This window comes from Paenibacillus sp. sgz302164, from assembly GCF_056120505.1.
The window spans coordinates 1-57671 of sequence record NZ_JBVYOL010000038.1 but is presented as its reverse complement, the minus strand read 5'-3'; the positions used below and the strand labels follow the sequence as shown (position 1 = coordinate 57671).

Here is a 57671-nt window from a genome sequence, read left to right as displayed (position 1 = left end):
CAATACGGGCCGTAAATTCAAAGTTACGACCAATGATTTTATGGCGACCGGCAGCGGCGACGGCTTTACCGTATTCGGTGAAGTCAAAGACTGGAAAGACGGAGCGATCATGTTGGACGCCTGGGTGAAATACGCAAACAACCTGAAATCGGCCGGCAAAGAACTGACCGTCCAAGACGACGGACGCGACGTCCGGTTGGATTTGAAGAAGTAAATACATCGAGCCCGCCGGACCAGGCGGGCTTTTTCATCTGATTTTTCGATATATTTTTTCCATAGAATCGATGATTTCGTAGTTCGGAGCCTTGCCGGTATACAGCAGCGATTCTTTGCTCCCCAACCCCAAAAAGCCCGATGTGCCCAAACTCTCGTAAAACAACTCCAAGGTCCGGTTTTGCAAGGCCATATCAAAATAAATGAGCACATTGCGGCAGATGATCACATGAAATTCGTTGAAGGAGCAGTCCGTTACAAGATTATGCTGAAAAAAAGTAACCTGCTGCATTAGCGCCGGCGCAAAATAAGCATATTCGTGATCGGCCGAATAGTAAGCGGAAAACTCGCGGTTGCCCCCTGCGTGCAGATAATTTTTGGTATACGCCTGCATGCGCGATAGCGGGTACGCCCCCAACCGGGCTTTGTCAATGACAATGCCGTTCATATCCGTCGCATAGATCCGCGCTTTGCCGAGCAGCCCCTCTTCTTCAAGAAGAATCGCCATGGACAGCACTTCTTCCCCTGTCGAGCAGCCGGCATGCCATATTCTTATGCCCGGCAGTTCCTTCAAATAAGGCACAACTTTGCTGCGAAAAGCCCGAAAAAAGCCGGGATCGCGAAACATCTCCGTCACATTGATGGAGAAATCTTTGATCAGGCGTTCCCCCATTCGGCGGTCATGGAGTGTTTTTTCCAGCAGCGCGGTAACGGTCGGTATTTTTTCCAGGCGCATGCGGTTCTGAATCCGGCGGCGTATGGAGCTTCTCACATAGCCTCGAAAATCGTACCCGTAAAACCGGTGAATGCCTTCCAGCAGCAAATCGATTTCTATCGCTTCCCTCTCGTCTTCCATAAAAACATCCCACTCATCCGAATAAATGTCATCCATCTCTCTAGTTATCACCTGCTGTTCTGTTCTAGTTTGTCAGCCACACCCGCATTAAGGAAAACAACTGGTTTAAATGAAGCGGCTTGCTGATATAATCCGACGCCCCCGCCTCCAGGCAAATGTCCCGATCCTGCTTCATCGCCTTGGCGGTCAGCGCAATAATCGGAATTTGCTCGTATTTCGGATGCTTTCTGATGGCCCTCATCGCATCGTAGCCATCCATAACCGGCATCATAATGTCCATCAGCACAAGATCGATGGGAATATGCCGCTCCAGAAGCTCCAGACACTCTTGTCCGTCATGCGCGACAGTCACGATCATCCCCTCGTTCTCCAACGCATTTGTCAGCGCAAAAACGTTGCGTACGTCATCGTCTACGACAAGCACTCTTTTTCCTTGAAAAGAGCTCGTCTCTGACGAAACCGCCGGCGCCGCCTGAATAACTGCCTCCGCGACCGGATGCGGAACGGGCTGGATGACGGTCCGCTCGGTTGCCGCCACTTCTCTGCGCACTGCGGCAAAATCGCGCATTTCCGATCTTAGCGAAGGAATGTAGACGGTGAACGTGCTGCCCTTTCCTTCGACGCTTTCGAGCGAAATGCAGCCGCCCAGCAGATGCACCAGCTCACGGCAAATGGAAAGTCCGAGGCCGGTGCCGCCGTATTGGCGGTTCGTCGTTCCGTCGGCCTGCTGAAACGCTTCGAAAATCAGCTTCCGCTTGTCTTCCGGTATGCCGATTCCCGTATCGGCAACCGAGATCGCGACGACGTCGGTATCCTCGAATGCCGGCAGCAGCAATGCGGCCCGCTCAGGCTCGCATAACCCGATATTCAGGCGGATCGAGCCCTGATGTGTGAATTTGATCGCGTTGGAAAGCAAATTTTTCACAATTTGCTGAAGCCTCTGTTCATCCGTGTAAAAGACGCCCGGCACGACCGGGTCCAGCTCCAGGATGAACGCCAAATTTTTCCGTTCGGCCAGCGCGGCAAATTGGGTGTGGATAACGTCCGCAAACACGGCCGGAAGAACGCTGTCGACATGGATATCAAGCATGCCCGCCTCAACCTTGGACAAATCGAGAATGTCGTTGATCAAGACGAGCAGATCCTGACCTGAGGAATGAATGACGCGGGCGTATTCCTGCTCCTCCGGCGTCAGCCGGCCTTGCCCGTTATCGGCGAGCATTTGCGATAAAATAAGCATGCTGTTCAGCGGTGTCCGAAGCTCATGCGACATATTGGCCAAAAATTCCGACTTGTACTGCGAGCTTTGCTGAAGCTGCTTGGCGTACTCCTCGAGCTCCGACTTGATCTGTTCCAGCTCCATCGTTCTTTCGTCCGCATAGCGGATCTGCTCTTCCAACTGTTCATTCGTAATCCGCAGCTCTTCTTGCTGCGTCTGCAGCTCTTCCGCCTGTGTTTGCAGCTCCTCGGTCAATACTTGCGACTCTCTGAGCAGCCGTTCGATCTCCGCCCGGCTTTCCACGCTATGTACGGTAGTGCCGAATTCCTCCAAAATGTCGTCAAGCAGGCTCAATTGCTCCGTTGTAAACGCCTGAAAAGAAGCCAGTTCGATCACGGCAACGACTTCATTGTTGTATTCCACCGGTGCGATTAAAATGCTCCGCGGCCTGCCCGAACCGAGCCCCGAGGCAATGGATATGTAGCCGTCCGGAACTTGCGTCAGGTGGAAAAAGCGGTTTTCCAGCGCACTTTGGCCGACGAGCCCTTCTCCCAGTTGAATGACCTCCGCCCCGACCGACTCGGCCGCAGCCGCAAAAGAGGCCAATTTGACCATCTGCGCTTTGTTGCCCTTGAAGGACCGAATGTAGAAAACACCGTAGGATGCATCCAACAATCCGGCCGTTTTATTGATGAACAATTGCCCCATCGTCCGCATATCGGAAACGCCCTGCATCATGCTGATCACTTCCGTCAGTCTGATTTGATGCCAGCGGCCCTCTTCCTGATTGTCCAAGAGAAGATTCGTCGCCTCGGCCAAATCCCTGACTTCATCATTGGTGCCCACTTGTATTCTTTGGGAAAAATCCCCTTTGGACCGGGCGATTTTGGCGATCGTTCGAGCCACCTGCCTGATGGTCCCGACAATCGAATGTGAGATCAGCAAAACGATCGTGATGGAAATCAGCACCATGGCTGCAATGATCGCGAATATCCAGAACGTTAAAATCTGGTTTCTCGTATCCAAACGGTTAGCCCGATCTTTGGTCGTTTCTTTCTCCTTGTTGCGAAAATCTTCCAACTGGTCGCGAATTTGCTGCGTATTTTTTTTGCCTGAGTCCTGTTTATAGAAATTAAGCACTTCCTCGTTTTTATCCGCTTTTTTGAGAGCGATCAGCGGTTCCGCCGATTCGCGAATCCAGTGCTCGATCAATATCCGAATGGATGACAGGTGCTGAAGCTGGTTCGGATTGTCGGACACAAGCTTGGCAAGCTTGGCGTAAGATTCCCGCCATCCGCGCGCGCCTTCGCTGTAGAAGTTTAAATAGTCCGCGTCGCCGGTAAGCAAATACCCCTGCTGGCCGGCCTCCATATCCATGACGAATTTCTCGATCCGGTTCGTTTCGTCATGGATGGCAAGATCGTGATCGATGACAAAATTTCTGTCAGACTGCATCGACAGGACCTGATTGTTCACCAAGACAAACGAAACGGATATGCTGGCGATGATAAATATGTATCCGAGAAGTATTTTCAAACGTATACCCAGCCTTATTTTGCTCAACACCATGACATCCCTGCCCTTCCATGTCTATCCAATCAAATTATACTACCATTCCCATTGAATTCGCAGCTTGTTCATCGCCTAACTTTACTTAGGTAACGCGTTGATGTATTATTAAATTGTCGTATTAAAGTATTCTTTACTAAGGAGTGTTCCCATGTCCGAGTCTTTCCTTTCTCAACAAGTACAGCCTCGCAAAGCTTTGCAACGCATGAAACCTTATTCGCCCGGCAAGCCGATCTGGGAAGTGCAGCGGGAATTGGGCATTGAAAAGGTGATCAAGCTGGCATCCAACGAAAATCCGCTGGGCCCTTCGCCCAAGGCCGTGGAGGCGATCCAGGCGTGCCTCGCCGACATTCACCGGTACCCGGACGCGGATGCGGCGGATTTGCGCCAAGCGATCGCCGGCAAACTGAATGTAACGAGCGAGCAGGTCATTGTGACCAATGGCGGCGACGAGCTCATTACCTTGGTTTCCGAAACGTTCCTGGAGCCCGACGATGAGATCGTCATCCCTTCCCCTACTTTCAGCGAATACGAATTCGGCGCCGATCTGATGAATACCCGCGTCGTCTCCGTGCCTTTGCGTGAAAACTATCAATACGATGTTGACGATATCCTTGCCGCGGTGTCGGAGCGCACGAAAATCGTCTACATCTGCTCGCCCAACAATCCGACAGGCACATATATCGCTCAAAAAGATCTCAAGCGTCTGCTGGACGCCCTGCCTGAGCGCGTACTCACCGTGTTTGACGGGGCTTACAGCGATTTTGTCGATGCGGACGATTATACGGACGGCCTGGAGTTTGTAAGCAAAGGATACTCCCTCGTGATCCTGCGGACTTTTTCCAAAATATACGGACTTGCCGGCATTCGCGTCGGATACGGCATTGCCTCCCCCGCCATCATCCGCACGATTCGGCAGGTGAAGGAGCCGTTCAATGTGAACGCGCTCGCTCAAGCGGGTGCGATCGGGGCGGTTGCGGATCAGGCCCATCTGGAAGCAACGCGCGAAGCCAATGCGCGCGGCCGCGAGCAGTTGTACGACGGCTTGCAGCGGCTGGGCGTACATTTTACCCGCAGCATGAGCAATTTCGTCTGGGTTCAGCTTGGCCCCGAAGCGAAAACCATCTACGACAAGCTGATGGCGAGAGGCATCATCGTCCGCTACGGCGGCGCGTGGGGATTTTCGGAGCATGTCCGCATTTCCGTCGGCACTTCCGATGACAATGCCGCTCTTCTCGACAGCCTTGCTGCCGTGCTGAAAGAAGTGTAATCGACGATCTCGGCGAGCGGAAATCAAATAGTTAGCAGTTTGTTATGGATATCAAGATAAATTAGCACAACTATTGCATCAAAACTTCGGGTATGTTAGCATCAGGACAGATCATCTTTTATAGAAAGAAGGTATCTTCCCATGCCTTTGGTTGACATGCCCCTGGAGCAGTTAAAGACGTACCGGGGGACGAATCCCCGCCCTGCCGATTTTGACGCCTATTGGGAGAGGGCCATCGCGGAAATGAAAGCGGTCGATCCCCAGGTTGAGCTTGTAAAAAGCGAATTTCAGGTTCCTTTTGCCGAATGCTTCGATTTATATTTCACGGGTGTGCGCGGAGCCCGCATTCATGCCAAATATGCAAGACCCAAGCAAGCTGCGGGCCCCCATCCCTGCATTCTTCAGTTCCACGGATACTGGGGGGATGCCGGAGATTGGAGCGATAAGCTCGTGTATGCAGCGCTTGGCTATTCGATCGTCGCCATGGATGTCAGAGGGCAAGGAGGCCGTTCCGAAGACTCCGGCAGCGTGCGGGGAAACACCCTTTACGGCCACGTCATTCGCGGCCTGGAGGATCATCCCGACAACCTGTTCTTTCGCCAGGTATTTCTCGACTGCGCGCAAATAGCGGGAATCGCCATGTCCTTCCCGGAGGTCGACCCGCAGCGCGTCGGAGCGTTCGGCTACTCGCAAGGCGGGGCGCTGACGCTGGCCTGCGCCGCTCTGGAGCCGGGCATCAAGCGGCTGGCGCCCGTGTACCCTTTCCTCAGCGATTACCAAAGATGCTGGGAAATGGATCTCGCGGTCGACGAGATCACCAAATACTTTCGCTCTTTCGATCCGGAGCATAAGCAGGAGGCCGAAATATTTACCAAGCTGGGCTATATCGATATCCAGCATTTGGCGAACCGCATTCAAGGCGAAGTTCAGCTGACCGTAGGCTTAATGGACCGGGTCTGCCCTCCGTCGACGCAATTCGCCGTTTATAACAAAATCAGGTCCGGCAAGTCGGTGAACGTTTTCCCGGACTTCGGACACGAGCAGCTTCCCGGCGTATCCGACAAGATCATCCAATTTCTGCTCGGACTATAGAAGAAAAAACCTTTCCTAGCCGTCGTACTTCGTACACCGTGCAGGAAAGGTTTTTTTCGTGAAGTTATATGCCCGAAATTCGGTTCTCGTGAGGCAGATCGTGGATGCGCGGGGAAACCGCCGATTTGCGGATCAGGACGTCACCGCGGATCAATATGGTTTCGGCGGGCAGCTCCCGGTTTGCGCTGCGCCAGAACAGCACGTCCGCGCCGCGTTTGCCGAGCGTCTCCTTGGTTACATTCACCGTCGTAAGCTCCGGCATGTTCGGGTAATCGGGATCGATGTTGTCGAATCCCGTGACGGACACCTCTTCCGGGACGGATACGCCGAGCGAGCGAAGCGCCGAGATCGCCGCGAACGCGATCCGGTCGTTAGCGCAGACCAACGCGGACGGCAGCGTGCTTTGTCCGAGGTGCGGCCGAAGCGCTTCGCGGATCTGCTCCTCCTGCAGCTGGCTTTCCAGTTCTTCGAGATGCAGCAGCTGTTGGAACGGCTCCGGCCGGTACGGAACCCCGGCCTCCTCAAGCGCTTCCCGGAAACCGTGCCAGCGTTCGCGGAAGCTTTTGGAAAACGTCGTATTGCCGACGAACTGCAGGCTGCGGTGATCGAGACCGAGCAAATACTGGACGATGCGATAGGCACTTTCGCGGTTGTTGGCAAAAACCTGATCCGCGGAAATAAAAGGATCGTCATGATCCAGCAGCACGAGCGGCAAGCCGAGCCGGTGCACCTCAAGCAGCAAAGCGCGCGATATTTCACCGACGCCGATAACCCCCGCCAGGCTTTGCGGGCGCAGGCTGCCGTTAAGCCCTTCCGCCGAATTGAGCGTCAGCGTCAACATGTCCGCGCCGCGGTTTTCCAGCTCCTTGGAAATGCCGTCCAGTATTTTGCCCCAATAGTTCGAATCTCTCGTCTGGTGGCGAATATTGGGCATAAGCACGAGCACAGTGCTCCGCCCTTCCTCGATCCCTTTGAATCCCCCTCTTCTCTCCTGATCCGCCTCAAGCGCGGCCGGCTTCTTCTGCGCCAAATAACCGAGCTGCCCCGCCATGACCAACACTCTCTGACGTGTGGCCGCACTGACGCCGGACTTTCCGGAAAGCGCTTTGGAAACGACATATTTGGACACGCCGAGCCGGTCGGCTATATCTTGCATCGTAATTTTTTCCGACAAATTTGTTCACCCATTCTACACGGTCTGCAACTATTGCAAGTTGACTCCCTTTTATTTGTTAGCATAATATTATCATAACACAATAAATTGTGACTACTTATTTTCAAAAAGATTGGAGAACCGATCGATGACAACTTCTACCATGACAAAATCCGACCTGGCGGACAGCATGCGGAAAGAGGTGCAGAACCTGCTGGCTTTTTGGGCCGACAATACCGTAGATTCGGAAAACGGCGGCTTTTTCGGCGAGATCGACAACGACATGACCGTTCGGAACCGGGCGGCAAAAGGGCTTGTCCTCAACACCCGCATTCTTTGGACTTTTTCCAAGGCATACCGCCTGTTTCATACTGAACGTTATTTGCAGTTAGCACAGCGCGCTTACGATTACATAACAACCTATTTCTACGATGCGGCATATGGCGGCTATTATTGGAACGTCGATTACAAAGGGCGTCCGCTTGAGACCCGCAAGCATATTTACGGGCAAGCGTTCACGCTGTACGCATTATCGGAGTTCTACCTGGCCTCCGGCGCCGAGGACGCTCTGGAGCGCGCCCAAAAGCTTTATGCGGAATTGGAAGCCTACTGCTACGATAGCGCAAACAAGGGCTATTTTGAAGCTTTTTCGCAAAATTGGTCGCTGCAGCGCGGCGAAGCGAAGCTCGACATCTATTCCAGCGGCGACGACAAATCGATGAACTCCCACCTGCATATGATGGAAGCTTATACGAACTTGCTGCGGGCGTGGGATTTCCCCCATCTGCGCGGCAAGCTGAAGGAACTGATCGAAGTGACCGTCGAACGGATCGTCGACCGTTCCAAAGGGGCATTTTCCCTCTTTTTTGATGAAAAATGGAACGCCGCCTGCGGCGAAATCTCCTATGGCCACGACATCGAGGGCAGCTGGCTGCTGGATGAAGCCGCCCATGCCACCGGAGATGACAAGCTTATCGCGACCGTCAGGGAGGTCGCTCTGGAGATGGCGGAGGCCGTGTACAGCCGCGGCCGCGATACGGACGGCGCCGTATGGAACGAGGCGGACGGCGAGGGCCGCATCATCGATGCGGACAAAGACTGGTGGCCGCAAGCGGAAGCCGTCGTCGGCTTCGCGAACGCCTTCGGCGCGTCCGGCGACGAGAAGTACTTGGCGGCAGCCGCAAAAACATGGGACTTCATCGAAGCCCATGTCATCGACCGCGCCAACGGGGAGTGGCACGGCAAGCTGTCCAGGGACGGCGTCCCCTATGCCGGCCAGCAGAAGGTGAACGCCTGGAAATGTCCTTACCATAACAGCCGGGCGTGTTTTGAAATCATCGAGAGATTTCAGGAGTGAGGGGCTGAGGAAGCGGAGTGCCGAGAAAATCTTGGCACTCCGTCATTTTTTGCCAGGGAGGCAGGTGGGGCTTGGACGAAGCAGCCAAGGCGGGCAGGCCGTCGGTGGGTTACACGCGCCGGGAGTGTTATGGGGCGTGACCGCGCTGGTTCCCTTTTGGTGGGCTACTGGATCTAACGCACCCGCCGCCGGTTTCGTCGCTAGTGCGCAAAAAAACTGCGAAAGTGCAGGAATTTTCTGTGGAAATGGTTCATTTTGACGAAAAGCCTGCGAATGTCAGGCTGTTGAGAAAGTCTAACGGGTTTCCTCTCAGATCAATTTTTATGTGGGGGCACTCATCTTGAAGAGAAAAAATTGATTTAAAACGATCTGAGAGGGGTATTTGGCTCATGCTTTTGGTGCTTTTTTTGAGCATCCAGGAAAAAAGGGGGTTTCTCAACAGCCTGGAATGTGCAGGATTTTTCAATGAAAATGAGTCTGAGCCCGTGTTCGCGGCGAAAAGCCTGCACAATTGCAGGAGTTTTTCCGTAGCCAGCGCATCCATCGAGCAAAAACTGTACTTTTGCAGGTTTTCTTCGCGCAACCAGGCAGTTTAGTTCGGCCGGCTCTGGCGTATGTGTTTCTGAGCAGCCTGGTAAGTGAAGGTTTTTCTGCAGGATGCGTTGCCAGTAAGTGCACCAGTTCCACCTTGGAATGTGATCGACCGACCGCCGTCATGCAGCGCAACACCGCGCACTGCGCGCGGTGTGAAAAGGAAGACAACTTTCATCCTCTATGGTGCCACGCAGCGCTTGTAAATATATTTTATTAACACTCACCAGCGACAAGAGGCCCGAGGGATTTTTTATTTTTGAATGTATGATTGAGATTTTTAACCCAATTTTTTCTAATATTTATATGGTAAAATACTATTTCTTGGAATTAAAAAATAGTATGATTAGGGAAAAATCATGGTAGTGAGGGGGCTTAAACAATGTTTACCCACGGACAGAGGAATCAAAAGGATTCCAGGGTTACATCTGTATCTATGCCTAGAATCACCACGCCTACCCTCGGCACAGTTGCTCAACTTCAACGGCAATATGGCAATCGTGCTGTAGGTAAAATGCTTATGACGTCTTCCCCGATTATTCAACGTGAACTCGAAGTCCACCACTCTGCTCATACTGAAAACAATGGCCGGTCATCTCATGTTGAAGCAATCGTTTCTGGAAATACATTGGGTCCTGGCTCGAATGCGCCATCCGTCGATCCTGCTGGTTGGGATCTACTCAACGAAAGATTTGAAATGGGGGATCAGGTACGAGGGCATCTTTGGAATGGAAGATTGGGAGGACCTGGGGATAAGAGTTGGAATTTAACTCCACTTGAGAACTCATTCAATGTCAACGATATGGGGGCTGAGGAAGGAAAGGCTCAAACGGCATTAAACCATGTAAACACGGATCAAATGTATCTAGAAACAAACGTTGCGTATGGCTATAGTAATGACAATACGAATGCAGCGTATTATTATCCGTCAAATGTTACATTCAATTGGACGGCATACGAAGATGATAATGGTACAGTTCGGGATCAAGGAGCATTCAATTCAGAAACAGCTTTGCCAGATGAACAGGATCCTGATTATGATCCTGATGACCCTGACAACATAGGACTTGACGAAACAGAAGATGTCTAAAAACCTCCCCACCTGCATATGCGAGTGGGGGATTCTTCTGTTTATACTGCTAAATCAGTCATTCCAAGGGTCGTAAGATTGCCGGGTTCGGCACCGCGCCGACCCCGACACCGGTGCCGAAAGCCCTACCGGCGGCGGTAGAAAGCTTCGATGGTCTCGCTCGCCGGCTTTTTGTACATGCAATAGTCGTCATTGCCTGCAGCTTCTCCCTCGCCGTACAGCGCGGCAGGCCAGTCCCACAGCATGAAGCCGTGGAACCACGGCTTGCTGCCGATCTTCTCGAACATGACGCGGTAATACTCGTCCTGTTCTTGCAGGCTGACGGGTCCGGCGAGGCCCCAGTCGTTCGGCAGGTCGGCCGAACCTTGACGGCTGGGGCAGCCGGCTTCCATGAAGAAGAACGGCTTGTCGTGCTTCGCGGCGAAAGCCTCCAGCGCGGCGACGCGCTCGTCCCAGGAGCCGATCGGGTAGTACCCGCTGGACGAAATGACATCGACGGCGTCCCACCAGGTCACGCGTTCTTCCTGGTACTTGTCGCAGTTGTAGGTGATGATGCCGCTGTAGACTTCCCTTACTTTGGCGATGAGCGCTCTCCACTCCTCCGCCCTGCGGTCCGTCTGCACCATCTCGCAGCCTACGCAAAACATTTCGCAGCCGGTGTCCTGCGCGATCCGCGCGTAATGCAAAATAAACTCGTTGTAGCTGGCAAACCAGTCGCTCCACTTCGGCTCGCAGGGCACGTCGTAGTCGAAAAAGTTGATGTGCGCCCGCCACACGCCGTTGGCGCAGTTCACGACAGGCTTCAGGCATACCTTCAGCCCTAAGCGATGCGCCTTTTCAATAGCCCATACCACTTCCTCATCGGTCACGGTAGGCTCGTTTTTATAATGAATGCTCGTCGCCTGGGGATGATCCTGAAGGGCGGAAAGTGCGATCGCCGTCCAGTTCACGCCAAGCTTGGCCATCTGTTCCAGTGAAAAGTCAGCGGTTTCGTTAGCCCATGTACCGCGTGTCCCCACCCAGCCCCATGTCATTCCCTTGATGTAGTCCAAATCCCACACACCCAATCCGTATTTTTTATCTGTTTAAATGAACTTTATTCTTTCACCGATCCGCTGACGATGCCGGAGAAAATAAACCGCTGCAAAATCAAATAAATGATGATAGTCGGAATCATGATGATCAAAATCGCTGCGCAAATCAGCTCCCAGTGGGCGCTGTTCGGGCCCGCGAAGCGCATGAGCGATGTCGAGACGACGCCCAGCTTTTGCGAAGGCATATACAGCCACGGAATATACATGTCATTGTATATTTGAATCGTTTTGAGAATCACCGCGGTAGCCGTAGCCGGTCCCAGCAGCGGGAAAATAATCGTACGGTAAATGCGGAACAGCGACGCCCCTTCCATCATCGCGCTTTCGTCCAGCGAATAAGGGATTTTGCTGATGAATTGCAGGTACAAGTAAATTTGCACGGCATCGGTGCTGGCGTACAGCAGGATGGCCGCTTTTTTCGTATTAAACAGGTCCAAGCCTTGAATGATGCTGAAAGTGGCCACCTGCGTCGTAATAAGCGGGATAAACGTAGCTACCAGGTAAGCAGCCAAAATCAAGCCTCTTCCTTTAAATTGAAACCGGCCCAGGGCGTAGGCGACCATCGTGCCCAAAATAATATTGATCGCAAGCGACGAAACGATAATAATTCCCGTGTTCATAAAGGCGCTGCCCAGTTTGCCGACCTCGATCACTTTGATGAAATTGGCGAAGTTGAAAAAGCTTTCCGGGAAGCTGAACGGGCTTGTTGCGGCGTATTCTTTGCCGGTTTTAAAAGCGTTCACGACAATGACATAGGGCGGAACCAGCACGCAGAGCACCCCGATGACAAGCGTCAAATATTTCAACGCGTCCAGCAGAACGGCAGAGGGTTTCCGATTCATTGTTTATTCCTCCCCGCGCAAAATGAATTTACGTTGAACGGTAATGACGACGAAAACAATAATGAGCAGCACGATCGCCATGGCCGAGCCGAGCCCGAAATTATTGAATTTGAACGCAACATCGTTCACTTTGGTGACGAATGTATCGCTGCCTGCCGCCGCGCCGGTGATGACATAAGGAATATCGAACACTTCCAGCGCCCCCGATACGGTTAGCAGCATGTTGAGCTCGATGATTTTGCGGATGTTGGGCAGAGTGATGTAGAGCAGGCTTTGAAACGAATTGGCCCCGTCGATTTTGCCGGCCTCGTACAAGTCCCCGGGAATCGACTGCAAAACGCCCAAGTAAATGACCATGTTGAAACCCATATATTTCCACAATGAAATCGAGGCCAGCGAAACGTTGACGAGCGACATGTTGCCGAGCCAGCTTTGCTTGTAAGCGCCAAGACCGACCCATTCAAGCAGCGTATTCAGCGTGCCGTGATCGGAATTGAAGATAAACTGGAACATGTAGGCCGTCGCCACGCTGTTCAAAATGTAAGGCAGAAAGAGCAGCACTCTGAACACATTGCGGCCCTTCAGCTTCGTATTCAGGACGATGGCAAAATACAAGGCGATCATATTTTGAATAATGCCGCCGATAAAATAATAAAGGTTGTGGCTGAAAACGCCGAAAATTTCCTTATTCGAAAAAATTTCCTTGTAGTTGGCAAAGCCGACCCACTTGTAATTCAAGCTGAATCCGTCCCAGTCGGTAAAGCTTAATTGAATTAATCTCAATGCAGGGTAAAACGTAAATGTAGCAAGCAAAATGAGCGGAATCGTCAAAAACGATACCAAAATGACCCGGCGCTGCGCTTTATAGCTGAGGTTGATCATAGCAATCCCTTCTTTACCCGAATGATAGAAAGCCAAACCGGCAACAAAAATAGATCATCATGGAGCGCATGACAATCTATTTTTGTTATTTACCCGAAGCTAACCGAATTATTGTCCGACCGCTTTTCTTGCGTCGGCCCATTTTTTGTTAAGCTCGTCAAGACCGGCTTTGAAGTCTTTGCCCAGAATCAATTTTTGCACGTAAGCTCCGCCCATGAAGTCGATTTGCGCTTTGTTGGCGATGTTGCCGTAAGCGTCCGGATCCGGCTTGCCTTGCAGGGAATTCGGTTTCAGCGCCATAAATTGCTGCAATTGAGGCAGTTTAGGCTGCTTCGACTTGTCGGGAGGGATCATGCCCGCAAAGTCGGCGTAATCGGATTCTTCCACCATGAATTTGACGAAAGCTTTGGCTGTTTCGATGTTTTTGCTGTTTTTCGCTACGCCATACATGTAGTCGGGACCCATGTTAGCATTGTATTTGCCGCTGTTATCGTACGGCAGCGGGAAGAAGCCGATATCTTCGGATTTGGCGCCGTTCTCGATAATTTGCGGCACGACCCAGTTGCCAAGGAAATACATCGCCGTTTTGCCGCTGGCTACGTCCTTCTTGGACGATTCCCAATCGGTGGACATCAAATCTTTTTCGGTGTAGCCTTTGTCAACGAAAGTTTTCAGGATCGTTAGCGATTTTTCGTATGGAGTTCCCGGACCGAAAGGAGCGTCCGTCTTGGTCATGGAGCCGCGGAATTCAGGGTCGCCGGAAATTTCAAAGGCGATGACGTCCCATTCGCTTAGAGGCCATTTGTCTTTGAAGTTCGTCGCCAGCGGCGTAATGCCCGCAGCTTTCAGCTTTTCGGCGTCGGCGTACAACTCGTCCAGCGTTTTCGGAACGTCGGTGATGCCCGCTTTGGCGAAAGCCTGCTTGTTGTAAGCGACACCGTTCGTGTTCACGCCGCTCGGAAGTCCGTACGTATTGCCGCCCGACGCTTTAATATCCGAGAAGTACACTTTGTCGTTGAGGCCAAGGTCGTTGAGCGACGCATAATAATCGCCCAGTTTGCCGTTGGGAACGCCGTCGGGAATCATGTTCACGTCGCCAAGCTCGCCGGTGGACAATCTGACTTTCATCGTCGGGCCGTAGTCTTTGATCGCTTCGACTTCAACCGCTTCCACTTTCGGATATTTCTTTTTAAAAGCCGCCTCCCACTCTTTGAACTTGGTGTCCACCAAATCCGTGCGGTGGGTGACCACTGTAATTTTGCCTTTGATATTATCGGTTGCGCCGCCTGCGCCAGGAGCTGCGGTTGCCGCCGCATTGCCGGTTGCCGCAGGAGAAGTCGAAGCCGCGCCGTCTCCCTGGGATTTGCCGCATGCCGCCGCCACGGATACGGTCAATACTAACGCCATTCCGGTTGTGAGCCACTTTTTCAATTTGAATACCCCCTTGAAATAATGAAATTCTCATTTGTTATCGCTTTCATGTTAATTATATTTCTGAGCAGGGCAGATTGATATGTAGTTTTTTTGTTTTTATTGTATTATTTTTGCGTATTTCAGAAATTTTATGCTAACAATTAGCTAACAACATCCCGGTACTCTTTGGGCGTCAGACCGACGACTTTTTTGAACTGTTTGTTGAAATAAGCCGGATCGCGGTAGCCGACGAGCTCGCCGATCTGGTACGTTTTCAAATGAATCTGATCTTTCAGCAGTTCTTTCGCTTTGTTCATCCGCACGGAAATGATGTACTCGATGATCGTCGTCCCCGTCTCCTGGCTGAACAATTTGCTCAAATAGCTCGGAGTCAAAAACACCCGCTTCGCCAAACTGTTCAAATCCAGCGCCTCCGCGTACTCCTGCTCGATAATTTTTTTGATTTGAAAAACGGTCATGCTTCCCTGACTGCTTCTTTCGTTCATCAACGAGTTCAGCCCGCTCAGCAGCCGCAGCTCGATTAACGCTTTTGCCTCGTTGTAGGTAAAGCATTTTTTCAGTTCCATCCCCCAGTCTATGGAAAGCTCCGGCTGAGTCGCGGTTTCCCGGCGTTTGCCGGCTTCTTTGTTCAGCGCATAAAACAGCGTCTCCACAAGCTCGATCAAGTGGTGCATGCGAATTTTGATGTTGGCAATTTCCCGCAGCATGTCCCGCAAATGGATTTCGACGCTGGGCAGATCGAAAATTTCCATACTCTCCAGCACTCTTTTCCGGTACGACTCCACCTTGTGCAGATTGCCGAACGCGACCTGCTCCGCCCGGGTGACCGTGGACCGGCCTGTACCGTAAAAATTGTACTCCGTAGCTTCCAGCGCTTCCCGGTAGCTTTCGGCCCATTCGCTCCAGTGCGCGCACAGCCTGCCGATGCCGACCGAAGCGGAAAAAGCCCGCTCCTTCGTTAATATGCTGCCGAGCTGGGCTTCCCATGCTTCAATTGCATGATCCGCATCCTCGAATGCGGCGATCAAAGCCGTGGTGCGGTCATCCATCGTCACGATTTCATATTTGGCGGCGAGCTCCGGCTGAAAGCCGCTGCGAAAAGCCGTTTTCGGCGGGGCGGAATCTGTCACAACCGCGGCAACGGCAAATGCCGGCATATGAACAAGCTCCGGATACGAGTCCTTGAGCGCGAGCGCAGCCGCCTGCTTGTCTCCCGTTCCGAGCAGCGCCTGCCGCAAAAACGTATCGTCTTTGCCGGAAAGCATGGCCGGTTTCGCCTGAATGCTTTGGTGCAGCCCCGCCAGCAACTCGTACAGCTCCTGCTTGTCTACGGGCTTCAGCAAATAAGCGGACACCCCGGACGAGATGGCCGAACGGGCATACTCAAATTCGCCGAACCCGCTCAAAATGACGCATTTGATGTCCTGGTCCCTTTGCTTGATCAATTTGGCGAGCTCCAGCCCCGTCATGCCCGGCATTTTGATGTCGGTGATAACTACATCCGGCTTATTGGTTTCCAGGGCGGCCAGGCAATCCGAAGCGCCGGCGTACAAGCCGGCAATTTCGTAATGAGGCGACGCTTTTTCGATCAGCTTGGACAAGCCGAGCCTGATTTTTTCCTCGTCATCCACGATCATGATTTTCATGCCGGTCCCTCCCTTCAGATCTGTATGTTATAGGGCAGCGAAATAACGACGGTCGTCCCCTCTCCCGGCCGACTGAACAGTTCCAGGCCGTACGAGGCGCCGTAATGCAGCTTGATCCGCTCGTCCACGTTCAACAGGCCGATCCCTCTGGCCGGAGACGGGGACGGTGGCGGTAGTGGAGACGGAGTCAGTAGCGGTAGCGGAGACTGGGGCGCAGCTTCATGCAAGAAGCCTTGCTTCAGCTTCTCGTTCAGACGCCGCAGCTTGTCGGCCTCGATGCCGCTGCCGTTATCCTCAATTCGCAAGGTCAGCAGGTGGCCCGCGATTTCATAAGAAACATGAATGTCGATCGGCTCGTCATCCTCGGTCTGCCCGTGGACAATGGCGTTCTCCACAATCGGCTGAAAAAGCAGCGGAATGACGGGATAATACCGAATCGCCTGGAAATCGTCCAAAGCGAGACGGAACTTGTCGCGGTACCTGTAATTGATCATTTGAATATAGGTTTGCAGGTGCTCGAACTCCTGGTGCAGCGCGACCGTTCCTTTCATCGGGTTGATGCTGTACCGGAACAGCTTGCCCAGCGCGGCGATCATTTCAGCGGCTTCCTCATCGTCATTGATTTCCGCCGTCATCCGGATCGTCTCAAGCGTATTGTACAAAAAATGCGGATTGATCTGGTTTTGCAGCGCCGCCAGTTCCGCTTCCTTTTTGCGGCCCTCGATCACGTACACTTGTCCGATGAGCTCTTTGATCCGCGCAAGCATGCTGTTAAAATGCAGCCCGAGCCGCCCCGCCTCGTCCCTGCTCTGCACCTGGAAGCTGACGTCCAGATCGCCGTTCTCGGCTTTTTTCATTAACCGCATTAACCGTTTCATCGGCTTTGTAAGCGCATAAGAGATCAAAATCGAAATAAACAGAGCGAACGCCATAATGATGCAGGTGACCAGCAGCGTTATGTTTTGCGTATACACGGCATCTTTCGTAATTTCGGCAAGCGGGATGCGGATGATCGTTTTCCAGCCGGTTTTCAGCGATTGCGAATAAATGCATAAATATTTAATGCCATCAATTTCTTTTATAAAATCGCCCGATGTGCCGACAGCCAGATTCACGACCGGATCGTCTTTGATTTTTTCCGTAATCCGCTTTTGCTCGGTATCGTAAATGACGCTGTTGTCCGCATCGATAATAAGCACCTTGCCGTGCGCGGCGTTTTCCAAATCGCTGACGACATTTTGAATGACGCTGATGCTGGCGTCGACGGCGATCGTTCCGATCGATTCCTGGGTATAAAAATCGCGGATTTCCCGGAGCACCGTGAAAGCAAATTTGCCGGTCTGCCAGTTCGCCAACTGCTGCGTGCTCAAAAACACGGATTTACCCCCGGCGCTCTGGGCCAGCCGCCGCCATTCGCCGGATCGTTCGTCCAGGTCCGTCCTGACGCCGCCGGTCATAATGTTGTAGTATTTGTTATTATCGTTATCGAAAATGTATATGGAATTCGTGCCGCGCTTGATGTTGTTCATAATGCGGATGTAATTTTCCATCTCGACCTGCTTCTGGGTCAGCGTTTCCGTCTTGTCCTCCAGCAGCTGCTGGAAGGAGGTCAAATAGAGCGGAATTTGCGAGATTTGCTCCATATCCCCGATATAATCGTCCAGCCGCTTCGTAATATTGTCCGTTAATTGCGACGCGTAGAGGCTCGTATTTTTTTTGATCGACGTGGAATAGTTCTGATAGGAAATATACCCCGTCAGTGTAATCGGCAAAATAATGAGGAATACGAAGACGACAATCAGCTTCTTCTCCATCGACAAATTCGACAGCAGCAGCGTCTCCTTCCATCGCAAGCGGCGAGCAGACATAAGGCCTCTCTCCTGTTCCATTCAAGCTGGGAGTCAGCAGTTTCGCCCGCCGGACCCCTGAGTGTAGTATTACATTCATTATAGACAGATATGGCCGGTAAATGAAAATACCCGCCGCAATTGTGCTTTGAAGGCCGTCCAAGTTTGTGCTACAATGCATTCAACACCAGTGATACGGAGGTTTATGATGCTAAAGGAATTTAAAGATTTTGCTTTTAAAGGTAATATGGTCGATTTGGCGGTCGGGGTCATTATCGGGGGCGCTTTCGGCAAAGTTATCACTTCAATCGTGAACGACTTGATCATGCCGCCGATCGGACTGCTGCTGGGCAAGGTGAAGTTCAACGATTTGTTCATCCCTCTCGACGGCAAACATTACGCTACGCTGGCGGACGCCGCGGCAAAAAGCGCGCCTACCTTTAACTACGGGCAATTTATTTCTACTTTTCTTGATTTTCTGATTGTCGCTTTTGTCATTTTCATGGTCGTGAAGCAGCTGAGCAAATTCCGCAAAAAAGAAGAACCGAAGGAAAAAGCGCCGGCTACCAAACAGTGCCCGCACTGCTTGTCCGACATTCCGGCCCAAGCGTCGCGCTGCAAATATTGCACGTCGGAACTCGCATCCGGGGGCTCTGTTTCCGGAAGCATTCAATAGGCGGACGCCGCGGCTGGCGCAGCACGGGCGGGTGGCGAGCCCGGATGCGGGAAGCCCGCTAGGGCTAAGGGGCACGTGGGGGACCGGGAAACCCGCGCAGAGCTAGCATCCTGCTGGGGCAAGGAAACCTGCACAGAGCTAGCAACCTGCGGGGACCGGGAAACCCGTACAGAGCTTAGCAACCTCCAGGGGCCGAGAAACCCGTACAGAACTTAGCAACCTCCAGGGGCCGAGAAACCCGTACAGAACTTAGCAACCTCCAGGGGCCGGGAAACCCTACAGAGCTTAGTAGCCTCCAGGGCCGAGAAACCCGAAAAGCCTGCAAAAGTGCAGGCTTTTTCGGTGAAAGTGACCCATTTTGGGGAAAAGCCTGCAATTGTGCAGGAATTCCCGGTGAAAATGGATCTAAGGCCGTGCGCGAGCCGAAAAACCTGCATTTTTGCAGGAATTTTTCGTTTCAAGCTTGCCAGTGGGCAAAAAGATGCACTTTTGCAGGCTTTCTCCATGTTACCCGTTAAATGCGGCGGATCGGTTCATTACAACAAACACAAAAGCACGCACCGCATGAGGACAAGCCCTCTGGCGATTCGTGCTTTTTTCGATTAGGGACTCGGCAGCGGCGGAACTGCGAGCGTTCCAGTCACGGATGACCGCCAAATGCGCACCGCGGCAGAACGGCTATCGTCCCCCGCTGCCGTCGGCACCGCTTGGCGCTAATTACCGCCGACACGCAGCGAAACGCCGCGCATTGCGCGAAGAATGGGAACTGCGCACTGAAAGCTGCGCGCGGTGCGAAGATTTGGAGGTCAACATGCTAAATACCATGGTTAAGGTTCTTTATAAAACCATTCTCGCTGCCGGTATACTTTTTCTTATCGTGTATATCCTTTTATATTTTTTCGTATATTCCAGGTCGCCGAAACAAGCTATACAGAAAAAACTTGGCGGCACAGCGGTACAATATACGGTAAACAACGATGGCTATGTGGATAAAGATGGAAGTCGGCGTTTTGTTTTACATGAATGGGACGGTAAATTTACAGACAGCTTGCCTCATATTTTTTACTTGAAACAAACTAGTGCGGGCTGGCTCGTTGTCAACTATGGGAACGCTCCTTAGTTCGGTATTACGGCAATAAAGAGCGCGCCGGTTTTATTGCTCATTGAACTACGTCGTATCCTTGTTCTTCGATCGCTTCCTTAATTGCCGCAAGCGTCAGCTTGCTGTCGTCATACTGTACGGCGACTTCTTTGCTGGCAAGGTTCACTTTGCCTTCGGCGCCGATCTCTTTCATCGCTTTTTCTATCGAGTTCACGCAGTGGTTGCAGGACATTCCTTCTACTTTCAATGTAACGTTAGACATAGTTATCGCTCCTTCGCGCAAATGTTTTTTATTTCATTAAAGTATTCATCGTCTTGAGCAGTTCATCCACAACGTCCATGTCGCCTTCTTGAATTCTTTCGACGACACAGCTTTTGAGGTGTCCTGCGAGCAGCAGCTTGCCTACTCCGTTCAACGCCGACTGAATCGCCGCGATTTGGTGCAGCACATCATCGCAATAGGTATCTTTTTCGATAAGCCCCTTTACGCCGCGCACCTGGCCTTCGATCCGGTTCAACCGTTTGATCAGATCGGATTTCAGTTTGTCGGAGTGATGGCTCTTGCGGGCCTGATCGTCGTGGCAGCTGCTTGCTCCGTTGTTTTGTTCCAGCTCCGTTTCCATAGAAGGCACCTCCCTCCCGGGTATTCTCTTTATCATACCCCCATACGGTATATTGTCAAGCGCCAATGGGCCGAGGCCAGGGAGCCTTATTGTCAAGCTCCCAGGGCCGGGGCGGGGGACCTTATTGTCAAACGCCAAGGCCGGGACCGGGGGCGTTTTTGTCAAGCTTCGAGGGCCGTTACAGTTTCACCCGCTGCAGCCGGAGGGCGTTGAGCACGACGGAAACGGAGCTTAGCGCCATGGCCGCGCCGGCCACCCAAGGGGCGAGCAGGCCGATTGCGGCAATCGGGATGCCGAGCGTGTTGTAGCCAAGCGCCCAGAACAGATTTTGCTTGATGTTGCCCATTGTGCGGCGGCTCATTTCAATCGCATCGGGGATGCTGTTCAAATCCCCCCGCATAAGCGTAACGTCGGCGGCTTCCATCGCCACATCGGTGCCCGTGCCGATCGCCATGCCGATATCGGCCATCGCGAGTGCAGGCGCATCGTTGATGCCGTCGCCGACCATCGCCACGCGGAGTCCTTGCGCCTGGAGCTTTTTCACTTCCTCGGCCTTGCCTTCGGGAAGCACTTCGGCCAGCACGCGCTCAATGCCGACCTGCCCCGCAATCGCCTCCGCGGTGCGCTGGTTGTCACCGGTGATCATGATGACTTGTATGCCCAGCCCCTTCAAGCGGGATACGGCTTCTTTGGACGTCTCTTTAATCGTGTCGGCCACCGCCACCATTCCGGCGTAAACGCCGTCCACGGCTGCCAGCATGGCGGTTTTGCCCGCCTGCTCAAGCTGCGTCATGACGGGAAGCGCGGCGGCTGCGTCGATGTTATGCCGGGCCATCAGCTTCCGCGTGCCGATCATCACCTCCCTTCCGTCAACGGTTGCCCGGATGCCAAAACCGGGAATCGCCTCGAATTCCGAGGCATCGGGCAGATCAACGCCCTTGCCGCGAATCCCCTGGACGATTGCTTCGGCCAGAGGGTGCTCCGAGCTTTTTTCGGCTGCGCCTACCAACCGGAGAAATTCGGACTCTTCCAGTTTCGTAAGAACGTCGGTCAATTCGGGCTTACCTTTGGTCACCGTGCCTGTTTTATCCAAAATCACGGCATCGATGCGGTGGGTCGACTCCAGGTGCTCGCCGCCTTTGAACAAAATACCGAGCTCGGCCGCCCGGCCGGAACCGGCCATAATGGACGTCGGCGTTGCCAGTCCGAGCGCACAAGGGCACGCAATGACGAGAATGGCTATCGCTTTTTCCAGCGCTCCGGCAAAATCGCCCGGGACGATCCACAGGTACCAAACCGCAAACGCGATGACGGCTATGGCTACGACGATAGGAACGAACACGCCGGAGATGACGTCGGCAATCCGCTGAATCGGAGCTTTGGAGCCCTGCGCCTCTTCGACGACTTTGATGATCTGGGCAAGAGCCGTGTCTCTGCCAACTTTGGCCGCGCGCACTTTCAGCATGCCGTTTTTGTTGATCGTTGCACCGATGACGGTATCGCCCGCCCGTTTGCCGACTGGCATGCTTTCACCAGTCAGCATCGATTCGTCCACCGATGAGGAGCCCTCCAGCACGACTCCGTCGACCGGAACTTTTTCGCCCGGCTTGACGATGACGGCATCGCCCACGACGACTTCCTCAACCGGAATGCTCAGTTCTTTTCCGTCGCGAATGACCAGCGCCGTTTTGGCCTGCAGGCCCATCAGCGTTTTGATCGCTTCGGACGTCCGTCCTTTGGCGAGGGCTTCGAACAATTTGCCCAAAATAACAAGTGTGATCAGCACCGCGCTCGTCTCAAAATACATCTCCGGCGCATGCCGGTGTGCATCCGTGCTCAACGCCCATTCGAGAGTTAGATACAAGCTGTAAAAGTAAGCGGCGGAGGTGCCGAGGGAAACGAGCACGTCCATGTTGGCGCTTTTGTTGCGCAGCGCTTTGTACGCGGCCACATAAAACTGTCTGCCGATGTAAAATTGAACCGGCGTCGCGAGCACAAGCTGTGCCCACGGATTCATCAAAATGTCCGGCAGCCAGATCCAGGACGTGAACGAGAAGTGGCTGACCATCGCCCACAGCAGCGGAAAAGAGAGCACAGCGGAAATCCACAGCTTGCGCTTCTGCTTCCTGATCTCGGCCGCGCGATGCTCGCCTGCCTCCTCTTTGGCCTGCTTGAGGATCGCCTCGTAGCCGAGCTTGGCTACCCTCTGCTGCATGTCGGCCGGAGATACCTCCGCAGGGCTGTACTCCACGCGCGCCGTCTCCATGGCGAAGTTGACTGCGGCTTTCGACACGCCGGGCATTTTGTTCAGCGCCTTCTCGATCTTCGCGGCGCATGCCGCGCAAGTCATGCCGGTAATGTCGAAGTCTACCGCCTCCTTGACGACCCCATAGCCCAGCTTGGCGATCGTCTGCTCCATGCCGGCGGCGTCCACCTTGCCGGGATCGAACGTCACCGTCGCCTTCTCCATCGCAAAATTCACGTTAGCCTCGCTGACTCCGTCTATTCGTTGAAGCCCTTTTTCAATCCGGTTGGCGCATGCCGCGCAGGTCATGCCTGTTATCTGAAAAGATGCCTGTTTCAACTCCGCATTGGCGTCCATCGTTTCGCACCTCATTTGCAATATTGTTCTTCGTGTATTTATAGTATACCCCCCATAGGTATATTGTCAACACTAAAAATCATCCCGCATTGAAAATGGGCGTTGGCCCGACGCTTGGGCTAGCGGCAGCAGGCTGGGGCAATCACAGCTTTCGTAACCAACTCGGCTAACCTGGCCGCAGCTTCTTTAAGCTCAATGGGGCGGCGGCTAACCGGTGCGCAAAAAAGCCACTACTGGACACAGCGGCTGCCGTGCTTAGTAATGGCTTGTTTATCTTTATTTTATTCGAGAGCAGGTGCGGGCTCTTTGACGGACGACTGTTTGCGGTGAAAGAGGCCGTAATAGAAAATCGCGGCGCAAACGACGACCAGGCCTGCAAAGAAATACATCGCATGGTATCCGGAGCTTGCGGCTATTGTGCCGAGCACGGAAGAACCGATGCCGTAGCCGGAGTCGAACAGCAGGAAGTACGTGCCGGTCGCCAGTCCCCGCCGATGCGCCGGGGCGGATTGAATGGCGATCGTCTGGAAGCTCGGCAGCAATGCTCCGAACCCGAGCCCGAGCATCCCCGCCGCGCCCAAAAAGGCGAGCGGCCCATTCGCCACGCTCAGCACAATCATGCCAACCGCGAACAGAGCTACGCCGGGGTATACGAGAATATGCGGGCCCGAACGGTCAAACAGCCTGCCGGTAAACGGCCTGGAAATAACGATCATCAGGGCAAAAACCATGAAAAAATAGCTGGCATAAACGCCAAGGCCGATATCTTTCGCATAAACCGAGAGAAACGTTGTAATGGCCCCATAGGAAAAAGCCAGCACACTGCCCGTCAGCGAGATCGGCAGGGCGCGCGGCTCGATGAACTTTTTCCAGCCCGTCGCAAGTCCCGCCCTTCCCGCTATGGCCGGAGCAGGGATGCGAAGGCTGATGCCGCACAACAAGGACAAAGCGACGAACAAGATGCATACGCCAAACAAAATCGCATTGTTATGCGTCTGCATAATCGTCAGCCCCAGGAAAGGTCCCACGACCATAGCGAGGCTCATAAACAGGCTGAAATAGCCGACTCCCTCTCCTTTGCGGTGTTCCGGGACAAGATCGACCGCCACTGCGCTGGTAGCCGTCGCCGCCATACCGAAGCCGATGCCGTGCAAAAACCGCAAGCCCAGCAAAAGTTTGTACTCGGAAATAAACGGATAGATGACCGTACAGCCGGCAAATATAGCCAGCGAAACGATCACAAGCTTACGCCTGTCCCATTCATCCAGCCATTTGCCCGTCAGCGACCGGCAGATGACCGCGGAAACAATAAATACCGTCATCACCAGCCCGATTTCCTTTTGCCCTTTGTGCAGCGTATCGGTGACTATGATCGGGAGCGTAACGGCCAGTATGTAAAACGTCATAAACAAAAAAAAGCTGCTGAAACACACAGCAACAAAATCGCGATTCCATAGTTTCGGCTGACCTTCCATTTTGCGATTCTCCTCTGCCAACTAATTGCTATAGCAATTATATTAGAGACGGGCTCTTTTCGTCAACAAAAAACTACAAGAAAATATAGTTATACAGATACACAGAACTATATATCTGTTGAATAAATTTCCATCATCATGCATAATAATACAATCTAGCAAATGAACAACTATACTTTCAGCAGGAAGGCAGATACGAGATGAATTTGATATTCGAATCGAACGATTTGGAAGACTTTTTGGCCGAAACCGAGGAAGTTGATTACAGCCATCCTTCCATTAAAGAAAAAGCATCCGAGCTTTATTCACAAGCGTTAAACGAAGATGATTTTGTGAAAAAGGCTTATGAATTTGTCCGGGATGAAATATTTCATTCATGGGACATTCAAAGTTCGCGAATCACGTGTAAAGCATCGGAAGTGCTCTATTTTAAAGAAGGTATCTGTTACGCCAAGTCAAATTTGCTAGGTGCTATTTTAAGGAGTAAAAAGATTCCTGCCGGGTTTTGTTATCAGCGGCTTACCATTGGCGATACGCCGGATACGGGGTACTGCCTCCATGCGCTTAATGCCGTTTTCCTTCATTCCAGAAAGAAATGGGTCCGCTTGGATGCACGGGGGAACAAAATTGGCGTATATGCCGAATTCTCCCCGGACTATGAACAACTTGCTTTTCCAATCAGGGAAGCGTACAACGAAATCGATTATCCGACTATTTATAAATCGCCAAACCTGAAAACAATATCCGCGCTAAAGCAAAACACAGATTGTATAAATATGTATCTTAACGGCTTGCCAAGCGAGCTTTAACTGCCGTATGGAGTCCATTTTCATTTGCCCATAAAAAGAACCTGCCCGCCGACCGGCGAACAAGTTCACGTTCTTCCATTCATTTGACAAACACGCCCAATTCATGCAATTCGCCCTCAATTTCCCGCTTCAGCGCAAGTTTCTCGCCGTCTTCAAGAAATGCCGCTTCCACACCGTTCATAATAATGACGCCCAACTCGGAGCCGGTAAATGCGAATTTCTCGGAAAGCACCCGGTATTCCTTCGTAATATCCGTCCCCGATACGCTCGGATTGTCGGTATTGACGGTCACCTTGATCCCCTTGTCAAAATATTCGCGAATCGGGTAAGCGTCCCATCCCGTTACAGCCTTCGTCTGAATGTTGCTGATCGGGCACATTTCGAGTGGAACGCGGCGGTCCACGACCATGTCGAAAATCGAAGAGCTCTCCTTCAACCTGACCCCGTGGCCGATTCTGGCTGCGCCCAAATGCGTGACCGCTTCGTAAATGTTGCCCGCCCCGGCCGCTTCCCCGGCGTGTATCGTGATCGGAATTCCTTTTTTATGGGAAACCGCGAACACCTCGCGGAAAAATTCCGGCGGATACGACGCCTCGTCCCCTGCCAAATCGACGGCCGCTACCCCTTTTCCGATGTAAGGAACCGCTGCTTCTATCACTTCCAGGTTTTGCTCGCGCGCATGATTTCTCATGCAAATGGCGATGCCCCGGGCCTTGATGCCGAACTGCTTCTCGCCGCGCTTCAAGCCTTGGGCTACATAATGGATCACCTCTTCGGCGGACATTCCGTTCTTCCGGTGAAGCTGCGGCGCAAACCGGACCTCCACATATTTGCAATTATGCTCGGAGCACTGCTCCACCACCTCGTAAGCAACCCGTTCCAACGCATCCGAAGACTGCAAAAAGCGCGTAGTAAAATCGAATTTGCTCAAATAATCCTTGAGACTCGAACAATCATCCCCGACACGCATATAAGGCAGGAGCCCTTCTGTGTCGTGCGCCGGCATCTCGATTCCTTCCTTCGCGGCAATGTCCAAAATCGTCTCCGGCTTTACACTTCCGTCCAGGTGCAAATGGAGATCAACTTTCGGCAAAAGAGCTACCAGATCCGTATTCGTTGTGCTAGCCATCCTTCGTCTCCTCCTTTAATTTTCAATAATCTTAATACAATGTCATGTTAATGTAAATATAAATAACAATAAAATCTCAAAAACGGAATTAATGTTATATTATATTACATAAATTTTCCTTTTGCTCATGTAGAAAGTGCGTTCCCAATCACATTGTTTCACCAAATGACTCCTTATAACTTCGCATCTTCACCAGATGCCCTCCTTGACCCGCAGCACTACCGTCCCCTTAAATCCGACTTACGAGTGTCGAAACAATTCTTGGCAAGACACTGCCGGCCGCGCGTACTACGTAGTGCGCAACACGTAGTACGCAATGCGCAATGAACATTGCGCAGAAAAGCCTGCAAAAATACAGGCTTTTGCACGTCAAAAGCCTTGCTTCGGAAAATTCCTGCAAATCTGCAGTTTTTCCGCTGAAATTTAGGGCTTAGCCCCGTTCCGGGCAAAAATTCCTGCACAATCGCAGGTATTTCCTCCAAACGAGGCGTATCCATCGAAAAAGCCTGCACTTTTGCAGGCTTTGTCCGCCGGCATGCAAAAAAAGCCCGTCTCATCTCCTATCGAGACAAAACGGACTTGACTGCACAGCCGGAGCAATCCCCCACCCCCACCGGGCAAAACGGCCTTGACCGCACGGCCGGAACAATTACTCGTTCCTCCGGATGACCTTCAACGCCTCTCTGACGCTTAACGGAGAAAGCTCCGTCCGGTCCACAAAAGCTTGCACCGCCGCGGCGTCGGTTTTTGAATATTCGCGCAGCGCCCAGCCGATCGCCTTGCGGATGAAAAACTCCTGCGAATCCGCCAGCCTGCGGATGCATGCAAACAGCAGCCCGGTATCCGTGCGCTGCTTGTATTTCAACTGGAACAGGATCGCAGTTCGTTGCAGCCAGATGTTGCCGGAGTCAAGCCACTTGTCCACATAGGCGGGTATCAACTCCGGAAATCTTTGAAAATGGGCGCCGACCAAATGGTCCGCGATCATATCGACCGTATCCCACCAGGATCGGGTCACGATCAGCCGTTCCAGCATGTCAATATGCCTAGAGGGCGTTTCCTTGCGCACTTTGGCGAGCAGTTCCATCGCCGTGTAGGCGAACTCTCTTTCCGGCAGCTCCCACAATTGCTCGGCGACCCGGACTCCCTCCGCTCCTACTGGAACCCCGTGCTCTTTCCAAAACTGCTTGACGAGCGCTGCCCGCTGCGGTTTCCTGATCCCGAGAAACGGGAACTGATTGCGCATATAAGCTGCCATTTCCAGCGCGTCCGCCGGATTGGCGTGCATCCGCAGCCAAGCTTCCAGCTTGTCGGTGTAGGTTTCTAACTCGTCCGTGTAGACTTCCAGCTTGTCCATGTATGTTTCCAACTTGTCTGTGTTAGCTTCTAGCCCGTCTGTATAGCCTTCCAACTTCTCCGCATAGCCGGGTGACATCGCGCGATCCCCTCCTTTTTCATGCTTATTGTATCAAAAAAATGATGCCAAACTGAGCAGATTCCGGTATGCTTATAGAAGATTTTCAAGATAGAGAATACGGATCGGAACGGAGAGAACAGTTATGAGCTATAAATTAATTGCTACAGACCTGGACGACACGCTGCTGCGGGATGATTTGACGATTTCCCCCGAGACCGTCGAAGCGATGCATCAAGCCGTCGCACAGGGCGTAACGGTAACGATCGCGACGGGAAGAAGCTTTCCTTCCGCGGCCAAAATCGCCAATCGCATCGGGCTCAACGTCCCCATTATTACGTACCAAGGCGCCCTGATCAAAAACCTGCTGGACGAGCAAGTGCTCTACGAACGGACGGTTCCCGTGGAAAGCGCCCGGTTTTTGCTCGATTTTTGCGAAAAACGTAACCTTCACCTTCAACTGTACCATGGCGACCAGCTTTATGCAGGAGAAGACAACGATAAAATTAAAAACTACGTCAAATTGTCCAAAACGCCTTACATCATCGGGGACTTGCGGCAGTGGATCGATATTCCCCAGCCCAAGCTGCTCATCGTCGACGAGCCCGAAGTATGCGATCGGCTGCGCGAAGAGCTCCTGCCGCTGATCGGCGATCAGGTGCATATCACAAAATCGAAGCCGAATTACCTGGAATTCATGCACAAGGAAGGCACCAAAGGCCATGCCATCGAATTCCTGGCGCAGCACATCGGCTGCGGGATGGATCAGGTCATCGCGCTCGGCGACGCCTGGAACGACCGGGAGATGCTGCAAGTCGCCGGCCTCGGCGTAGCGATGGACAATGCGCTGCCCGAGCTGAAAGCACTCGCGAACTATGTTACGCGGAGCAACAACGACGACGGAGTCAGACACGTGATCGAAAAATTTGTGCTCGCGCAATAATTAAAAAGACCGCTCCCGCGGGTTCGTTTCGGCAAGCCGAGACGCCCCGGGAGTCGGTCTTTTTTCATAGTGCCTGGAATCTCTCTGTCATTTGGCGTTCATATATTTCCGCATGTCGAACGCGACGGCCGCGACGATGATCAAGCCTTTGATAATGAGCTGCCAGTAAGGGCTGATGCCGATAAAAGTGAGGCCGTAGTTGATTACGCTGAAAATCAATACGCCTGCCAGCACGCCCGGGACCGTGCCGATGCCCCCGGAGGTGGATACGCCGCCGACTACGCAGGCCGCGATCGCGTCAAGCTCGTACATGTTGCCATAGTTGTTCGTCGCTCCGCCGGTTCTGGCTGCTTCAAGCACGCCTGCCAAACCGTACAAAGCGCCCGCGATGGCGTACAAATAAATGAGGTAGCGGCCTACGTTGATGCCCGAAACCTTCGCCGCGTGAATGTTGCCTCCGATGGCGTACATGTATTTGCCCAGCTTGGTTTTGTTGAACACAACCCAGACGATGATGGAAACGATAACGGCGATAATGACAATATACGGTATCGAATAGGGACCGCTGCTGCCTATAAAGCCCGTCCCCAGCTTGCTGAAGTCGGCCCGCAGACCGCCGATCGGCTGGGACTGGTTGGGCTCCATGTCGAAGTAAAGCGAGTTGGCCCCGTACACGGCGACCATCGTGCCGAGCGTTGCGATAAAAGGCGGCACGTTAAACTTGGCGACGATAATCCCGTTCAGCAGTCCGATGATCAAACCTACCGCAACGGCGATCAAAATCGGAACGATAAGCGGCAGCTCCGGCAAATTCGGGAAAAACTTCCGCGCATAATCCGGCATCTGCAGCATCGAGGCGGAAATGACCGCCGTTATCCCGACGATGCGCCCGGCGGATAGATCGGTTCCTCCGGTAATCAGGATGAAGGCGATGCCCAACGCAATAATGACGCGCGTCGACGATTGAAGCAGAATGTCCCGGAAAATATCCACGGACAAAAAGCGCGGGTCATAAATCGCAATCGCTGCGACAAGGACGGCGAGTACGATATAAATCACATATTTCGTAATGAATGCACTTACTTTTTTATTGGCTGACGTTTCGGTGATGGAACTCATGACAGCTCGGCCTCCTTCATTATGCCTATTGCTGTGCAGCAAGGCGCATGATCTCTTGTTCTGTTGCCTGTTTTCCGTCGACAATGCCGGTAAGGCGTCCTTCGCTCATGACCATGATTCGGTCTGACATCCCGAGCAGCTCGGGCATTTCAGAAGAGATCATGATAATGCTTTTCCCCTGTTTGGCGAGGTCCGCAATGATCGAATAAATTTCGAACTTCGCGCCTACGTCAATACCCCGGGTCGGCTCATCCAGCAGCAGCACGTCCGGCTCGGTGAGCAGCCATCTGGCCAGCAGCACCTTTTGTTGATTGCCCCCCGACAAATTTTTGATCAAAGCATGCATATTCGGAGTTTTCACTCTGAGCATTTCAATGCTCTGCTTGACCTCTTCTCTTCGCTTCCTGTCGTCAATCAGTCCCAGTGGCGACATGTATCTGGAAAGGTTGGCAATGACCGTATTTTCGAGCACGGACAGCACCGGGAAAATGCCGGTTACGCGCCGCTCCTCGGTCAGCAGGGCGATTTTGTGCCTGATCGCGTCGATCGGCGATTTCAGTTTTACCGGCTTGCCGTGGATGGAAATCGTCCCCGAGGCAACGGACCGGAGGCCGAACAACGCTTCGATTAGCTCCGTACGCTGGGAGCCGACAAGGCCGCCGACGCCGAGAATTTCGCCTTTGCGCAGCTCGAAGGAAACGTCGCGGAACGACTTGGCAATCGGAGACGTCAGCCCGTCCACCTTCAACAATACGCCGTTCGGCACATTGCTGCGTTCCGGAAATCTCTCTTTGAGGTCGCGTCCGACCATCCGCGATATAATCAAATCGGTCGTCAGCTCGGAAGACGGCCATGTGCCGATCTTCTTGCCGTCGCGCATAATCGTGACTTCATCTGAAATGGTCAATATTTCTTCCATTTTATGGGATATATATATGATCGAAACGCCGCGGCTCTTCAAATCGCGTATGATGCGGAAAAGCTGCTCCACTTCGTTTCCTGTCAATGATGAAGTTGGCTCATCCATAACGATAACTTTGGAGTGAAACGAAACCGCCTTTGCTATTTCCAGAGATTGAATCTTGGATACCGACAACGTGCCTACGATCGTTTCCGGATGAATATCCATTTGCAACTGCTCGAACAAAGCTTCCGTATCTTTGCGCATCTTTTTGTGATCGATAAACCGAAAAGGTCCGATTCCTTTGTAAGGAAATCTGCCCAGCCAAATATTTTCCATAACATTGCGGTACGGTACCGGATGCAGCTCTTGGTGGATCATCGAGATTCCGTTTTGCAGCGCGTCCTTGGAATTGTGAATGCCGACGGTTTCCCCGTTCAGCTTGATCTCCCCGCCGTCCGGCGAATAGATCCCGAACAAGCACTTCATGAGCGTGGACTTGCCCGCTCCGTTCTCGCCCATCAAGGCATGCACGCTGCCCGGGCGAACCTGCAAGGTTACCCCGTCGAGCGCCTTCACGCCAGGAAATTCCTTGGAGATATTGTTCATTTCAAGCAAGTATTGATTCTCAGTCATGGCAATTCCCCCTACCATCTCCCAAATAGTCCCCACAAAGCGATGCCTCCTTTGAAAAGCCTGTTTCGGCTGCTTTGCAGGGAGCCCCAAATCAGGTTTTGCGGCAAAGCAAAAGCAAGGGCGCAACGTAAGCATACATTGCTCCCTTGCCCGCTAAGATGAAGCTTATTTCGCTTCGCTCATGTTGTCTTTCGTAATTTTTTTGTAAGGAATCCAGACGTATTTGCCGTCCGTAATGTCGTAGCCCGTATTTTCCTTGCTTGGCGTTTGCCCGTTAGCGAGAACGGTGGCCACTTTGGTCGTTGCCGCACCCTGGTTTTTGGCGTCGTTCAGCACGGTGCCGAGCAGTGTGCCGTCGCCGAGCGCCTGCAGAGCGGGAGCCGTCGCATCGACGCCGACGACCGGCATGGTTTTGCCGTCCTTGAAGTAGCCTTTGGCTTTCAAGGCTTCGATGGCGCCCAGAGCCATATCGTCGTTGTTGGCGATTACCGCTTCGATCTTGTCGCCGTTCGCCGCCAGGAATGCCGCCATTTTCTCAGTCGCTTTGACGCGGTCCCACATAGCTGTGTCTTCGGCGATTTTTTCTACGCCCATGCCTGCGTCCGTGATCGCCTGAACGGAGAACTTCGTGCGCAGCTCGGCGTCCTGATGGCCAGGCTCGCCTTTGAGCATGACGTACTGGATTTTGCCGTCCTTGTTTTTATCCGCTTCCGGATGCGCTTTGAAGTAGTCGACCAGCAGTTGTCCTTCCATCGTTCCGGATTGCTCCGCTTTGGCACCTACGTAGTACACTTTATCCCATTTTTTCATATCGTCGGCGAGCGGCTCGCGGTTCAGGAATACGACCGGAATGTTCGCCGTTTTGGCCTTGTCGATAATAACGCCGGCCGCCGTGCGGTCAACCGCATTGATGGCAAGAGCGTTTACCTTTTTCGTGATAAAAAGATCCACTTTATCGTTTTGCGTCGGTTGAGAGTTCTGGCTGTCCACGATTTCCACATTCGCCTTATCTTTGGCGGCGTCAGAGATCGCAGCGCGAACGCCCGACATGAACGTATCGTCAAATTTATAGATGGCCACGCCGATGTTAGGCTTTTTGCCGGTATCCGCTTTCGCCGGAGCCGCCGATGCCGTTGCCGCCGCACCGCCGGATGCAGCCGGAGTTGTCGCTGCCGGAGACGGTGCCGCCGATTTGCCGCCGCAGCCTGCCGCGGTTACGGCCAGAGCGCCCGCTACCGCAAGGGTAATCATTTTTTTCAAGGTAAGAGCCTCCCTTAAACTATGTTTTTTATTTACATTCTCACTATACGGGATCGCTCCCCTGAAACAAATGCAATATCCTCACATTTTCTATCGAAATCCTCATCACTTTACGAAGGGAAACAGCAGCTTCTGATTGTCCGACCAGAACATATTGTCCAGATCGATCGCCTTGAGCGCGGTCGGCACATGGCTCGGGACTTTCATGCCCGAGGCTGCTTCAGCGGCGTTTTTCACACCCAAATATCCGATGCTGAACGGGTTTTGAACGATCGTCGCTTGAATGACGCCCTCCTGCAGCAGCTCCAAATCCTCCGATGTGCTGTCGAACGCAATCATTTTCACCTTGCCCTGCAGGCCAAGCTTCTGAATTTCGTCAGCCACTCCGATGGATGAGCTTTCATTCAGCGCTACGATGCCGTCGATACGGCTGTTCCGCTGAATAATGTCGCGGGTCTGGTTGGCAGCCAGCTCCCGGTTTGAAAGGCTGTACACCTTCTCCAGCACCTTGATCTCCGGGTATTTGGATATTTCGTCCAGAAGGCCGCGCTCCCGCTGCTCGACATTTTGCTCGCCCTGCTTCAAGCTCACGATGGCGATTTGGCAGCTCGTTCCGGCGAGCTTGACGAGCTGCCGCCCGGCCATTTGCCCGGCCTCATAGTTGTCTGCGCCGATGAAGCTCTTGACGCGGCTGGAATCGACGTCGGAATCGATCGTCACGACCGGAATGCTCTGCCCCGCCGCACGGTCGACGACATCAACCAAGCCCTTAAAATCGTTGGCCGCCAGTACGATCGCATCGGGCTTCGACTCGATCGACTGCTCCACCAGGGCAATCTGTCCGAGCACATCAGTCTCGTCCCCCGGAGCGCGGAAATCCAGCGTGACTTCAAACTCCTTGGCGGCAACCTCCGCCCCCATTTTGACCGTTTTCCAATAATCGCCTTCCTGGCTTCTCAACACAACCTCCAAATGCTTCTTATACTGGACGGGCGCAATGTCGATCTGCTTGTCGCAGGAAGCGGTGGAAGCTGCAGCCAGCATGAGTGCAAGCATCGCGAGGCGTCCGACTTTTAAAGTTTTATCCATAAAGGAGCCCCCTATTCATCTTCCAGCACCATCGGAATCCATATATTCACCGTCGTCCCCTCTTCCAGCTCGCTCTCCACCGTAATGCCGTAGTCCGGGCCAAAATAGAGCTTGATCCGCTCGTGCACATTGCGCAGGCCGACGCCGGAACCTTGATCGCTTTTCGCATGCCCGCTCAAAATATACTTGAGCTTCGCCTCGGGAATGCCGACTCCGTTATCGCGAATTCTGAACCAAACTTTACCGTCCTCCAGACGTACCGATATATCGATAAAACCCTCGTCCGCCATATACTCGATGCCGTGATAGAGCGCATTTTCCACAATCGGCTGCAAAATCAGCTTCAGCGTCTTGTAAGGCAGCGCCTCCTCCTGAACCTCGATGCTGTAGTCGAATTTGTCCTTGTAGCGCATCTTCTGGATGATCAAATAGTTGCGGACATGCTCGATTTCCTCCTGCACCGTAATGATCGCCTTCCCTCTGCTCAGGCTGATGCGAAAAAACTTGGAGAGCGACGTAATCGTCGTCACCACCTCCTCGTTCTTGCCGCTGCCGACCATCCGCACGACCGAGTTCAGCGTATTGTACAAAAAGTGCGGATTGATCTGCGACTGCAGCACATCCAACTCGTTCTTCCGCTTCGCCTCCTGCTCGCGGATGCTTTGGTCCATCAGCTCCCGGACCCGGCTGACCATCAGATTGAAGCGGCGCGACAGGTGCTCGACCTCAGCGGCGCCCCGGACGTGAATATACGTGTCGAAATCGCCTTTCTCCACCATCTCCATCGATCTCCGGAGCCGTTTGATCGGCTGTGTAATGCGCGCGGACATGAAAGCGGAAATGAGCAGCACGAACACCATCACGATGAGCAGCAGCCAAATCATGAACGTGCTGATCTCCTTGCGCGTCGTGATGATTTCATCCAGATAGGATACCCCGATAATTTTCCAGCCGATATTGTTCACGGTCCTGACGACGTTAAGCCGCTTCTCCCCGTCCGCTTCGTCCATATATTTGCCGTAAGAAAATTTCAGCGCCTGCTCGACATTCTCGTATTTCAAACCGATATAAATCAGCTGCTGCTGAGGATGATACACGATGCTTCCCGCGGATTCGTCGATGATGTAAACGTAACCTTTTTTGCCCAGGCTTACCGTACGGAACACATCGTCGAGCGTCTTGAAGTTCACATCGACCAGCAGCACGGCGTCGGTCATTTGCCCGTTCCTGCTGATCTTCACCCCTTTGCTCATGGAAACCACCCATTTATACGGCCCTTTAAAAAGGTTCTGAATATGCGGCAGCGAAAAAGTCAAATGGTTCGGATTCTCCAAAGCCGACCTGAACCAGCCCTGCTCGGTCAGCCGCGTATTGCTGCGCATGTCCGTCCCGCGAATTCCGGTCACGAGTTGACCGTCGGCCGCGAACAAATCGATGGAGACAATGTCCGCCCGCGTGCTCGCAATCGTATTCAGCGCGTCAAGCAGCTTGTCCGAAGGGATGCCCCGGCTTTGGGCGATTTTATCATCGACGACCTCGAACGTATCGGCCATGCCCTTAATGTAATTTTCCAGATTAAGCTGAACCTGCTCGATAATTTGCTGCGTGTTCAGAAAAGCGTTCTCCTCCGCAGTCTTCGAAAATTTGTTGTACAGCACCAAAGAAACGGTCAGCATCACCAGCACCGTCATACAAATAAAAGACAATGTAATCGTAAACTGGATGCTCCTGACCCTCATGGTGTCAAGCAGTACGGTATACATTGCCTTCAAGAAAAATTGCATTCGTTTGATCAAAAATTAACCCCCTCTGGAACTGTTTCTATACTCTTTCGGGGAAACGCCCACATGCTTGCGGAAGCTGAAGCTGAAATAGTTCGCATCGGCATAGCCGACCTTCTCCGCGATTTCCAGCGCCTTCATATCGGTCGTCCGCAGCAGTTCCTTCGCGGCTTCCATGCGGATATGGTTCAAGTAATGGACAAAAGTCATCTTCGTTTCTTTCTTGAAAATGCTGCTGAAATAACCCGCGCTGATATGCAAATAGCCGCACACCTTTTGGATCGAAATATCCCCTTCGTGATAATGATTCTTCGTGTATTCCTTGGCTTTGTCCACGAGATGCCTGTAGGTGTACTGGCGGTCATTCGCGATATGGCTCATCATGCCGGAGCACAGCTCGACAAGCCAATGCTTGGCCTCTTCCAGCGAAGTGAATTTGTTGATTTCCGTAAACGGCACAAAATTTCCCCCGAACACCTCGTCGACGTCAAGATTCGAATCTTTCGCCGCTTTCAAAATGCACGTCAAAATTTCCAGCAAATAGATCTGGTAATCTTTCACCGAAAATCCGGCTTCCACACCGTGAAAAAGCTCGTCGATCGTCTCCTTGATCTCCCGGCTCGTCCCGACTTTGATGCAGCGGATCAACGCATGTTCTTTGAGATCGTCAAAACGCATCTTCTCCACGTTCCGCGCCTCCACATCGTCGATTGAGATGATGCGGTTGGTGCCGAGAATAATTCTGTAATCGAGCGCCTGCACGGCATCCTTATAAGAATAGCTCAATTTGGCGGCATCGTTCATTACCGTGCCGACTCCGGACGTTACCGAGAACTTCAGGTACTTTTCCACGTTCTGGCGAATTTCATCCAGCACTTTCAAAGTTTGCTGCAGCGCGGCGGCGCGGTCCGCCGTCCGGTGGACGGCCAGTACGGTCACCTGGTCGTTATGCATGAACACGAGGCCAAGCCCCCGCTTCGCGGCAATTTCTTCCGATATGTTCAGCAGCGCAAAATATTTCAGCGCCTGGTCCTCGGAATATTGCAGCGATACCGATTTCGCAAGCTCGTCGCGGTCCACGGCATCGTCTTCGCCGATCGGCGCCCCGTCGATGCTGACGACGGCCGCGACGAAGCTGCCGCCCTCTAGGCTGACGCCGTAAGTGCTCGCCTTCTCGTAGATTTCGCCGCGCGGCAGCTTGCGGCTCATTAGCGAGGCCAGGAAGTTTTCCCTGAGCACCGGCATGCTTTTGCGGTAGTGCTCTTTGAGCAGCTGCACGTCCTCGCGGTGCGCCACCTCCTCCTGAATTTGCCCTTTCACCTTCAGCAGCGTGCCAACCAGCTCCTGCGCGGAAAAAGGCTTCAACACATATTCGTCGATATGGAGCTTGACCGCTTTTTGAGCGTATTCAAACTCGTCGTGCCCGGTCAAAATAATGATTTTGATCGTCGGAAACCGCTCCCGGACAATCTCCGCAAACTGCAACCCGTTCATAAAGGGCATCTGTATATCCGTCACAACGACGTCCGGCTGCAGACGCTCGACCATTTCCAGCGCCTCGCGCCCGTTCTCCGCTTTGTCGACGACCTCAAAACCGATGGACGCCCAATCCACTTCCCGGACAACGCCCTCTCTGACATCCTCTTCATCGTCCGCCAAAATCAATTTGTACATGATCGTCGTCCTCCCAAAAGCTTTCGCGGGAAAGCCCGCTTCCCAAGCATAAAGACCTAGGCCTTTCTCACCATCATTGTACTCACTGACCTGCGAATTCACAACATCTTCCATGTTTGAATCCACAAGATGCATCCGGCTGCAATGTGGTATATACTGTTCAACAGTATAGACAGAAGTCCCGCCTCAAAGTTATGACTAATTAAGGGACAAGCAGGAGGATTAGCAGCGTGTCACAAAAAATTCCATTTTCTTTCGTCATGATCATTGGATTAATGTTATTTGCCTTGTTTTTCGGAGCAGGCAATTTAATTTTTCCACCTATGCTTGGCCAATTATCCGGAAAGTATGTTTGGATTGCCAACACAGGCTTTTTAGTTACCGGGGTCGGATTGCCCTTGCTGGCTGTCACAGCATTTGTTTATTCAGGCAAAGACAACTTGCAGTCTTTAGCCAGTCGTGTACACCCGTTATTCGGCATCGTTTTCACAACGATTCTTTACCTTGCGATCGGCCCTTTTTTTGCCATTCCCAGAGCCGGCAATGTATCGTTCGAGATTGGGGTCAAACCTTTTTTATCAGGTCAGGCAACTACCATTCCTTTGGCTATCTTCACCATCCTGTTTTTTACGGTGGCATGTTTGTTATCGCTGAATCCTTTAAAAATTGTCCATGTAGTCGGGAAAATCTTAACCCCTATTAAATTGACTTTTATCGGAATTATCGTAGTAACGGCAATTATTCATCCAATCGGCGCCCTTCAAGCGCCTGTTCAAGAGTACGCATCCAACGTATTTTATAAAGGGTTCCAGGAAGGTTATTTAACGCTGGACGCCCTTGTGTCATTCGTGTTCGGGATCATCATTGTAAATGCGATTAAAGAAAAAGGAGCCGCCTCCAAAAAACAAATTTTAGCTACTTGCGTAAAAGCAACGGTTATTGCGGGTTTGCTTTTAATCCTTATCTATACCGCACTTTCCTACATGGGGGCCTCCAGTGTTGAAAAATTGGGACATTTAAGTAACGGAGCTGAAATTTTGGCAAAAGTTTCGAGCTATTACTTTGGTTCTTATGGTGCAGTTTTGTTAGGATTAATGATTACAGTGGCATGTTTGACTACATGTGTAGGATTGATCACTGCATGCTCTTCCTTTTTCCATGCATTGTTTCCGAAGGTCTCTTACAAAAAATTGGCTGTTATTTTGTCCGTTTTCAGCACATTAGTCGCCAATATCGGATTAACGGAATTAATTAAGATTTCAGTCCCTGTTCTAATGACCCTGTATCCGATTGCGATCTCATTAATATTCCTAACGTTCCTGCATCAAATATTCAACGGCAAGCCGGAAGTATATCAAGGTACCTTGCTATTCACCTTTATCATTAGTTTATTTGACGGTCTGAGTGCTGCCGGAGCACGAGTCGAAGTCATGAATCATTACTTCACTCAGTATCTTCCTATGTACAATGTAGGTTTAGGCTGGATGCTTCCGGCATGTATAGGCGGTATAAGCGGGTACATTGTCAGTGTATTGCGGCAAAAATACAGCCTGGCTTCTCGTGCGGAATAGCGCACTTAAGCGGCTTATTTTATTTGAAAGCATGAGGGGTTCCCCATGTATCTTTATAGATCAAGTCGGTTAACTCCCTTCTGTTTTCCCAATTTGCCGTTTCCAGAATAGGCTTATCCGGATAATTGTCCGTATAACCGATTGAAATTAAAGCAACCGGGTCGATGTGATAAGGGATGTTCAATATATCCCGGATATCGTTCTTTTTATAAAAGCTGACCCATCCCATAGCCAAGCCTTCCACGCAAGCGGCCAGCCACATATTTTGAATGGCGCACGCTGTGGACATGATATCCGTTTCCGGAATGGAATTGCGGCCGAGCACGTGGGAGCCGCCCCGCGTAGGATCGCACGTCACGCAAATTGTCAGCGGCGCTTGTTTGATGCCCTCGATTTTCAGGCTCAGGAATTGGTCTTGCCGTTCGCCTTCGTAGTGGATGGCCAAGGCCCTTCTCTCTTTATCCGCCGCCCAAGCCAACCGTTCCTTCATGCTGTCGGAGGTAACCATAATAAAATTCCAAGGCTGCATAAAACCTACGGAAGGACCGTGATGAGCCGCATTCAGGATCTTCAGAATGACTTCGTCGGGAATACTATGGGTTAAAAAAGTCCGTACATCCCGCCGTGTGTAAATCGCTTTATATAGCGCCTGCTTCTCAAGTTCGGAAAACATGGACATTCCTCCAATATAAAAGTTCAGTTACATTTCATGATCAAACTTGCGGCTCATCAGCGAGGCCAGAAAGTCTTCCCTGAGCACCGGCAATCCCACCATCATTGTACTCACTGGCCTGCGAATTCACAACTTCCCCCATGATTTCATCCAACTTTTTCTGGAACATCTCCCGTACTCTTTTGCCTGATTTTGTGCGAAACTAGAAACTGGAATGATTTTCTTTATACAGAGGTGACTGTCACTCATGGATATCGGAACAATCGGGCGCACGGCCGCACGGATCAAGGAAAACATCGGCAAAGTCATCGTCGGAAAAGAGGACACGATCGAGCTCATGCTGATCGCCCTCATCTCTTCAGGGCATATTTTGCTGGAGGATGTCCCCGGCACCGGGAAAACGCAGCTGGCTAAAGCGATGGCGCGTTCTCTCGACTGCACGTTCAAAAGAATTCAGTTTACGCCGGATCTGCTCCCCTCCGATGTAAGCGGCATCAACTTCTACAATCAAAAGCTCGGCGAGTTCGAATTCCGCCCGGGCCCGCTGTTCGCCCATATCGTGCTGGCCGATGAGATCAACCGGGCTACGCCGAGAACGCAGTCCAGCCTGCTGGAATGCATGGAGGAGCGGCAGGTAAGCATCGACGGCGAAACGCGGGCGCTGGAAGCTCCGTTCCTCGTTATCGCTACGCAAAACCCTGTCGAGAACCAGGGGACGTTCCCGCTTCCCGAGGCGCAGCTCGACCGCTTCCTGATGAAAATATCGCTGGGCTATCCTTCCCTGGACGAGCAGCTGCGCATTTTGAAGCTGTATCAGCAGCACGATCCGCTGGAACAGCTGTCGCCCGTCGTCAGCCGCGCGGAGCTTGCGGAAGCCCAACGTTCCTTCGCGCAGGTGCGGATAAGCGACGAACTGCTGCAGTACATGGTGCAGCTCGCCGAGCAAACCCGCTCGCACCCGGACGTGGCGCTCGGCGTCAGCCCGCGGGGCGTCCGCGCTATGTTCAAGTCCGCACAGGCGTTCGCCATGCTTCGCGGGCGCGACTACGTGCTGCCGGACGATATCAAAATGCTGGCCGAACCGGTATGGTCGCACCGCATTTTGCTCAAAGCCAGAACCCGCCAGCAGGACAACCCGGCTGCGGAAATTTTGCGCAAAATTATGGCGCAAACGCCGGTGCCGACGGAAGTCAAGCTGGGGTAGCCGATGGGGATCAGCTGGATCATCGTCATCGCCGCCGCCCTTTGCCTTTTGCAGCACCGTTTGTTCAGCCGTTTCGGCTTTGCCGGGCTGCGCGTGGAACGAACGTTCAACAAGACCCATTGCCATGTAGGCGATGAAGTCGAAATGATCGAGACAATCGTCAACCGCAAGCCGCTCCCCGTGCCATGGCTCCGGCTGGAATCGATGATCCATGCGGGGCTGCATTTTGGCAAGCAGACGAACTTCGCGGTCAGCAGCGGCGCGATTTTTCAAAATCACCGCAGCCTGTTCAGCATGATGCCGTACACGAAAATCGTCCGCCGTCACCATATTCGCTGCGCCCGGCGCGGCTGGTACAAGCTGGAATCCGCCGCTATATCCGTCGGCGACATCATGGGCCTTGAAGCTGCGGCGAAGACGCAAAAAATATACCTGGAGCTGCTCGTATATCCGCAGCTTCTTGATTACCGCGACATCCCGCTCCCCTCCAGCAGGTGGCAGGGTGACGTGATCGTCAAAAGATGGATCATCCAGGATCCGTTCCTGTCCTCCGGCGTCCGCGAATACCGCTACGGCGATACGATGAGCAGCATCCACTGGAAAGCGACGGCGCGAAGCGGCCGGCTTCAGGTGTACAACCGCGAGTTCACGGCCGACCCGCGTCTTTTGATCATCGTCAACACGCAGATTACAGAGACGATGTGGGACGCCGTAACTGATCCCGAGCTGGTGGAAAAAGGCATTTCCTACGCCGCCACCCTCGCCCGGCATTCCGCTCTTCAGGGAATTCCCGTCGGCTTCGGCTGCAACAGCTACACGCCGGATCAGCCGGGAACGCCCGTCTTTATAGCTCCGGAAGGCGGCGCCTCGCAGCTGGAGTACGTGTACGAGACGATGGCGAAGCTTGCCGTCGCCTGCTGCCGGGCTTTTCACGACTTCTTGGAGAACGGAGTCGGACTCGAATTGGGCGGGACGGCGACGGATGTCGTGCTGATCACCCCCTTCGTCTCCGACAAAGTCGCGGAACAGATCGGCATGCTGGAAGCGGCGGGACACAGCGTCTTTGTTGTGCCTCTGGAACATGGCATCATCGATTCGGACGCGGAGGAGGTGGCCGGCGATCATGCAGCAAGCTAAACGAATTGGGGCCGGACTCGGTATGGCTGTTCTCCTCGGCGCGGTCGAATTGACCGTCTTTTTTCCGGCCGTGCTGCTCCTGCAAGTCTATATCGCCGGCACGCCGCTTGCCGCAACGCTGCTGATGCTCGTCGCCTTCTACGCGGCCGGCTGGGCGGGAGGCATGACGAAACTATTATCGCGGCGCATTTACGAATATATGTTCTGTGTGGCGGCGGGCTGTTCCATCGCCGTTGCCATGCAAGGCACAGGCTGGCACGGCTGGGCTTGCTCTGCTGCCGGGCTGCTGCTCGCCTACCGGGGCAGCCAATTGCCAAAAACGGCATGGAGCCGGTTGTTCCCATACGGCGCCTTTCTTAGCGGATTCATCGTCTACTTTATCGGCGTGCCGTTGATGAGCCGTTTTCCATTAACGGAACCCTATACAGGCTGGGCGAACGGAACGGGGTTTGTCTCGCTCGTCATTTTTCTGTTTTACATCAACCGTTCCCAACTCCTGCGGGCGACGCTCGCCGGCTCCGATCAAGCCCAGTCGGCGCTTTCGGGCTCCGTGCGGCGCCTGAACCGGATATGGCTTATTTTGCTCATCGCGGCTATCGTGGGGATCGCTTATTTTCAGCAGGTGGGGCATGCTTTGCTCGGCGCTGCGCGGGCTTTCCTCGGCTGGCTGCTTCGCTTGATACCAGGTGATACGACGCCGCAGCCCCTCCCCGCCGAAGAGCGGCAGCTGCCGCAGCTCCCTCCGGCTCCGCCCGCAAGCGAGCCGACATGGCTGGACACGCTGATGCACTACGTGCAGCTTATCGGCGGCTATATCATCATCGCGGCCGTTATCGGGCTCGCGCTGTATCTCATCGCGAGCAGACTCGTGCCCGCAGCAGTACGCTTGATCCGCAGGCTGCTGGGGCGGAGCCTTTTCGACAAAGCGGCGGGCGCCGCGGACGGATACACCGACGAGAAAGAAAGCCTGTTCGAGTGGAAAGAAATTTCGCGGCAGTGGTGGAACGGCGTGACCGGCCGCTTGCACCGCGACAGGCGCGACGGCCCGAAATGGGCGCAGCTGCAAAGCAACCGGGAACGGGTGCGGTACTTGTACGCCCTGCTCATCCGCGAAGCCGCGAGCCAAGGGTACCCGTTCGACAAGGCGCTGACGCCGAACGAGACCGGATCGGAACTACGGCAGAGAAATACACTGCCCGAGCAAGCGGTCCGCGCGGTAACCGAAGCGTACAACCGGGTCCGCTACGGGGAAAACGACGTTTCCGACGAAGAAATCGGCGAGGTGCTCCGCGCCGCCGAGTCCGTGACGCGGAAGGGGTTGAAGTGAGGGCGAGGACGTAGAGGTTGGCGAAACGTAAGCTTCGACTTTTCAAAATTAGGAACACAAACCAATAAATACACAATATCTAGCAAACTATGATATAATTCTAGCATGATAACGGACGGTGGAAAAAATGACCACGGCGCAGCCCCTCTGCAAAGGAGGTGATCGCCCTGGTCACACTTGTGACGCTGCTTGATATCCTGAAATGGACAGCTACTTTGCTAAGCCTGTGGTTTAGTTCCCGGAAGCTTTTCAAATGGATAAAGAGAAAGTATAACAAGCGAAAAAACCACCGTAATTAGGTTGGCCCCTGATCGGTGGTTTTTCGCTTAGGTTGTAAACTATGCGCGCCGTGGGTGTCCACAGCTTCGTTGTCTGGCCGTTTAAGTGTTAGCGCACTTAAACGGCCTTTTTTAGTATTAACAAAAATGATCTAATAAAACATTACCATATCCTTTAGCGGATAGCAATGGATGATGTTTGTCTTACATTTAAATAACTTTTCCAATGATAGTCACATTGTGTCATGAAAATTAGTTTATTTTCGCAGCAGTTCGATTTTTTGTAACTGTATAGAGTAAGTTTTGATATTGAAGTATTGGTGCATCGCCGTGAAAAATATGTTAGCGGAGTCTAATAACTTCTCTAAAAAAAACGAGCTTTCCACTGTGAAGTACTTGTTCGGATTATTTATGGCATCGGTCAGGTCAGTAATCTTAGCAAACGGCCGTAGTAAATATGTTTGTATTACCATCAATATCTTACACTCCATTTTTGCATAAAATTGTTTAGCTCTACCGCTGTTCAATCCTAATGTACATTGTATCAACCTAATTCTTTCCCATATTATGTAAGTAAAATGTTTAATTATTATGTGATAAGTTGTTTCACAATTTCATCTTTAATTCCTGAAGTCACTCCACTTCTAAAATCTGTTTCAATTAAGAATTCTTCCAATTCTCCCATTTCCTCTTCATCATCTAAAATAACAAATTTCTGCACTTCCAATTCCGTACCTGCTGCATTTAATAAGTATTCCTGTATCTCTCTTCCACGAATCACACCTTCCATTATTGGCGTCATTCCTATAACTCTATGAATTCCATTTATTTCAAAAATGGATTTTAGTTGTTTTAAATCTCTCCCCTCTCTCCAGGAGGAGGTTACGACGATATTGGCTCCTGTAATATCTAAAACTTCTTTTAAGTTAGCGACACATTCAGGATCAAATTCATGCCCAAAATATTTTTTGCTTTGGATTAAATGCCCCGAAGTTACCATAACACCATCAATATCTAAAAAAATCACCTTCAATGCATCAACCCCACTTACTTATTGTAATAATGAATATCGCAAGACAGCTTTCTATCTTGGGATATGTTAATGGATGTAACAATGATTTCCGGATGTTAATTAACATTACTCATTCCTGCAAAATCATACGTATCAAATGGCGATTTAGCAGCAATGATTTGGACACTTTCGGGAATTAATCTTACAAAATAGCTTTCAATTCCCCGTCGCTCTCAATGTCCTCTTGGACAATATTTTTCAACGGTTTGACCAAATAGTGCTTGCCTTCAATATCTACAATTGTATCCTCATTGTCGTCAATCCACGCCTTAATCAATTCTTCATGATTCCCCTCAAGCTTTTTCAGCATTTTGGGAGTTCCCCCTTAAATGGTTCTTATGAATTATTTTATCACCCTGTATTCAGTTTCGAAACAGGCACGATATATGCCGTCCTATTCTTAATCATTTATATACGATATTGATCAACTTTCGCTTCATACAAACGATGGCCTGTCTTTGATAAGTCTATTGAAAGAACGACTCATACTAACCGATTCATCTGTACTTGAAATATGTTATCGATGCCGCGGCGGACAAAAAGAAGCCCCAAGGGAGTTGTTAGCTCGATTGGGGAGAGAGTTATATTATTTGAATCAGCTTATTCTAACAGCACCGAAAAGTTCAGGGGTAAACCCATGAGGCCAAATTGTTTTTTCGTCGTACTCAGCGCCTGTTAATATTGACTCATTTAACCTTGTGCAATTCATATTTGTTCCAAGAAGTTTAGCATAAGAAAAATCGCACTGCCTTACATCTGCACCAGCTAAGTTTGCCTCTGTTAGATCAGCATAATTTAAATTAGCCGCATTAAGCTTACAATTTTCGAGATTCGCATCTTGTAGTAGCGCAGACCTCATTACTGATACCATGAGCAACGAATTGGATAAATTCGCTTCAACGAGTACCGTCTCATCCATCTCAGCACCACGCAAATTAGCATGTTCCAAATTAGCTCGTGTCATATTAAGTTTGTTAAGAATCGCCCTATGCAATTCTGCGTTACTAAGATTAATGCCTTCGAACGAGTCTGCATTAATAATAATCGGATCATTCGCATGGCTTTTAATGATGATCACAGGTTTTCCTCCTAATTAGTCGCAAGGCGATGTTTAAGGCGAATTTAAAAACCGAAGTAGTTGTTTAACTTGTTTTGAATCTCTACATCATCCACGGCTTCATAATTAATGGGTGTTTCCTTTAACTGGACGAAATAGCCATCGCTCAGTTTCTCTAAGTTAGTCAACTACTCCAAACGAACCTCTTTATTCTCGCTGACCCAAAACACTTGAAATGATAACGTTTCTTTGAGCCACTTAATCCGGGGAAGCAAGTTTATGTACGTTGTAAAACCTTCAGGCAGAGCTATTCCAAGCTGTACGTTTGGGTTGGCGCCATGGGTAAAGAATCAGGTCGAAAACAGCTCCTGAGAACCAGTGCCGCGCCTGTACGTTGGAGCTTTTTTCGGGGTAGCCTTTCACACTGACCCAAAGCTCCGTTCCCTCAGGGGAAGCAGCGATAATATCGACACCAGATGTGCGGGATGCGGTACTCGCTACGCTACGAATGTCATAATTATTATGAACAAGATAGGTTACAACAGCGCTTTGAATACTGCCTTCCCAATACCAGGGCTTGTCTTGGACTGCGCTTATGGTTTTAGTATCTTGCAAACCTGTATTCGACGGTGCTTCCAGTAATCTGCTTGTCTTTTTAATCTTGCGGCAGTGATTGCATTTCCCATAATGGCGATGAATCCTATTTTCTGAAGCAAATGCGCTGCAAATCGCATAAACAGCTTGTCTTGGCTTAACACCTGAGGACAAGGATAGGCAGTCATCACATAATTCAACATGGATCAAGGCCGTCAATACGCGATCTCTATTTGTCATTTACAGTTCTCCAACATATAATCGTTTTGACTATTAATTCTATGTAATCAGTGGTTCTCCTTTCTTCTTTGAACAATTTAATGTAACCGGGTGTTGATTGACAAGGGGCTTGTAAAAGTGAGTGGTAAAGCTCAACTTGAATCCCTTGCTGCCGCGGCAGCTCCTTTTGCATTTTTCGCTGATAGACCCGTTACGGAGAACCTTATCATAAGTGACGGCGAAAAATAGGAGTGAGTGGAAAAGTTTGTCTCGCCATATATTCGCCCTGTTCATAACGGACTAACTTAATGATAATTGAGCCTATAGATGCTACGTACTGGTTTAGCCATTCGGTAATTTTATTCGAAGGAGGAGTAGTGTGAGAAAGAATGTATATAATCTTGAATTCGAATCTTATGTAACTGAGCTTAACATTCATGGTTATAGGTTTTACAGGGTTGAGAATTATGCTGATAAGGTTGTTCATTTGCATCACTTGATTCGATCATTTTCAGAGGTTTCGACCCAACCTAACTGTGGATCTCATCAAATAACCGGATTCGTTGATATTCCAGAAAATGAGGATGTACCTGTATTTGATTGGGGCTTTAAAGGTACAGCCCTTGACGATATTCTATTGCTTTTATCCATGTTTACATTGAGAGATGTATTTGTAGTTGAGGAGACTCTAACAGAGGGTGATATGGCAATCACAGCTGACCCAAGACAATATCAATGGGGAGGCATTTTAAGATGTTCCTTACCTTATGTTGAGAGCGCAGAGAACGTTTCTAAGTACAGACCGTTTAAATATAATTGTGGATTTGAACAAGGTATTTGCAATATATATTCGCTCATTCGTACTGAAGAATGGCGACGCAAATATAATAACGGTTACTTTCTTTTGTTATTGAAAAATGCCATGAAGAGGCAGATTTTGGAGTCCAGTTTTATTCAATGCTGGACTATTTGGGAACACTTATTCTCAGTACTGAACAGAAGCTGGTTATCAAAAGAGCAGATTATAAAAATAAGCTCTGATGAGAAAATCGCGTTTATATTAACGGAATATGCGCTGAAGATGGAAATAAGTGAAACAGATCGAAAGAAGATAAAAGCGTTATCTCAAATCAGAAACCGTTTAGTCCACTATGGACGGTTTCCCGAAAAAGACTCAGTTACGTTAGATGCTCAACTATTTATTAGACTGACTGAATTTGTAATATCAAAAATACTTCAATTAACACCTTCGAATGTGCTTAATACATTAGAAAGGCTTGAGGAGTATTTCAATACTGGAACAAGCACTTAATAAAAAGTCCTACGGCCGCATGACCTATCCGCACCAACTGATGCACTTGCTCTGCTGACATAGATGTCCATCATTTTCCAATAGTGTGGTATGATGAAAATAGATAATTGGTTTTGTGGACAAGGTTATAACGGAGATATTCATCAAGTTCGTGAATAAGACGTTATCTGCAATTCCTACACTCTGACATGTGTGAGTAACAACAATGAAGTAATAAGTACACCATATAGGAGAGTGAAATCATGGAATTCAAATACACAATAACAGATAGTCAGTATACGGTAATGGATGATATGGATAATAGATATAAAGTATATCAAATCAATGACAGTAACCTGGGTGAACTGCGAGGAATGTTTAATAGTTATTTGTCACTGCTCGCTAATGAATATGATCTTACATATGCCAGACAATATATAGATCAGATGTTTTTCTCTGAGGGTACTACCTTAATTGATGGCGCATTAATAAATAGTTCAATACAAATACTGATTAAGTGCTTTACGAATCCCGCAGGAAAGGGACGTTCTCAACTAGATGCACAAAAAGTATTTGAAAAATTCGCACAAAGTACTGGTAAAGCAAATTATATGAAACAATATAATGATTTTTATAACATACGAAGACGTTCTCTTGCTCATGATGAGTATGATTATAAAGACAATATGGTTGGTCTCACAGTGGATACTCATAATCAAAAACCTGTAGAAATTGCATACATAAAATCACGCAGAAGGTTTTTGTATAAGCAAAATGCAGATATCTTAAGAGAAATGATATCAATCACGCTTGAATATATTGCTGGCCAAAAACATGAAATGGAAAAAAGACTGATTGATCATTATAGTCAAAAACCCATTTCTGAGATTTTACAGTATGGAATACTTGATTGTAATGGCGTTGAATTATCTAATTCATGGTAAGTTTTTATCAATTGAAAGGTAGAAGCTTGATCTGAAAGAAGTTTCGAAGATGGCAGGAACAGCATTAACACAATGTTCACGCATCGGGCCATACGGCCCTTGGTCTGAAGCGATAAACCCGTACAGCTTACACACGCTCCACCAAGCCAAAACAGAGGAGAACGTCCATCACAGGCGTTCTCCTTTTCGTCACGCATGATCTTCCATTGCCTCTCTTGCTACCTGCTGCGCATATGCTTCGCCAAGGCCGATTGATTCGTAATACTCGCGAGTCACCGTTTCCATGAGTTCAATCACAGCATCGTGCTGTTCCTTTGGTACAAACCGCAGAATCGCCGCTGTAATGGCCTGTTCACGTGCCGCTTCTCTGAGCTTGATTTCCTCAAGGCCATAATGCGTATAGCCCCCAGTCGATCCATTAGACAGCTTGTGCTTCATCTCCATAGCCTTGATAGCCGTCACAGGGCTGATCACTTCCATCATGCCTAGCGTCTTGAAGCCTTTTTGAATGATCTCGTCCAGCAGCTCCATATCGTGCCTGATACGCTTGGCACTGTCTTGGTCTGCAAATTCCTTCTCCAGCGCGGCCTTAACTTTGGCACGTTCTTCAGCGCGGTTCTCTTTATACTGTGCGCCGCCCTTTACTCCTGCCTTCTTCTTCGCAGCGTCCTCCAGCGCCTTCTTCAGTGAATCCACATCGTTCTTCGGCTGTAGAAGCTCGTTTGTGAGATTGTTCACCACAGACTCCTTACGCTGCTTCATGTAAGTGTACATCGTCGGTAGGCTGATTGGGAACTTGTTACTGTTACACCACGCCACCAAGTCCTTCGCAGGTGTCTCATCATCGATCATCTTGTCCAGAAGTGGTTTGTTATTCCATTTCGCGAGTGCCGCTACCTTGCCGGGCGTGGACTTGTTCCCGCTCTTACTTTTTCTGTCCTTATGGTTTGCCATCCCATTCACCCCACGTTAGTAAAGCTATATACTACTAAAAATACGCCGATGGCCCAAAACCTTTACAAATAAGGTAAACGGGCTTTAACAGCGTATGCCCCCTGAAGGCAGTGAATGATGAGTTGCTTTCTATGTGCGGTTCCCATAAAAAGAAAGCTCACCCTGATGGTTCTTAAGGTGAGCATTACCTTTATCCATACTGAGCAGACAAACCAACGGAGTAAATTGCGTTATGGTAGCGTTTCCATCTATTCAGATGGCGATTTCGTTCTCCCGCTTCCGTGCTCAAATAGATCAAGGTATTTCCGCTTTCTGGACTCAGCCTGTTCTAATTGGCTTTTAATGTGTTCTAGCTCCGCTTGGAGCGGTAATGTTCGGGTTGCGAGTCGGTGGTTAATTTTGTCCACAATGGCCTTTAGAATGCGGTCTTTGGACAGTACCCGCGTTAACCGATTCATTACTTCTTCTTCGGCTGCTTGCTTCCGAATGCTATTGTACTAAGACATATTTTTTGATAATTCGCCGCACATACATCCTGAGCACTTAATTGCTGTGTTTAACGATGCCGCGGCAGGCAAAAAGAAACCTTGCGAGGGTTAGTCGCAAGGTGGTTTGAGTTGATACATTAATCTGTACTCCAAACTTCCTTAAATAAAATGCCTTTAAGATTGCTGGCTAAAACAACATTCCTAAACTCATCAGAAACAAATACCGGGTTTTCTGGCATCTCAGCAATTTTAAAGATATGTTGTCCGCTAACTGTATTAGCAATAAACTCATATCTTTTAAATTTCATAATCCTTCCGCTTTTAAATCTAATAACTTCTGACTTTTCGATATCAATGCAGTTCAATAAATTAACCACATTAACGATATAATACTTTTCTCTTTCAAATTTTATTGGTAATACCTCAACAAAGTTGTTAATTAATGAGCCGAGCAGTTCAACTGCTTTTTCGCTAAACACTGGTGCACCCGCGAAATATGGCAAATCACTTCTAAGTCTAGGAGGCTCGTCGAATAATTTTAGTTCGATTGGTGTCCATTCTTGTATCAACGATCTACCATCGAACTTGTCTACGACTGACCAATCACCGTCAGCTACTTGAAAACCTTCGTAATTGTCTGCATCGTAATCTAGCTTCCAAATTTTCATTTTAACACCATCATTCCATAAAATTTTTAGTTTTTTATTGGAAAAGTTCCATCAGTTAATTCATTTCTTATCTGATCAAGAATTTCAACCACATCATCTTTTGATGTAGCTCTTCTCAATAGCTCATCAACATTTGTGTAGTAATCGTTTGTATGAATTTTCCTGTGGTTCAGTTCAATATAACCATCAGAAGTAGGTAAAAATACACCATTTTCAGCGGAATCAACGTCAACCTTATATTTATCCAAGACACTTTTTGCAAATTTTGCCCTGCCATCATTCGCCGCCACAATATGATGTGCTGCATTGGAATACGTCGGCTCACTAAAGCCTGCGTTAACAAGATTCTTTCTCAGCAATGCCGAATTACTACTTGCTAAGATGTATGCTCCTTCTTGCTCCACCGGTTGCTCTACAACAGTTGGTGCATTTTCATCAAGAAGATGCTGAAAAACACTCATCTCGCGCTCATCAGCTATCCATTGCCTTGTTGATTCACTTGGAGGCAATAAAGTCTTAGGATCAATATATGGATCGTTATCTAAGATGTAAGGGTCGCTATGGCTATAATAATATGCTGCTGGGTCTAGGGTACCTGCCGAACCTGATCCTAAACCAGCCATTCCAGCTGCACCTGCCGCTCCGCTAATCGCAGAACCTAATGATGATGACATGCTGCAAACCACACAATGGCCTGATGGATCCCAGCGGGTCAATGGATTATTCTGCACATAAGTATACAAGTTGAGAGTTAACGGGTTATCAATCTGCCCCTCAAACGTGTCCTCATTCACAAACCGCCCCATCGACGGATCATACCAACGGGCCCTTAGATACTGCAAGCTCGTCGTATCATCGAACAGCTCGCCGCTGTATTTGAACGGCTGTGGTGTATTTTCCGTTTGGTTGACGATGTTGCCCCAGATGTCGTAGGAGTAGGAGTTCAGTTTTGTCATACCTGTGTTGTCCATCAGGTTTACGACGTCGCCGTGGCCATTTTGTACGTAGTAGGCTTTGCCTTTGGCGTCTTCGCGGGCTACTAGGCCGTTGCCGCGGATATAGCGTGCTTTTAACGTCGCTGAACCATTACCATAAGCAAAATAATCAACATTGACTCCATAATTCGTTGCTAATGAATTTTTTGTCCCTTTTGCTATGACTTTTATCGTATGAGTTCCATTGCTCAAAAGACTATTGGAATAAACAATAGATTGAAAATTACGGTTTGCGCTATAAGTATCTCCATTGGAAACGACCGTAGACCCATCCAAAACTATGTCGTACATTCCTCCACCTGGACCTATGCGCAACGCAACAGAAATTGAAGTTCCAGTAAAAGTGAGCTGAGCTGTATCATTCGCTGTTATGGTTGCTTTTGCAGTACCGGCGTAATCTCCCGACATACTTGTATCAAACCAACTACCTGAATACTGTATGGAGGACGATGTATTGTCTACAACTTGCATGTTTACGTTCGCTTCTGCTATAACCTGAGAACCGTTGTTGTAGTAACGAGTCGTCTGTCCGTTTTCGGTGCGTTCCCATAATAATCCATCACCGTTATATTTGTATGATACATTACCACCACTCGTTAGTGCTACGTTAGTAAGACGATTACGCTTGTCGTATGTTTTCAACGAATCTTGACTATCGAAAGGATTGTTCGATGTCATGCTCGTGCGGTTGCCGCGGTTATCATAACCGAACGTTTCACCGAACTGGGATGACGAAGCAATGCGGTTAAGCTGGTCATAGGTAAACGCGAATGATGAGCCATTTTCCGTCTTGGCAAGCTGATTGCCGTTGTTGTCGTAGGTGTAGCTAAACGTATTCAGCGGCGACCCGTCGGATTTCTTTTCAGTCAGCGTACTCAGGCTGAGTCCATCGTAGGTGAAGTCGGAGCTGACGCCATTCCCCTGCGTGATATTTTTCAAAAGATTATTGCTGTAATAGTCGTACTGAGCATCCCGATCGCCCGGTGTCGGACCCACCGTCTTCAGCCGGTTCCGCGAATCGTATCCGTAGTATACGTTGGAACCGAATGGATCGTTTAGATTCGATAAGTTTCCCTGAGCATCATACCCATATTTTAACATTCTGCCGTCCGGATAGGTAGTTTTATTTAGCGTACCCAGCGTCGGATCGTAGTCGTAGCTTGTAGTTCCGGTAACATCCGTCATACTTGTACGACGACCGGCCAAATCGTATCCATACGAAACAGATTCGCCGAGTACTGGCTGCCCCTGGGCGTCCAGAGCATCGGATTGGCGCAAAAAGTTCCGGTTATCGAATGTGTTTTTAAACCTCGTGCCGTTGCGGTCCAGAGTACCGATTTGATTGCCGCCAGCATCGTAGTACATTTTTTCGATTTTGCCGGTAGCATCCGTCGTTTGAATGAGGCGGCCGATTTCATCGTATTTTTTCGCTTTTGTTTTTCCGTCCGGATAGGTGATTAGCTGCAGACTGCCCAGCGGATTCCACTGGTAAGATGTCACTTCGTTTTTGGCATTTTTCACGCTGGTTAAACGGTTCATGACATCGTATTGGAAGTACGTACTGTTCGCCGGCGTCAAACCGTCCGTAAGCTGCCGCACGTTTCCTGCGTTATCCAGCACCATCGTGGCTAAAACGTTGGTTTTGGCAGCGCCATTAACCGTCTTGGTTTCTTCCTTCTTGGTAGTGCGTCCCAGGATGTCCAGGTACTCTTTCACACTGTAACCGAGGGCATCGGTTGCCGTTTTGGTGTTGGCAATGTCGTCGTATTTGGCGGTTGAAATGGAACCATCCGGCGCTGTTACCGTAGCTTGACGGCTCCATTGATCGTAGCCATAAAATGTTCGGTTGCCTCGCGCATCCTGGCTCCAATCCATTCTCCCGTTTTTATCGTAATGGAACGTTGCTTTGATAAGCTGATCGTTAATGCCTGCCGCAATTTTCAGGCCGATCGGGTTCCATTTCACATACGATTGAATCCCGGTTTCATCGGTTATCCGGATAAAATTATTTAAATCGTCGTATTGCAGCGAAACTGTGCTGCCATCCGGATGCGTGGCCAATGTTACCCGCCCCAGAGCATCGTATTGATACGAAGTCTGATTCCCTTTGCCATCCGTATACTTGGTCAGTTTCCCTGTATTCGGGTCGTATCCATATTGCCGGACGATGGTCGATACGTTATTATCCGCATCGCGTACCGTCGTTGTCGTCTGGGTCGGATATGCGCCGCGGTAAGCCGGCGAGTATTGAATTTGAGTTATCGTATCGTTAGAGGTGCCGTTCTTCACGCGAATTTGCCCGACATTTCCGGTCGAAGCATCGAAATTCTCGTTATATATCTCGGTCAGCAAAGGGCCGGACGGACTGCCGTCATACACTTTTTGCGAAATAATTGTTGCCGGATGCGCGGCGTCCCGAGTCAATAACGTATATTGCGTTTGACCGGTGTAGATCGGCTTGGATGTGCTCACGAGCAGATGATTCGCGTCGTAGCCGTGAGTCGTAACGACTCCTGCCGGATCGGTTGACTGCGTTACGTTGCCGTAATCGTCGTATACGCTCGACGCCTGCACAACAAATGTTGAAGCCGCTCCTTGCTGCGATTTGGTTACTTTCGTAATATTCGGAACAGGCAGCCTGCGGGTTTCGTCGTAGGTGTAGTCGGTCGAATTCGTATACGAGGTACCGCCCTGATCTTTCGCAACAGCCGTTACATTCGTGTTGTAAAATACGTCCGGCGTATCAACGTCGATGTAATGCTTTTTGTTCGAAAAAGTAGTTTGGGATAACCCGTCATCGATAGTTGTTGTGAAGTTCGGGATATCCGCATTGTCCGTGCTGCCCATGTCGCCAATATAGGATATATCTTTGCGATTATATGATTGGGATGAGCCATCGGAAAAGAACACCTGATCTTCCCGCGATTTGACGCGATAGAATTGGTTGACGCCGTGAAGTACCCCTACCGCACCATCAGCACTCGTCGTTTTGATCTGCATATACCGTGATACAGGAGAGCTCTCATACTCGTAAACGGTTTTGGCTCCCGTTGGATGGGTAACCCCGGTTAACAATGCGTATGAATTATCCATAAGAGGAGTAGTACTAGCTAAACTATACTTAATCGGCTTAATGCCGTAATCGTAGGTCGTCACCCTTCCCATTGGATCGGTAACAGATGCAAGAATTTTTTTGTCATTTTGCCAGAAGAATTTATATGTGATCGTTTGATTGCCTTTGGTTAGCAAGATTTTACTCTCTGCCTCATTATAAGCAATGGAAATCGTATTACCCACACTATCTGTAACACTGGTTAAGCGGCGGGCTCCATCGCTTTCATAGAAAAATTGAATGTAATTGTTATAAGAGTCCGATATTTGAATGAGTTGTCCATAAGTTGAAAAATATTGATTAATTCCATTAATAGATTTTAATTTCCAAAAAGAATATAGACCGCCTACAGAAATCGTCATCGGATCCCTAGTCAAAGTAAGATCCTTCCATGGGTAGCCAACTATATTATTTTTATCATCTATTTTGTAAGTGCCAGAACCTCCTAAATGAAGATAATTTCTTGCATATTTTCCACTTTCAATAGTGGTTTCAATGGATGAGACATTCCAGCTCCAACCTTTTCCAATCGGGAATAATTTTTCGTTATATGGTATCTCACGCAACTCTACTTTACTTGATATAGCCATACTTGATAATACAGAATCGGCAGAATCGTATGTTCTTGTTAATGTGAACGATAATCCATTACGGCCAGGAAGAGTGAACTCCTTATTGCTAGTTGAAAGCCCACCCGACAAAGTTGATACGTTTTCCTGATTTAATCCGACCGAGAACGGCGCATCGTCAGGTTTCAGGTTTACATACGAATAATCTGGAACAGGCGGGGGAGTAGTATCCGCAGCTTGTACAGCTAGCGCTTCTTTTGTGCCGGCGCCTATAGTCTCCGCCTCATTGAGAACGATACTTTCTGCCTTTGCCGAGTTATTGATGATATGCGGTCTTATTCGTTCAAGAGCTTCTTCCACATTTCCTTTATTTTCGCCGCTTTGGTAGGCTTGTTCGATTTCCTCCAACGTATATCCCAGATTCAACAGGTTTTGGATTTCCTGATCCGTTACCGAGTAGGCTTCCTCCAGCCTCTGTTTCATTTGGTCCGAGCTTGCAGACGCCGTTGGCATCAAAGCTTCATCTTGCCGTTCTTTTTCCGCTGCATATGTCGAAGGGCTTAACTGATAGAAGGGTAAGCTGTTCAATATACATAAGCCCATCAAGACCAGTAACAGGATTCGGTGCATAATTTTCTTCAACGGTGACACCCCCTAATTACTGCTCGTTTGCTTGCCGGTTATATTTCCGTTAGCATCAAACTGGTAGTTCGTATTGTAATTAAGTGTAAACTTGCTGACTTTAAACGAGTATGGGCTCGTGGTGCTGTAGTCTCCGTTTGCCCCCACAATCTTCACGTAGTATGTCGCTCCTGCAGTAACTTGATATATGGCGTTTTCCGCGATTCCTGCTCCACTCGCTACCCCGGCAGCTACAATATTCATATTGGAATCATAAATATATACATCATAGTTTTTATCCGTTGGCGGCGTTAAAACCATGCGATCGATCCCGGTTGTCGGGGCGACATACTTATAGAAATCGACATCAGCAGCTGAGTTTATAGACGAGGTATATGCCGTATTATAATTGATCGCAAAAGCTTGAGCCTTCGTATCATTCGGTTCATAGGCGTTTGGAATAACTAGCCCTGTGCGTTGCGCCGCGACGGACCATTCCATACCATCATTGACCGTAACTTTAAAGCTCCATGTACCGTCAGGTATGGCCGCAGTCGTATGAGTTAGAGCCGAACCGCTCACGATACCTGAATCGTATCCGACTGTAGCCCAGTTATCTTTAGAGCCCTGTACCCGATAGCTGGTTTGAGCTTGACCGTCAGCATCAGCATATGTCCACGTAAATGTTAGCACGTTATCATTCACTTGTTGACCGTTTGCGTACGAAGTAAGCGTTGCAATAGGTAATGTATTCGGCTTTACGTAATAAAGCGGCGAGTACGATGAAGCTCCGCCTTTGTTATCTTTGACGGCCACTCTCCAGCCATATGTCGTGCCTCTGGTTAGTATGTTGGATGGAACCGTATAGGACGTTGCTGAAGACGTTACCCAGCCGGAATCGCTAAGTAAAGTCGTGCCAGCAGCATTGTAGATTTGAACGTCATAAGCGGATTGTATATCGCCGGCGTCGGGATCTGAGAACGTCCAATTCAATAAGGGCGTCATTCCGAAAACAAGCGTTGGAGTCGACGCTGTAGTATTTCCCGGGATAAGGCTACTTGGTACATTGGGGACGTTATCTACTATTATTGTGCCTGTGTATGTGGCACTGGCTGTTCCCCAGAGTCCATCGTTTGCTGTTACTACAATGTTGCTGTAAGAGCCGGCAGGAATGTTATCTGTTACGACGTTCCATTGTAGTGTCCATGGTTGGGAGGTTGATGTGTTAGATATGGTTGTTGATTTGGTTACACCAGCGATTGTTGCGCTGATGGTGACGTTGTCGTTGTCGTAATCACTTACAGTCCCGAATAGCATGATTACATTTTGCTGATTATTACTTTTATAAACTGTTTGAGTATCAACATTAATTGTATTAAATGCAGGATTTACGTTTAGGTAAGCTACATAATATTCCGGGTATCCTCCTTTGTTTTGATTATAGCTAATAGACTTTGCATTTTGTAAATTTGGCCATGCTCCCGTAACATCAACTGTTCGAGAGACATT

General features: G+C 50.3%; 47 protein-coding genes (1 of these 47 running past the window's edge). 16 read left to right on the top strand and 31 right to left on the bottom strand.

Translation table 11 applies throughout. The features are described from left to right. Nucleotides 1-214: the 3' end of a 5'-nucleotidase C-terminal domain-containing protein gene (locus AC0LWT_RS35690; protein WP_474686571.1), read on the top strand. It extends 1937 nt beyond the left edge of the window; the window shows 214 of its 2151 coding nt (coding positions 1938-2151); the start codon falls outside the window, past its left edge; it ends in the stop codon at nucleotides 212-214. 33 nt (nucleotides 215-247) lie between these two features. On the opposite strand, the gene AC0LWT_RS35685 is transcribed toward AC0LWT_RS35690, so the two are convergent. Both AC0LWT_RS35685 and AC0LWT_RS35680 read right to left on the bottom strand, forming a co-directional pair. After that, on the bottom strand, nucleotides 248-1105 hold the full coding sequence (locus AC0LWT_RS35685) for a CheR family methyltransferase (RefSeq protein ID WP_474686570.1): 858 nt from the start codon (nucleotides 1103-1105) through the stop codon (nucleotides 248-250). A gap of 28 nt (nucleotides 1106-1133) precedes the next feature. Then, a complete protein-coding gene (locus tag AC0LWT_RS35680) occupies nucleotides 1134-3857 on the bottom strand; it encodes a CHASE3 domain-containing protein (protein WP_474686569.1) in 2724 nt (907 codons plus the stop codon). 151 nt (nucleotides 3858-4008) lie between these two features. Here AC0LWT_RS35680 and hisC point away from each other — a divergent pair, with 151 nt between their 5' ends. Both hisC and AC0LWT_RS35670 read left to right on the top strand, forming a co-directional pair. Continuing rightward, nucleotides 4009-5127, top strand: a complete 1119-nt coding sequence (gene hisC / locus AC0LWT_RS35675) for a histidinol-phosphate transaminase (RefSeq protein WP_474686567.1) — start codon at nucleotides 4009-4011, stop codon at nucleotides 5125-5127. A 141-nt stretch (nucleotides 5128-5268) separates the two neighbouring features. Next, entirely contained in the window at nucleotides 5269-6219 is a 951-nt protein-coding gene (locus tag AC0LWT_RS35670) for an alpha/beta fold hydrolase (protein ID WP_474686565.1), read from the top strand. 64 nt (nucleotides 6220-6283) lie between these two features. Here the strand turns inward: AC0LWT_RS35670 and AC0LWT_RS35665 are convergent, their stop codons facing one another. Next, on the bottom strand, nucleotides 6284-7393 hold the full coding sequence (locus AC0LWT_RS35665) for a LacI family DNA-binding transcriptional regulator (protein ID WP_474686563.1): 1110 nt from the start codon (nucleotides 7391-7393) through the stop codon (nucleotides 6284-6286). Between the two features lie 127 nt (nucleotides 7394-7520). Between AC0LWT_RS35665 and AC0LWT_RS35660 the strand changes: the two genes are divergently transcribed. Together AC0LWT_RS35660 and AC0LWT_RS35655 are read left to right on the top strand one after the other, a co-directional pair. Further along, nucleotides 7521-8729, top strand: a complete 1209-nt coding sequence (locus tag AC0LWT_RS35660) for an AGE family epimerase/isomerase (RefSeq protein WP_474686561.1) — start codon at nucleotides 7521-7523, stop codon at nucleotides 8727-8729. 973 nt (nucleotides 8730-9702) lie between these two features. After that, nucleotides 9703-10410: a DNA/RNA non-specific endonuclease gene (locus AC0LWT_RS35655; RefSeq protein WP_474686559.1), complete on the top strand. Its 708-nt coding sequence runs from the start codon at nucleotides 9703-9705 to the stop codon at nucleotides 10408-10410. A 125-nt stretch (nucleotides 10411-10535) separates the two neighbouring features. Here the strand turns inward: AC0LWT_RS35655 and AC0LWT_RS35650 are convergent, their stop codons facing one another. The 6 genes from AC0LWT_RS35650 to AC0LWT_RS35625 all read right to left on the bottom strand — a co-directional run bounded on the left by AC0LWT_RS35650 (nucleotide 10536) and on the right by AC0LWT_RS35625 (nucleotide 18176). Then, nucleotides 10536-11444, bottom strand: a complete 909-nt coding sequence (locus tag AC0LWT_RS35650) for a glycoside hydrolase family 113 (RefSeq protein ID WP_474686580.1) — start codon at nucleotides 11442-11444, stop codon at nucleotides 10536-10538. Between the two features lie 62 nt (nucleotides 11445-11506). Further along, nucleotides 11507-12346, bottom strand: a complete 840-nt coding sequence (locus AC0LWT_RS35645) for a carbohydrate ABC transporter permease (protein WP_474686557.1) — start codon at nucleotides 12344-12346, stop codon at nucleotides 11507-11509. Between the two features lie 3 nt (nucleotides 12347-12349). Then, nucleotides 12350-13228 carry a carbohydrate ABC transporter permease gene (locus AC0LWT_RS35640; RefSeq protein WP_474686555.1) on the bottom strand — a complete coding sequence of 293 codons (879 nt, stop codon included), beginning with the start codon at nucleotides 13226-13228 and terminating at the stop codon, nucleotides 12350-12352. Between the two features lie 108 nt (nucleotides 13229-13336). Next, complete coding sequence (locus tag AC0LWT_RS35635) at nucleotides 13337-14659, bottom strand: ABC transporter substrate-binding protein (protein ID WP_474686553.1); 1323 nt, start codon at nucleotides 14657-14659, stop codon at nucleotides 13337-13339. A 143-nt stretch (nucleotides 14660-14802) separates the two neighbouring features. Continuing rightward, nucleotides 14803-16308 carry a response regulator transcription factor gene (locus AC0LWT_RS35630; RefSeq protein ID WP_474686551.1) on the bottom strand — a complete coding sequence of 502 codons (1506 nt, stop codon included), beginning with the start codon at nucleotides 16306-16308 and terminating at the stop codon, nucleotides 14803-14805. Between the two features lie 14 nt (nucleotides 16309-16322). Further along, the gene (locus AC0LWT_RS35625; RefSeq protein ID WP_474686549.1) at nucleotides 16323-18176 is read right to left on the bottom strand and encodes a sensor histidine kinase; all 1854 of its coding nucleotides are present in this window, start codon (nucleotides 18174-18176) and stop codon (nucleotides 16323-16325) included. A gap of 187 nt (nucleotides 18177-18363) precedes the next feature. On the opposite strand from AC0LWT_RS35625, the gene mscL reads away from it, so the two are divergent. The 3 genes from mscL to AC0LWT_RS35610 all read left to right on the top strand — a co-directional run bounded on the left by mscL (nucleotide 18364) and on the right by AC0LWT_RS35610 (nucleotide 19951). Next, on the top strand, nucleotides 18364-18831 hold the full coding sequence (mscL, locus tag AC0LWT_RS35620; RefSeq protein WP_474686579.1) for a large conductance mechanosensitive channel protein MscL: 468 nt from the start codon (nucleotides 18364-18366) through the stop codon (nucleotides 18829-18831). A 342-nt stretch (nucleotides 18832-19173) separates the two neighbouring features. Further along, entirely contained in the window at nucleotides 19174-19437 is a 264-nt protein-coding gene (locus AC0LWT_RS35615) for a hypothetical protein (protein ID WP_474686547.1), read from the top strand. 205 nt (nucleotides 19438-19642) lie between these two features. Next, nucleotides 19643-19951 carry a hypothetical protein gene (locus AC0LWT_RS35610; protein ID WP_474686545.1) on the top strand — a complete coding sequence of 103 codons (309 nt, stop codon included), beginning with the start codon at nucleotides 19643-19645 and terminating at the stop codon, nucleotides 19949-19951. A 40-nt stretch (nucleotides 19952-19991) separates the two neighbouring features. On the opposite strand, the gene AC0LWT_RS35605 is transcribed toward AC0LWT_RS35610, so the two are convergent. The 4 genes from AC0LWT_RS35605 to AC0LWT_RS35590 all read right to left on the bottom strand — a co-directional run bounded on the left by AC0LWT_RS35605 (nucleotide 19992) and on the right by AC0LWT_RS35590 (nucleotide 24633). Beyond that, complete coding sequence (locus AC0LWT_RS35605; protein ID WP_474686543.1) at nucleotides 19992-20195, bottom strand: copper ion binding protein; 204 nt, start codon at nucleotides 20193-20195, stop codon at nucleotides 19992-19994. Between the two features lie 28 nt (nucleotides 20196-20223). Beyond that, entirely contained in the window at nucleotides 20224-20556 is a 333-nt protein-coding gene (locus tag AC0LWT_RS35600; protein WP_474686541.1) for a metal-sensitive transcriptional regulator, read from the bottom strand. Between the two features lie 178 nt (nucleotides 20557-20734). After that, nucleotides 20735-23158, bottom strand: coding sequence for a heavy metal translocating P-type ATPase (locus tag AC0LWT_RS35595; protein ID WP_474686539.1), 2424 nt, complete (start codon nucleotides 23156-23158; stop codon nucleotides 20735-20737). 281 nt (nucleotides 23159-23439) lie between these two features. Continuing rightward, nucleotides 23440-24633 carry an MFS transporter gene (locus AC0LWT_RS35590; RefSeq protein WP_474686537.1) on the bottom strand — a complete coding sequence of 398 codons (1194 nt, stop codon included), beginning with the start codon at nucleotides 24631-24633 and terminating at the stop codon, nucleotides 23440-23442. A gap of 200 nt (nucleotides 24634-24833) precedes the next feature. Between AC0LWT_RS35590 and AC0LWT_RS35585 the strand changes: the two genes are divergently transcribed. Then, nucleotides 24834-25442, top strand: a complete 609-nt coding sequence (locus AC0LWT_RS35585; protein WP_474686535.1) for a transglutaminase-like domain-containing protein — start codon at nucleotides 24834-24836, stop codon at nucleotides 25440-25442. A 79-nt stretch (nucleotides 25443-25521) separates the two neighbouring features. Here AC0LWT_RS35585 and add read toward each other — a convergent pair whose 3' ends face one another. Both add and AC0LWT_RS35575 read right to left on the bottom strand, forming a co-directional pair. Next, nucleotides 25522-26571, bottom strand: a complete 1050-nt coding sequence (gene add, locus AC0LWT_RS35580; RefSeq protein ID WP_474686533.1) for an adenosine deaminase — start codon at nucleotides 26569-26571, stop codon at nucleotides 25522-25524. A gap of 649 nt (nucleotides 26572-27220) precedes the next feature. Continuing rightward, a complete protein-coding gene (locus tag AC0LWT_RS35575) occupies nucleotides 27221-28006 on the bottom strand; it encodes a DNA alkylation repair protein (protein WP_474686531.1) in 786 nt (261 codons plus the stop codon). A gap of 124 nt (nucleotides 28007-28130) precedes the next feature. On the opposite strand from AC0LWT_RS35575, the gene AC0LWT_RS35570 reads away from it, so the two are divergent. Beyond that, entirely contained in the window at nucleotides 28131-28928 is a 798-nt protein-coding gene (locus AC0LWT_RS35570; protein WP_474686529.1) for a Cof-type HAD-IIB family hydrolase, read from the top strand. A gap of 87 nt (nucleotides 28929-29015) precedes the next feature. On the opposite strand, the gene mglC is transcribed toward AC0LWT_RS35570, so the two are convergent. From mglC to AC0LWT_RS35540, 6 genes are all read right to left on the bottom strand, one after another. Continuing rightward, the gene (gene mglC / locus AC0LWT_RS35565; RefSeq protein WP_474686527.1) at nucleotides 29016-30047 is read right to left on the bottom strand and encodes a galactose/methyl galactoside ABC transporter permease MglC; all 1032 of its coding nucleotides are present in this window, start codon (nucleotides 30045-30047) and stop codon (nucleotides 29016-29018) included. 25 nt (nucleotides 30048-30072) lie between these two features. After that, on the bottom strand, nucleotides 30073-31584 hold the full coding sequence (locus AC0LWT_RS35560) for a sugar ABC transporter ATP-binding protein (protein WP_474686578.1): 1512 nt from the start codon (nucleotides 31582-31584) through the stop codon (nucleotides 30073-30075). Nucleotides 31585-31749: 165 nt separating this feature from the next. Next, on the bottom strand, nucleotides 31750-32844 hold the full coding sequence (locus tag AC0LWT_RS35555; protein ID WP_474686525.1) for a galactose ABC transporter substrate-binding protein: 1095 nt from the start codon (nucleotides 32842-32844) through the stop codon (nucleotides 31750-31752). Between the two features lie 105 nt (nucleotides 32845-32949). Next, nucleotides 32950-33933 (bottom strand): substrate-binding domain-containing protein, encoded by a 984-nt coding sequence (locus AC0LWT_RS35550; protein ID WP_474686523.1) that lies wholly within the window; start codon nucleotides 33931-33933, stop codon nucleotides 32950-32952. Nucleotides 33934-33944: 11 nt separating this feature from the next. Then, nucleotides 33945-35696, bottom strand: a complete 1752-nt coding sequence (locus AC0LWT_RS35545) for a sensor histidine kinase (protein ID WP_474686577.1) — start codon at nucleotides 35694-35696, stop codon at nucleotides 33945-33947. 36 nt (nucleotides 35697-35732) lie between these two features. Next, a complete protein-coding gene (locus AC0LWT_RS35540; protein WP_474686521.1) occupies nucleotides 35733-37388 on the bottom strand; it encodes a response regulator transcription factor in 1656 nt (551 codons plus the stop codon). 260 nt (nucleotides 37389-37648) lie between these two features. On the opposite strand from AC0LWT_RS35540, the gene brnQ reads away from it, so the two are divergent. Further along, nucleotides 37649-38959 (top strand): branched-chain amino acid transport system II carrier protein, encoded by a 1311-nt coding sequence (gene brnQ, locus AC0LWT_RS35535; protein ID WP_474686576.1) that lies wholly within the window; start codon nucleotides 37649-37651, stop codon nucleotides 38957-38959. A 19-nt stretch (nucleotides 38960-38978) separates the two neighbouring features. Here the strand turns inward: brnQ and bluB are convergent, their stop codons facing one another. Next, nucleotides 38979-39632, bottom strand: a complete 654-nt coding sequence (gene bluB / locus AC0LWT_RS35530) for a 5,6-dimethylbenzimidazole synthase (RefSeq protein ID WP_474686519.1) — start codon at nucleotides 39630-39632, stop codon at nucleotides 38979-38981. A gap of 40 nt (nucleotides 39633-39672) precedes the next feature. Next, nucleotides 39673-39801, bottom strand: coding sequence for a hypothetical protein (locus tag AC0LWT_RS35525; RefSeq protein WP_474686517.1), 129 nt, complete (start codon nucleotides 39799-39801; stop codon nucleotides 39673-39675). 78 nt (nucleotides 39802-39879) lie between these two features. Between AC0LWT_RS35525 and AC0LWT_RS35520 the strand changes: the two genes are divergently transcribed. Genes AC0LWT_RS35520 through AC0LWT_RS35510 form a run of 3 tightly spaced genes read left to right on the top strand, consistent with a single transcriptional unit; the run spans nucleotide 39880 to nucleotide 43300 of the window. Next, complete coding sequence (locus tag AC0LWT_RS35520; RefSeq protein WP_474686515.1) at nucleotides 39880-40836, top strand: AAA family ATPase; 957 nt, start codon at nucleotides 39880-39882, stop codon at nucleotides 40834-40836. Between the two features lie 3 nt (nucleotides 40837-40839). Further along, on the top strand, nucleotides 40840-41973 hold the full coding sequence (locus AC0LWT_RS35515; protein ID WP_474686513.1) for a DUF58 domain-containing protein: 1134 nt from the start codon (nucleotides 40840-40842) through the stop codon (nucleotides 41971-41973). Continuing rightward, on the top strand, nucleotides 41960-43300 hold the full coding sequence (locus tag AC0LWT_RS35510) for a DUF4129 domain-containing protein (RefSeq protein ID WP_474686511.1): 1341 nt from the start codon (nucleotides 41960-41962) through the stop codon (nucleotides 43298-43300). The genes AC0LWT_RS35515 and AC0LWT_RS35510 overlap by 14 nt, the downstream gene beginning before the upstream one ends. Before the next feature lie 867 nt (nucleotides 43301-44167). Here the strand turns inward: AC0LWT_RS35510 and AC0LWT_RS35505 are convergent. From AC0LWT_RS35505 to AC0LWT_RS35490, 4 genes are all read right to left on the bottom strand, one after another. Next, nucleotides 44168-44605, bottom strand: a complete 438-nt coding sequence (locus AC0LWT_RS35505; protein ID WP_474686575.1) for an HAD domain-containing protein — start codon at nucleotides 44603-44605, stop codon at nucleotides 44168-44170. 187 nt (nucleotides 44606-44792) lie between these two features. After that, nucleotides 44793-44960, bottom strand: coding sequence for a hypothetical protein (locus AC0LWT_RS35500; protein ID WP_474686509.1), 168 nt, complete (start codon nucleotides 44958-44960; stop codon nucleotides 44793-44795). A gap of 285 nt (nucleotides 44961-45245) precedes the next feature. After that, a complete protein-coding gene (locus AC0LWT_RS35495; RefSeq protein ID WP_474686507.1) occupies nucleotides 45246-45728 on the bottom strand; it encodes a pentapeptide repeat-containing protein in 483 nt (160 codons plus the stop codon). A 276-nt stretch (nucleotides 45729-46004) separates the two neighbouring features. Continuing rightward, nucleotides 46005-46541: a hypothetical protein gene (locus AC0LWT_RS35490; RefSeq protein ID WP_474686505.1), complete on the bottom strand. Its 537-nt coding sequence runs from the start codon at nucleotides 46539-46541 to the stop codon at nucleotides 46005-46007. Between the two features lie 358 nt (nucleotides 46542-46899). Here AC0LWT_RS35490 and AC0LWT_RS35485 point away from each other — a divergent pair, with 358 nt between their 5' ends. Both AC0LWT_RS35485 and AC0LWT_RS35480 read left to right on the top strand, forming a co-directional pair. Next, complete coding sequence (locus AC0LWT_RS35485) at nucleotides 46900-47832, top strand: hypothetical protein (RefSeq protein WP_474686503.1); 933 nt, start codon at nucleotides 46900-46902, stop codon at nucleotides 47830-47832. 242 nt (nucleotides 47833-48074) lie between these two features. Continuing rightward, on the top strand, nucleotides 48075-48755 hold the full coding sequence (locus AC0LWT_RS35480) for a hypothetical protein (protein ID WP_474686501.1): 681 nt from the start codon (nucleotides 48075-48077) through the stop codon (nucleotides 48753-48755). Between the two features lie 189 nt (nucleotides 48756-48944). Here the strand turns inward: AC0LWT_RS35480 and AC0LWT_RS35475 are convergent, their stop codons facing one another. The 4 genes from AC0LWT_RS35475 to AC0LWT_RS35460 all read right to left on the bottom strand — a co-directional run. Further along, complete coding sequence (locus AC0LWT_RS35475; protein WP_474686499.1) at nucleotides 48945-49709, bottom strand: hypothetical protein; 765 nt, start codon at nucleotides 49707-49709, stop codon at nucleotides 48945-48947. Nucleotides 49710-50334: 625 nt separating this feature from the next. After that, entirely contained in the window at nucleotides 50335-50865 is a 531-nt protein-coding gene (locus AC0LWT_RS35470) for an imm11 family protein (RefSeq protein ID WP_474686497.1), read from the bottom strand. 26 nt (nucleotides 50866-50891) lie between these two features. Continuing rightward, a complete protein-coding gene (locus AC0LWT_RS35465; protein ID WP_474686495.1) occupies nucleotides 50892-56183 on the bottom strand; it encodes an RHS repeat-associated core domain-containing protein in 5292 nt (1763 codons plus the stop codon). A 12-nt stretch (nucleotides 56184-56195) separates the two neighbouring features. Beyond that, on the bottom strand, nucleotides 56196-57671 hold a 1476-nt coding region (locus AC0LWT_RS35460), incomplete at its 5' end, for a glycoside hydrolase family 78 protein (RefSeq protein WP_474686493.1).

Bases quoted from the DNA above. Each gene is read 5' to 3' on its own strand.
- AC0LWT_RS35685 (WP_474686570.1), bottom strand. From the start codon at position 1,105: ATGGATGACATTTATTCGGATGAGTGGGATGTTTTTATGGAAGACGAG.
- AC0LWT_RS35680 (WP_474686569.1), bottom strand. From the start codon at position 3,857: ATGGTGTTGAGCAAAATAAGGCTGGGTATACGTTTGAAAATACTTCTC.
- hisC (WP_474686567.1), top strand. From the start codon at position 4,009: ATGTCCGAGTCTTTCCTTTCTCAACAAGTACAGCCTCGCAAAGCTTTG.
- AC0LWT_RS35670 (WP_474686565.1), top strand. From the start codon at position 5,269: ATGCCTTTGGTTGACATGCCCCTGGAGCAGTTAAAGACGTACCGGGGG.
- AC0LWT_RS35660 (WP_474686561.1), top strand. From the start codon at position 7,521: ATGACAACTTCTACCATGACAAAATCCGACCTGGCGGACAGCATGCGG.
- AC0LWT_RS35655 (WP_474686559.1), top strand. From the start codon at position 9,703: ATGTTTACCCACGGACAGAGGAATCAAAAGGATTCCAGGGTTACATCT.
- AC0LWT_RS35650 (WP_474686580.1), bottom strand. From the start codon at position 11,444: ATGACATGGGGCTGGGTGGGGACACGCGGTACATGGGCTAACGAAACC.
- AC0LWT_RS35645 (WP_474686557.1), bottom strand. From the start codon at position 12,346: ATGAATCGGAAACCCTCTGCCGTTCTGCTGGACGCGTTGAAATATTTG.
- AC0LWT_RS35640 (WP_474686555.1), bottom strand. From the start codon at position 13,228: ATGATCAACCTCAGCTATAAAGCGCAGCGCCGGGTCATTTTGGTATCG.
- AC0LWT_RS35630 (WP_474686551.1), bottom strand. From the start codon at position 16,308: ATGAAAATCATGATCGTGGATGACGAGGAAAAAATCAGGCTCGGCTTG.
- AC0LWT_RS35625 (WP_474686549.1), bottom strand. From the start codon at position 18,176: ATGTCTGCTCGCCGCTTGCGATGGAAGGAGACGCTGCTGCTGTCGAAT.
- mscL (WP_474686579.1), top strand. From the start codon at position 18,364: ATGCTAAAGGAATTTAAAGATTTTGCTTTTAAAGGTAATATGGTCGAT.
- AC0LWT_RS35610 (WP_474686545.1), top strand. From the start codon at position 19,643: ATGCTAAATACCATGGTTAAGGTTCTTTATAAAACCATTCTCGCTGCC.
- AC0LWT_RS35605 (WP_474686543.1), bottom strand. From the start codon at position 20,195: ATGTCTAACGTTACATTGAAAGTAGAAGGAATGTCCTGCAACCACTGC.
- AC0LWT_RS35600 (WP_474686541.1), bottom strand. From the start codon at position 20,556: ATGGAAACGGAGCTGGAACAAAACAACGGAGCAAGCAGCTGCCACGAC.
- AC0LWT_RS35595 (WP_474686539.1), bottom strand. From the start codon at position 23,158: ATGGACGCCAATGCGGAGTTGAAACAGGCATCTTTTCAGATAACAGGC.
- AC0LWT_RS35590 (WP_474686537.1), bottom strand. From the start codon at position 24,633: ATGGAAGGTCAGCCGAAACTATGGAATCGCGATTTTGTTGCTGTGTGT.
- AC0LWT_RS35585 (WP_474686535.1), top strand. From the start codon at position 24,834: ATGAATTTGATATTCGAATCGAACGATTTGGAAGACTTTTTGGCCGAA.
- add (WP_474686533.1), bottom strand. From the start codon at position 26,571: ATGGCTAGCACAACGAATACGGATCTGGTAGCTCTTTTGCCGAAAGTT.
- AC0LWT_RS35575 (WP_474686531.1), bottom strand. From the start codon at position 28,006: ATGTCACCCGGCTATGCGGAGAAGTTGGAAGGCTATACAGACGGGCTA.
- AC0LWT_RS35570 (WP_474686529.1), top strand. From the start codon at position 28,131: ATGAGCTATAAATTAATTGCTACAGACCTGGACGACACGCTGCTGCGG.
- mglC (WP_474686527.1), bottom strand. From the start codon at position 30,047: ATGAGTTCCATCACCGAAACGTCAGCCAATAAAAAAGTAAGTGCATTC.
- AC0LWT_RS35560 (WP_474686578.1), bottom strand. From the start codon at position 31,584: ATGACTGAGAATCAATACTTGCTTGAAATGAACAATATCTCCAAGGAA.
- AC0LWT_RS35550 (WP_474686523.1), bottom strand. From the start codon at position 33,933: ATGGATAAAACTTTAAAAGTCGGACGCCTCGCGATGCTTGCACTCATG.
- AC0LWT_RS35545 (WP_474686577.1), bottom strand. From the start codon at position 35,696: ATGTATACCGTACTGCTTGACACCATGAGGGTCAGGAGCATCCAGTTT.
- AC0LWT_RS35540 (WP_474686521.1), bottom strand. From the start codon at position 37,388: ATGTACAAATTGATTTTGGCGGACGATGAAGAGGATGTCAGAGAGGGC.
- brnQ (WP_474686576.1), top strand. From the start codon at position 37,649: ATGATCATTGGATTAATGTTATTTGCCTTGTTTTTCGGAGCAGGCAAT.
- bluB (WP_474686519.1), bottom strand. From the start codon at position 39,632: ATGTTTTCCGAACTTGAGAAGCAGGCGCTATATAAAGCGATTTACACA.
- AC0LWT_RS35525 (WP_474686517.1), bottom strand. From the start codon at position 39,801: ATGTTCCAGAAAAAGTTGGATGAAATCATGGGGGAAGTTGTGAATTCG.
- AC0LWT_RS35520 (WP_474686515.1), top strand. From the start codon at position 39,880: ATGGATATCGGAACAATCGGGCGCACGGCCGCACGGATCAAGGAAAAC.
- AC0LWT_RS35515 (WP_474686513.1), top strand. From the start codon at position 40,840: ATGGGGATCAGCTGGATCATCGTCATCGCCGCCGCCCTTTGCCTTTTG.
- AC0LWT_RS35510 (WP_474686511.1), top strand. From the start codon at position 41,960: ATGCAGCAAGCTAAACGAATTGGGGCCGGACTCGGTATGGCTGTTCTC.
- AC0LWT_RS35500 (WP_474686509.1), bottom strand. From the start codon at position 44,960: ATGCTGAAAAAGCTTGAGGGGAATCATGAAGAATTGATTAAGGCGTGG.
- AC0LWT_RS35490 (WP_474686505.1), bottom strand. From the start codon at position 46,541: ATGACAAATAGAGATCGCGTATTGACGGCCTTGATCCATGTTGAATTA.
- AC0LWT_RS35480 (WP_474686501.1), top strand. From the start codon at position 48,075: ATGGAATTCAAATACACAATAACAGATAGTCAGTATACGGTAATGGAT.
- AC0LWT_RS35475 (WP_474686499.1), bottom strand. From the start codon at position 49,709: ATGGCAAACCATAAGGACAGAAAAAGTAAGAGCGGGAACAAGTCCACG.
- AC0LWT_RS35470 (WP_474686497.1), bottom strand. From the start codon at position 50,865: ATGAAAATTTGGAAGCTAGATTACGATGCAGACAATTACGAAGGTTTT.